The following is a 57,671-nucleotide window of genomic DNA, read 5'->3' as shown; positions in this document are numbered from 1 at the left end:
ACGCCAGGGAAGGTGTGGAAATAGTCCTCGATGATTTGTTTGGCTTCCTTGTTCTCGATATTCATGCGTTGTGCCAGTCCGAAAGTGGTAATACCATAGATGATTCCGAAGTTGGCAGTCTTTGCTTTTTTGCGTTGAGCATCAGTGACTTGCGAAATGTCTTCGTGCCATATTTTGGCAGCTGTAGCCGCATGGATGTCGTTGCCTTCGCGGAAGGCTTCCGTCATATTGGGATCTTCGCTGAGATGGGCCATGATGCGTAGCTCTATTTGAGAGTAGTCGGCAGAAAAGAACAGACATCCTGGCTCTGGGATGAAGCATCGGCGTATCTCCTTTCCGTCGTCATCGCGTACAGGGATATTCTGCAGGTTAGGGTCACTGGATGAGAGACGTCCTGTGGATGTGATGGCTTGGTTGAACGAGGCATGAATGCGTCCTGTACGAGGGTTTATGAGTTTTGGAAGAGAGTCGACATAGGTGCTGAGGAGTTTCTTTAACCCTCTGTAGTTCAGTATCTCATCGATGATAGGACTCTTGCTTCTCAGCTGTTGAAGCACTTCCTCGCTTGTCACATATTGTCCTGTCTTGGTCTTCTTTGGCTTGTCTACGATTTTCATCTTTCCAAAGAGTATTTCTCCTACTTGTCGAGGAGAGGCTATGTTGAATGACTCGCCTGCCAACTCATAGATGTGGCGCTCTATCTCGGTCAGCCTGTTGGTGAGGTTGACTGATGTTTCTTTAAGTGTGTTGGTATCTATACAGACACCATTCATCTCCATGTGTGCCAGCACTGGTACGAGCGGCATCTCTACATTCCAGAAAAGTTCTTCCAGATTCAGTTCCTTGAGTTTGGGCTCCAGAACATTCTTGAGTCGCAAAGTGATGTCGGCATCTTCGGCGGCGTACTCATAGACTTCGGATGGTGCCAGGTCGCGCATCGATTTCTGATTTTTGCCTTTAGGCCCTATCAGGTCTTCGATATGTACAGTCTGATAATGCAGATATACTTCTGCCAGATAATCCATATTGTGGTAGAGTTCTGGCTGGATGAGATAATGGGCAATCATCGTGTCGAACATCTTTCCTTGTATCTCTACACCATAGTTCATCAGTACCTCATAATCGTACTTGATGTTTTGTCCCACTTTCATGATTTTTGGATTCTCATAGAGTGGTTTAAAGATGTTTACGAATTTTAAGGCTTCTTCACGATTTGAAGGAATCGCCACATAGAAAGCTTCTTTTTCCTCCACAGCAAAGCTTAAACCTACCAATTCGGCATCAACAGCATGGGTTGAAGTGGTTTCTGTATCTAAACTGAGAATTTGTTTTGTAAATAAATAATCATAAAGACGCTTTGCATCTTCCTCATTATCAATGAGATTATATTTATGTTCTACAGTTTTAATGCTCTCAAAATTCGCGTTTTTCTGCTCATCCTGACCATTGGTCGGATTTTCGGCAAATAAATCAAGCTCTAAAGAAGCGTTTGTTGGCTTTTGTTGAGGTTTTTTAAGAACTCTGTTGGCAAAGGACTTAAACTCTAATTCGGTGAAGATTTCGTCGAGTTTTTCCTTGTCGGCTTCGACCAACTTCAAATTGTTCATATCGAGAGCAACGGGTACGTCAGTTCGGATGGTTGCCAAGAACTTCGACATCTTGATGTCTTCTATAGCACCTTCCACTTTTTCGCGCAGCTTTCCTTTTACCTTTGAAGAATTCTCTATCAGGTTCTCAACGTTGCCAAACTCGTTGATGAGTTTGATGGCAGTCTTTTCGCCCACGCCTGGACAACCCGGGAAGTTGTCGGCGGAGTCGCCCATTAACGCCAAGAGGTCGATAACCTGGAGTGGGGAAGTGATGCTATATTTTTCTTCAATCTCTTTGGTTCCGAGTTTCTCGTATCCTCCACCATGTTGTGGGCGATACATATAGACATTGTCTTTTACCAACTGTCCATAATCCTTGTCGGGTGTGAGCATATAGGTCTCAACACCCTTTTCGCTTGCCTTTGTGGCTAAGGTGCCAATGACGTCGTCTGCCTCGAAACCGTCAACTTGCAGAATAGGGATGTGGTAGGCATCGAGGATATTTTTGATGATAGGTACTGACAGTTTGATGTCTTCTGGAGTTTCCTCACGTTGAGCCTTATAAGCAGGGAAAGCCTCGTGACGGAATGTCTTTCCGTGGTCGAAAGCCACTCCTATGTGTGTAGGCTTTTCTTTGGTAAGTATCTCGTTGAGTGTGTTGCAGAATCCCATGATGCATGAAGTGTTGAGCCCTTTCGAATTGATTCGTGGGTTCTTCATGAATGCATAATACGACCTGTAAATCAGTGCGTAAGCGTCTAAAAGAAACAGTTTATCCATAAATAATTATTTTTATCGCGTAAAATTACTAAAAAATTGCCACATTTCGCGAAGAATTGATTAATTTTGTAACAAATTTCGGAAATAATGGATTATTTATCACTTATCAAGCAACCTATAGAGTCTGAATTGGCTGATTTTGTAGACTTGTTCAACAAGTCTTTGATGCATGGCGATGGTCTTCTCTCGCAGGCGCTCGATCATATTCGGCAGCGTGCGGGCAAGCGTATGCGCCCTATGCTCATCTTGCTGATGGCCAAGAATTTTGGTAAGGTAACTCCCGTTACTCAGCATTCTGCTGTAGGATTGGAATTGCTTCATACGGCTTCTCTTGTTCATGATGATGTGGTGGACGAGAGTGGAGAGCGAAGAGGTCAGGCGAGTGTGAATGCTACTTATAATAACAAGGTGGCTGTACTTGTGGGCGACTATATCCTTTCTACTGCTTTGCTCCATGTGTCGTATTCGCACTCTGAGGAAATCGTGCGTTATCTGGCTGAATTGGGTAGAGTGCTTTCTAATGGAGAAATACTGCAGTTGAATAGTATCAACAATCATGAAATATCAGAAGATGTTTATTATCAGGTGATTAAGCAGAAGACTGCTGCCTTGTTTGAGGCTTGTGCCGGGATAGGAGCCTTGTCGGCAAAAGCCTCTATGGAGGCTGTAGAGGCCGCAAAGAAATTCGGGCAGAATCTTGGTATTATCTTCCAGATTCGTGATGATATTTTCGATTATTATGACTCTAAGGAGATAGGCAAACCTACGGGTAATGATATGGTGGAGGGCAAATTGACCCTGCCTGTCATTTATGCTCTAAATTCTACTGGTAACGAACAGATGATGAAGTTGGCCCGCAAGGTAAAGGCACATGATGTTTCGCAGGAAGAAATAGCTCAGTTGGTGGCTTTTACCAAACAGAATGGAGGTATAGAATATGCAGACAAGAGAATGTGGGAATTCCATGCGGAATCCATGGATTTTCTTGATACTTATGTAGAGGATAAGGATGTCTATCAGGCTCTAAAAGCCTATTTAGATTATGTTATAGAAAGGAAAATATAGTTTTTTTGCTTAGGATAATTCTATGTTCTAAAGTTTGGAACTTAAGTTCTAAAGTTTAGAACTTGTATCCTAAAGTATCGAACTTATGTTCTAAAGTTTAGAACATAGAATGAATAAGGATTTCATGACATTTTGTCCTTATAGAAAATACAATTTAATACAGTTTATGAAAAAATAATAAGAGCTTGATTCCCAATGATTGGAACCAAGCTCTTATGCGTATGAAGTAATGCTAATGACACCTATGCCTTAGAAATACTTTATTTCCTTGCCTAAAATTTCGCTCAAGAGGAGGTTGGTAAGGCGTGATGTACCGAGTCGCAACCACTGATTGGTCAGCCATTTTTCGCCTAAGACTTCCTTTACGATGGTGTAGTAAACTACTGCATCGTGGACGGTATTAATGCCACCTGCGGGCTTGAAACCTATCTGAATGCCAGTCTTTTCGTAGTATGCTTTGATGGCCTGACACATTACGTAAGCAGCCTCAGGAGTGGCAGAAATCTTTTCCTTACCTGTAGAGGTCTTGATGTAGTCGGAGCCAGAGTACATGGCTAAGATAGAGGCTTTCATGATGTTGCTGCAGTTCTTCAGGCAACCTGTCTCAAGGATACATTTCATCTTGTGCTCTCCACAGGTTTCCTTCAGTTCCTGGATGTCGTCGCAAAGACCCTCGTAATCCTCGCTGAAGAACTTGCCTACAGGCATCACGATATCCACCTCTGTAGCGCCGTCTTTGATGGCCATGGCGGTCTCGGCTATCTTTACCTCTATAAATGTCTGTGAAGAAGGGAAATTGCCGCTTACGACGGCGATTTCCACGCCATCAACCTCCAAGCTCTGGCTGATCAGTCCAGCAAAGTTAGGGTAGGTGCATACGGTAGCTACATGAGGAAGCTGTGGATAATCCTTGGCAAACTGATTTACCTTTTCGATCATTTTCAGGATGCTTTCCTCTGTATCTTCGGTATGAAGAGAGGTCAACTCGATGCTTCCAAAGAGGAATTTCTTTACCTCCATGGTCTCGTTCTCAGCCACTTTCTCGTCGAGTATCTTCTTGACTTCTGCTGCTACTTCCTCGTCGTTGAGGTCGCAGTTATACTGTTTCAAAACTGACAAATACTTGTCGTCCATCTCGCTGTACTGCCCTTTTTTCTGGGCAATAACTTGTTCCTTGATACTGCTCATACTTAATGTTTTTTATTGTTGTTATTTATTGTTTGTCTTTTCCTTGTTCTGTGCTTAATTTAGGGTTGTTTTTATGTCTTTCCGCATCTCTTTGGGTCTTCTTGTTGAAGCTCTTTTGGAGCTCTTCTGTAAGGTCTACACCCGTTTGATTTGCCAGACAGATAAGTACCCAAAGCACGTCGGCCATCTCTTCTCCAAGGTTGGGCTTTTCTCCCTTTTTGAAGCTCTGGTCGCCATAGGTTCGGGCGATGACACGAGCCAGTTCACCCACCTCTTCAGTCAGGCAAGCCATATTGGTTAGTTCGCTGAAATAGCGTACTCCATATTGCTTAATCCACTTGTCTACAGCCTCTTGTGCTTCTTTTATAGTCATAATAGATGATCTTTAATAATCAAATAGGTCGAACTTATCCATAATCCAGTGAAAAATAACACGGCAATGGTATTGTAGATACCGATCTTTCCATCCTCTCTTTTGTCATATAAGAAATCCAGGTTCAGACCCATGATGATGAGTGTTTGACCTGCGTATACAGCCCATTCGTTGTCCAATAGCCTCTGTGAAAAGGCGATCCACAGAATCAATCCTATGGTCGTTAGCCAATCTTTATACTTTACTATTCTTTTCATTTTTTTTTGTTCTGTGGAATAGTCTGTGTCTATTCCTTGTTATGGGTGTCCATCATGATGGTAACTGGACCATCATTCAGCAGATCTACCTTCATGTATGCTCCAAATTCTCCTGTTCCTACAGGCTTTCCGAGTGCCTCAGACAGCTTCTTGCAGAACTCTTCATAGAGCGGAACGCTTATCTCGTGTTTGGCAGCTCTTAGCCAGCTGGGGCGATTTCCTTTCTTGTAGCTGGCGAATAGGGTAAACTGGCTGATGACCAATATCTCGCCGTTTATATCCATAATGGAGCGGTTCATCACATGGTTCTCGTCGTCGAAAACACGGAGTCCAATTACTTTTCTTACTAACCAGTCAATGTCTTCAGAAGTGTCGCTTTCCTCTATGCCGAGAAGGATGAGATAGCCCTGCTGGATAGCAGATTTTACTTCTCCCTCGATGGCGACAGATGCGTGTGCGACGCGTTGTATTACAATTCTCATATTTCTTAATTATATCTTCTGCAAATATACATTATTTTTGCCGAATTGCCATCATTTAGGCTGATTATTTTCAAAATAATCCCTTAATATGCTTGCCTTATGCTGGCCCACAATCTCTGTTAGGGCTTCCAGGCTTGCTTCTTTTATCTTTTTGACGCTTTTAAAATGGCTCAGAAGTGCCTCTTTTGCCTTAGGGCCGATGCCTTTAATATCGTCGAGTTCGGAGTGTAAAGCATGCTTGGACCGCTTGTCTCGGTGGAATGTGATGGCGTATCGGTGTACTTCGTCCTGAATCTGTGTGAGGACTTTGAACAGCTCACTTTCAGTCGGTATGGCAACCGTTTGAGGAGGAAAGCCGAAGAGTAGCTCGTTGGTGCGGTGTCGGTCGTCTTTTGCGAGTCCAGCTATGCTTATATGAAGCCTGAGCTCGTCTTCTATTACGGCTCTTACAACCTCCATCTGGCCTTTACCACCATCGGTAATAATAAGGTCGGGTAGCGGTGTGCCTTCTTCTATCATACGGCTGTATCTGCGCCTTACCACCTCCTGCATCGATGCATAATCGTCGGGACCTACAACGGTTTTTATGTTGTATTTTCTATAGTCTTTACGGCTTGGCTTCATACCTTTATATACGATACAGCCTGCCACGGCATCTGTGCCGGAGATGTTGGAGTTGTCGAAGCATTCTATCTGATAAGGCAGTTTTGGCAACTTTAATTTGGACTGCAATTCCTTCATCAGTCGAGTTTGTTTTTGTTCTGGATTGAGTTTTTCTGCCTGCTTAAGACGGTCGAATTTGTACTGTTTGCAGTTCATTTCCGACAATTCCAAAAGATGTTTCTTGTCGCCTCTTTGTGGTACGAAGAAAGTGGCGTCTTTTAATTTCCATTCCATCTCGAAAGGCACAATAATCTCTTTGGAAGCAGAGTGGAAACGTTCTCTGATCTCAGGTATGGCTGTTATCAAAAGCTCTTCGTTGCTTTCCTCCAACTTGCGTTTATATTCGTAGGTAAAGCTCTGGTTGATGGTGCCATTTTTGACGTGGATATAGTTGATAAATGCGTTCTTGTTGCTGTCGTCGTTCACGATAGTAAATACTTCTACATCGGTAATGGTGTGGCTTACAACCTCGCTTTTTGCCTCAAATTCGTCGAGCAAAATATACTTTCTCTTGTATTCTTCGGCCACCTCGAACTTAAGAATCTCGGCATTTTTCATCATCATATCGTAGAGATATTTGCTTACTTCCCGTGTGTTTCCCTTCAGAATCTCACGAGCCTGGCGCATGTTTTCCTGATATTCTTCGTAGCTTTGCTTGTTGATGCAAGGCGCTCCGCAGTTGTGTATGTGATAGTCGAGACAAGGCTTGTATTTTCCGTCTCTGATACCTTCTCTTGTCAAAGGAAAGCGACAAGTGCGGGGTTTGTAGAGCTTTTTGATGATTTCAAGTACTGCATACATGCTTCCTATGTGAGGATAAGGTCCGTAGAATGTTCCTACGCGCTTGTTGATGTTTCTTGTTTTGAAAATTCTCGGGAAAGGCTCGTTGGTTACGCAAATAGAAGGGTAAGTCTTGCCGTCTTTCAGCAAAACGTTGTATTTGGGGTTGTATTTCTTGATCAGGCTGTTTTCCAGCAGTAGTGCGTCTTCTTCTGTATTGACCACTGTGTAGGAAATGTCGTGAATTTTGGAAACAAGCACTTTGGTTTTGTATCTGTCTACTTCCTTATGGAAATAGGAAGATACTCTTCGCTTCAGATTTTTAGCTTTTCCTACATATATAATTGTATGGTTCTCGTCGTAGTATTGGTAACTTCCTGGCTTTTCAGGCATACTTAATACTATATTTTTGAGCTTGGCTAATCTTTGTTCGTTGTCTTGTTTTGACATTTCCTTTATATTTAAGGGTAAAAAACCGCTATGGTTTCACGTGAAACAATAGCGGCTTATGTTTTATAATTGTAAGAGGGTAGATACTTCTACGTCGTTATCGAAGACCTTTCTACCTATGAAATTCTCGTTTACCAATTCGATGATGAAGTTGGCATAAACCTTCTTGGGATGGAATTTCTTGACCAGGTCGCAGGCAGCTTTCATGGTTCCGCCAGTTGCGAGCAAGTCGTCGTGGAGCAGAACAACGTCGTTTTCATTGATGGCGTCTTTGTGGATTTCGATAGTGTCGATTCCATATTCTTTAGCATAACTCTCCTGTACGGTTTCGCAGGGGAGCTTTCCGGGTTTTCTGCAAAGTACGACTCCAGCTCCCAGTCGTATGGCTAAGGCAGAAGACATGACAAAACCGCGAGATTCGATGCCTACGATCTTTGTGATGCCTTTGTCTTTGTAGAGTTCATACATTTCGTCGTTGATCTCTTTGAGGGCTTCCGGACTCTTGAAAAGAGTGGTGACATCGCGGAAGTTTACTCCCTTGATTGGCCAATCGGGAATGCTTCTCAGATTGTCTAATAATAACTTGTTGTTCATTTCTTTTATATGTTTAATTTGTTACTTCTTTCTTGTTGTTTTTGCTCTTTGTTTCTATCCCTGTACAGCATGTACTTTAGCTAATGCTTAAAGTGACGCTTTAACTCTATTTTTCTTGATGTAACCGGTGTTAAATGTATTATTATCAATATTTTAGCTTTATAGTGGTTTCACGTGAAACATTTACTTGTTTCATAGTTTCGCAAGGGTAGGAACTGGGTGTGGTTCCTATCTGCCGAGCAGTACAAGCATGACGTTGATGTCGCTTGGAGAAACGCCTGGGATTCGGCTTGCTTGTGCCAGAGTTTCAGGGTTTATCTTCGAGAGCTTCTGGCGTCCTTCGGTAGATATCTCGCGAAGTTCTTCGTAGTTGAATCTTCCCTTAATTTTGATATTCTCGAGTCTGTGCATCTTGTCGGCGATGATTCTTTCCCGGTCGATGTATCCTTTGTACTTCATTCTGATTTCTGCAGCCTCTGTGATTTCTTCTTTGCGATTGGCGGGAGCATTTATCACTTCCTTCAAATCAGGGATAATTTCCGCTAAGTTTTGCAAATTCAGATGAGGCCGTGCCACCAGGTCTATCAGTTTGCAGCCAGCTCTGAGTGGAGTAGTGCCTAAAGCTTCCAGTTTGGAATTGACCAATTCTTTCTTGATCGGGTAGTTGGCGCAGAATTCGATGATTCTATCGATTTGCTCTTTCTTTTGCATCCACCATTCAAATCTGTCTCTTTTGGCAATTCCCAAGTCGTATGCTTTTTCTGTGAGTCGGGCATCAGCATCGTCCTGTCTGAGAAGAATGCGATATTCGGCACGAGAGGTAAACATACGGTAAGGTTCGTCCACTCCCTTTGTTGTCAAGTCGTCGATGAGCACACCGATGTAAGATTCGTCTCTTTGCATTTCGAAAGTCTTGTTGCCAGTGCAATAAAGTGCGGCGTTGATTCCTGCAACGGTTCCTTGTCCGCCAGCTTCTTCGTATCCTGTTGTTCCGTTCACCTGTCCGGCGAAGAACAAGCCCTTGATGATTTTAGACTCCAATGAGTGTTTTAGTTGAGTGGGGTCGAAGTAGTCGTACTCTATGGCGTAACCGGGGCGATAGATTTTCGCATCCTTCAGCGCAGGTATCTCGTGAAGAGCTTTGAGCTGTATGTCCATAGGCATACTGGAAGAAAATCCGTTCAGGTACATCTCGTTGGTGTCTTCTCCTTCTGGTTCCAGGAAGAGCGGATGCTGATCTTTGTCGGGGAACGTGACGAGTTTGGTTTCTATACTTGGACAATAGCGAGGACCTGTGCTTTGAATCTGTCCGTTGTAAAGAGGAGAGTCGGCAAGTCCGCTTTTTAGTGTCTCGTGTACTTTATTATTAGTATAGCAAGTCCAGCAAGGCAACTGTTTCAGCACTCTGTGTTCGCCCATATACGAGAATTGATGAAAGTCGCTGTCGCCAGGCTGAATTTCCATATCTTCGAAATGCACGCTTCGCTTGTCGATGCGAACAGGAGTTCCAGTTTTCATTCTTGCGGTTGTGATTCCCCATCGTGTGATGCTTTCTGTGAAGTGATGTACTGCAGGTTCGGCGCATCTGCCGCCTTCTACCATTTTTCTTCCTACATGCATCAGTCCGTTGAGGAAAGTTCCTGCAGTAATGATAATGCTTTTAGCGAAGAACTCAGCGCCCCAAATGGTGCGTACTCCAACAGCTTCTCCGTTTTCCACTAACAGTTCTTCAGCCTGATCTTGCCAGATGTCCAGATTGTCGGTATGGTCGAGAATGGTTCTCCATTCCCATATGAACTTTCCTCTGTCGCATTGAGCTCGAGGGCTCCATACGGCAGGTCCTTTACCTATATTTAACATACGGAACTGGATGGCGGTCTTGTCGGTGACTATACCCATCTGTCCGCCTAATGCATCAATCTCTCTTACAATTTGTCCTTTGGCGATTCCGCCCACGGCAGGGTTGCAGCTCATCTGTCCAATCTTGTTCATGTCCATTGTGATGAGGCATGTCTTGGCTCCCATGTTCGCAGCAGCTGCAGCGGCTTCACTTCCGGCATGGCCTCCGCCTATAACGAGGACGTCGTACTTGAAATTCATAATCTATACTATTTCTAATTTTCGGCAAAAGTAAGAATTTTAATTGAATTTTTAGCAAAAACACTTTGATAAATCATGAATTTATAGTAATTTTGCAGCAAACTTGCGGCCATGTACCTAAAAATAGGTATTTTGGGCGGTGCAAGCAAACATCTTGTACGGTGATATTTAAAGAAGAATATAAATTAGTTTCAAACAGTTAAATATTTAAAAATCAATCATTTATGTGGTTAATCAATTCATCTATTGGTAGAAAGGTAGTGATGTCAGTAACTGGTATTGCACTTATTCTATTCTTGACATTCCATGGTTGCATGAATGTGGTTGCGCTTTTCTCAGGAAAGGCTTATGACATGATTTGTGGAGCTTTGGGTGCAAATTGGTACGCCGTAGTTGCAACCTTAGGTTTGGCAGCTTTGGCAGTTTGTCACATCGTTTACGCTTTCATCCTGACAGCACAGAACCGTCGTGCTCGTGGTAACCAGCGTTACGAGGTAACAGCAAAGCCAGAGAAGGTAGAGTGGGCAAGTCAGAACATGTTGGTACTCGGTATCATCATCGTTCTCGGTCTTTTGCTTCACCTTTTCAACTTCTGGTACAACATGATGTTTGCAGAACTCTTGGGTACAAGCTTTGGTGGTCACGAACCAGCAGATGGTTTCGCTTTCATTCAGGACACCTTCGCTAATCCAGTATTCGTAGTTCTCTACATCATCTGGTTGGTAGCTTTGTGGTTCCACCTCACTCATGGTTTCTGGAGTGCCATTCAGACACTCGGTTGGAGCGGTAAGACATGGTTCTGCCGTTGGAAGATGATCGGTATGATTTACTCTACCATCTTGCTTCTCCTCTTCATCGTAGTTGTATTGGCATTCGCTTTCGGTTGCGCTCCATCTTTGTGCTGTGCAGCTTAATTCATGTAATCATTTAAGTATATAAAAAGATTATGGCTAAGACATTAAATTCAAGAATACCAGAAGGACCAGTAGCTGAGAAATGGACCAACTATAAGGCTCATCAGCGTTTGGTTAACCCAAAGAATAAGTTAAAGCTCGACATCATCGTTGTAGGTACAGGTTTGGCAGGTGCTTCTGCTGCTGCTTCTCTCGGCGAGATGGGCTTCAATATCCTTAACTTCTGCATCCAGGACTCTCCTCGTCGTGCTCACTCTATTGCGGCACAGGGTGGTATCAATGCAGCTAAGAATTATCAGAATGACGGCGACTCTGTTTACCGTTTGTTCTACGATACAGTAAAGGGTGGTGACTACCGTGCCCGTGAGGCTAACGTTTACCGTTTGGCTGAGGTGAGCAACGACATCATCGACCAGTGTGTAGCTCAGGGCGTTCCTTTCGCTCGTGAGTACGGTGGTATGTTGGCTAACCGTTCTTTCGGTGGTGCTCAGGTATCTCGTACATTCTATGCTAAGGGTCAGACAGGTCAGCAGCTCCTCCTCGGTGCTTACTCTTCTTTGAGCCGCATGGTTGAGGCAGGTAAGGTTAAGCTCTTCACCCGTTACGAGATGGAGGATGTTGTGATCGTTGACGGTCACGCACGTGGTATCATCGCCAAGAATTTGATTACAGGTGAGTTGGAGCGTTTCTCTGCCAATGCTGTAGTTATCGCTACCGGTGGTTATGGCAACGCTTACTTCCTCTCTACCAACGCTATGGGTTGTAACTGTACAGCAGCTATCCAGTGCTACCGCAAGGGTGCTGACTTCGCTAACCCATCTTACGTTCAGATTCACCCAACATGTATCCCTGTTCATGGTACAAACCAGAGTAAGTTGACTTTGATGTCAGAGTCACTCCGTAACGATGGTCGTATCTGGGTTCCTAAGAAGCTTGAGGATGCCAAGGCATTGCAGGCTGGTACAAAGAAGGGTTCTGATATTCCTGAGGAAGACCGCGACTACTACTTGGAGCGCCGTTACCCAGCATTCGGTAACTTGGTTCCTCGTGACGTGGCTTCTCGTGCTGCGAAGGAGCGTTGCGACAAGGGCTTCGGTGTCAACAACACAGGTCTTGCCGTATTCCTCGACTTCTCTGAGTCTATCAACCGTCTCGGTATCGACGTTATCCTGCAGCGTTATGGCAACCTCTTCGATATGTATGAGGAGATTACCGACGTTAACCCAGGTGAGTTGGCTAACGAGATCAACGGCGTGAAGTACTACAACCCAATGATGATCTTCCCTGCTATCCACTATACAATGGGTGGTATCTGGGTTGACTACGAGTTGATGACCACTATCCCAGGTCTCTTCGCTATTGGTGAGTGTAACTTCTCTGACCACGGTGCTAACCGTCTTGGTGCATCTGCTTTGATGCAGGGTTTGGCTGACGGTTACTTCGTATTGCCATATACTATCCAGAACTACTTGGCCGACCAGGCTTTGTGGCCTAAGCTCTCTACCGATCTTCCAGAGTTCGCAGAGGCAGAGGCAGGTGTTCGGAAGGAAATCGACCGCCTGATGGGTATCCATGGCAAGCGCTCTGTAGATTCTATCCACAAGGAGTTGGGTCACATCCTTTGGGAGCACGTAGGTATGGGTCGTACCAAGGAAGGTCTTGAGGAAGGCTTGAAGAAGATGAAGGCTCTGCGCGAGGAATTCAACAAGAACCTCTTCATCCCTGGCAAGAAGGAAGGCTTGAACGTAGAGTTGGATAAGGCTATCCACTTGCGTGACTTCATCTTGATGGGCGAGTTGATCGCTTACGATGCATTGCACCGCAACGAGAGCTGTGGTGGTCACTTCCGTGAGGAGTACCAGACAGAGGAAGGCGAGGCTAAGCGTGATGACGAGAACTTCTTCTACGTAGGTTGCTGGGAGTATCAGGGCAACGATGCAACTGCTCCAGTACTCAACAAGGAACCTCTCGAGTATGAGGCAATTAAGGTACAGACAAGAAATTACAAGAACTAAAAAGCGAACAAGACAATGGCAAGAAATATAAGTTTCACAGTTAAGTATTGGAAGCAGGACGGTCCTACAGCACAGGGTCACTTCGATACACACGAGATGAAGAACATCCCAGATGATACTTCATTCCTCGAGATGCTCGACATCTTGAACGAGGAGCTCATCGAGTCAGGTCAGGAGCCTTTCGTCTTCGACCACGACTGCCGCGAGGGTATCTGCGGTATGTGCTCTCTCTATATTAATGGTACACCTCATGGTAAGACAGAGCGTGGTGCTACAACCTGTCAGCTCTACATGCGTCGTTTCAACGATGGCGACGTGATCACCGTTGAGCCTTGGCGTTCTGCAGGTTTCCCTATCATCAAGGACTGTATGGTAGACCGTTCAGCATTCGACAAGATTATCCAGGCAGGTGGTTACACCAGCATCCGTACAGGACAGGCTCAGGATGCCAATGCTATCCTGATTCCTAAGGAGAATGCAGACGAGGCAATGGATTGCGCTACATGTATCGGTTGCGGTGCTTGTGTTGCTGCTTGTAAGAATGGTTCTGCCATGCTCTTCGTCAGCTCAAAGGTTAGCCAGTTGGCACTTCTCCCACAGGGTCGTGTAGAGGCTGCTGCCCGTGCTAAGAAGATGATTGCACGCATGGATGAGCTCGGCTTCGGTAACTGTACAAACACTCGTGCTTGCGAGGCTGTTTGTCCTAAGAACGAGTCTATCGCTAACATCGCCCGCTTGAACCGTGAGTTCCTGAAGGCTAAGTTGGCTGACTAATCTTCTCTTATCGAGATTCTTTTTCCTCTGACGGATGATTTCCATCAGAGGAAAATCAAATGAAATATTAGACCTCACACTATATGCTCTTTGCGTAAAGTGCTGAGGTCTAATTGTTTATGGAGTTCGATATAGGACTTGCCACCGCATGGGGACAGCACAAATATAGCACTCGTTGAGGAATCGCTATTTTGTGTCGATTTGTTAGTAGAACTAATCTAGTTAGACAGCCTACTTAAATAAGGCAATTATAAACCATGTTTGTTGGAAGAAAAGTTCCAATTCTTTCCAATTTTGCAAACATTGGAAAGAATTGGGCATTAAAGTGAAGAAATCATTTGGTCGAACAACTCTCCCTTTACATATCCTTTCTTTACTTTATTGAAAGAAATTTCAGTCAAGAATCCTTTGTTTACCAAGCCTTTGATGTCAGTCTTTGCAGTTGTGGGACTTATCAGAAATCTTGCTTGCATATCACTTACGGTAATTACGGTCGAAGGGTCATCTGCAAAGATTTTGATAATTTGGGCTTGTCGGGTATTGATGTCTCCTAACTTTAGGAAAGTATTGGCAGCTTTCTTCTCATTCTGCTTGCGCTTGATGTATTCCTGCAATTGTTTGAAGGATAATTCCAAAACTCTCATGTTGTAAGCTACGAAGTAACCAATGTCCATATTGTCAGCCTCTGCATATAAGTATGCTTTCTCATATGCTTTCTTGGATTTTGCAATGACTCTTGAGATGGATAGGTATTCAGTGAGCCAATACCCCTGTTTCAGCATGTACCAATAGAATAAAGCTCTAGCAGTGCGTCCATTCCCGTCTGAAAAGGGATGAACGTATGCAACCATAAAATGGATGATGATACCCCTAATAATAGGATGGATGAACTGGGGAGCATGTTCCTCATTGAAAAAATGGCACAAGTCGTTGACAAATGTGGGGATTTCCTCATAGCTTGGAGGAGTGTGTACGGTCTCATGTGTAATGCCATTTTCCACGACGACATCATTGCTTGTTCTAAATTGTCCAGCTTCTTTTGCATTGGGTAATGTGTTGTCTGTCATTAGCTGGTGTATCTGCAAAAGTAGCTCGGGTGACAAAGGAGTGTCCTTATGTTGCACGATAAATTGGATGGTCTGATAATTGTTCGAAATCATCTGCTGTGACTTATCCTTAGGTGTCATTTTCTTTTTAAGCATCTCCTTGGCTACCTTTCTTGTGGTTGCAGCTCCTTCCATTTGGCTGGAGTATATGGCTTCTTCCATGAGCGAGCCTACGAGATATTGTTCTTTGTTTTTTTCTTCGATGATAGAGCTAGCTCCCCATGTCCCGCCCCAATTCATGTCAAACTCATGGCACATACGCTGCATTGTGTTGGTTAAAGTTAAAGTGATGCCATATTTCTTCCAAACTTGTATCGTACTTTTTAGGCGAGTTGCTTTTACGTATGTCCAAAGTTGAAGTGCAGAACAGCCCTTAGGGCACTTCTTGTATTTAGTAGTGTCCCAATACTCGAAAGTTTCATCGATATGCTCAACCAGAGCTGCGATAGGTTCGTCTGGTGTAAGCATCATAGCTTTCATCAGTTCTTCTTGACTTATTTTAGGAGGTCTTTCTATTGCCATATAATTAGATATTTATGTCCGCAAATTTAATCAATTCTTTCCAATTTTGCAAACATTGGAAAGAATTGGAGGGTTTTATAGGATAAATTAACAGTCGTTTTTTTATACGTCATGAAAAAAATCCACGGAAAACATGTAAGTAATCATTATTTTCATTATCTTTGCAACCGAAGCCTCTTTTTTGAGGGAATAATTTTGTGGTAAAAGTATAGACATGCCTATAAACAAGAATGCTTTTGTAAGATATAAGGTGTTGGACAAATGTTTCAGTGATAAATACCATAAGTATTTCATTGAAAATCTTATGGAGAAAGTCAATGAGCAACTAACAGATGCAGGCAATAAGCCTGTGTCAAAGAAGCAGATATACGATGATATCAAATTCATGAAAAGTTCCGAAGGCTGGGAGGCACCGATAGAATCATATCAAGACGGTAAACGTAAGTATCTACGTTATAAATATGATTTTTCCATTACAGAAACTCCTATCACAGAAACCGAATTAGAGCAGCTTGAGACGCTTATCACTTCACTTTCACGTCTGCAAGGCTTGCCTATGTATGACTGGGTAGAAGGGTTGCTAACCAATCTTCGTTATCGCTTTGGATTGAGAGGTACAGAGGCAAACTTCATTGGCTTTGAACAGAATCGAGATATGGCAGGACTTCGACACCTTTCAAACCTAACGAATTGTATCATCAAACATCAGTCAGTCGTTATAGACTACCATCCTTTTGGTAAGGAAGTCATCCAATGGACAATCCATCCATATTACTTGAAACAATATAATAATCGGTGGTATCTTTTGGGGTATAATCCAGAATTTGATGATTTATCTATTATCCCATTAGACAGAATCGAGAATGTTACATATTCAGAGGTTACTTTCAAACGGAATTTAGACTTTAATTTTGATGCTTACTTCCGTGACATCCTCGGTATATCCATAGAGAAGGATAAGGAAGTAGAACATATACGATTGAAATTCTCTCCACAACGCTTGCCGTATGTGATTTCCAAACCAATTCACCACACTCAGAAAGTCGAGGACGCAGCAGAGGGAATTATCTCTCTAGACCTCATTCCCAATAAGGAGTTGGTTTCTGAGTTAATTTGGTTCCGTGACGATGTGGAAATACTCTCTCCAGAGTCACTTCGAGAAGAAATTAAGGAGATAATCGCAAAAATGTATCAAAAATATTTTGGTGTGAAGAAAGACTGCACAACATCCCTGTAATTTTGCAGTCGTAAAACAAAACGCAAAAGAATATGCAGACAGCAAACAACAACTTCACAGTAGAGGCACTTGTTGCCAAGTATCGTAACTTCGTAAAGGAGAATTGCCCAAAGGAGTTAGCATGGGATCCTGAAATAGGAGAATTTCCTGCTCCTATGGATCCAATAGATACTTATCCTGAAGCGCACTTGCTTGTTACTCTTTATAAAAGAGTCGCTGGCGAAAATGCAGACCAGAACATTTTGGAGGCATTATCTAAATATACGACCGCTTTTTATGCAAATGCGCTCAATGAGGAGGAATTGGATTATTTGGCTAATCACTTCTCCAAAGTTTCAACCTTTATCTTCGACAACTTTGCTGATGATTACACCACTTGTTGGATTGGTAGGCCTTCTCAAAAGGTTTATGAAATCATTGGAACACTTAAGAAAGTAGAAGCTGTAAAGACTATATTCATTGGCGGAGCAGGTTTATGTGATATCGCTATGCTATTTCCTGACTGCACAATTAAAGGATATAGTGGATACAGCTATGTAGAGGAACTTACTGGTGAAAAAGAGATGTGGGCATTAGGTCAAATCAGACTATTTGCCGCTGGCATCAAATCAGAAATACTCCCTTATTCTAAGGATACTGAAAATTCCCAATATATGTCTGATGTCGATATCGCAATCGTTGGAGCATCTGATATCATTTCCACGAATAGTTTTGGAGAAAAACAATTTCAATACATGCAATCATGCAGTGAATTGTTATTATTCATGGATAAAAAGAAAGCTGTTGGCGACTCTATTGATAGCTTAGAAAAAATACTTGTAGAGAAGAAATATATCAAGACTATTGTTTCTTTTGAAAAATCTAATATTATCCTTAATACTGGAACGACCCAAAAGCGTATTTGCATTCGTGCGAATAAAACCACTAAAGATGTTGTTTGCGTCAAGAATGATGTGACAGGAGAACAAATGCAATTGCCTGCTAATAGGCTTGATTCAACAATACTTTGGCCAAGCTATTATTTGACGGCAAAGCCAAAGGAAGGAATAGCTCTTACAGAAATAGTGTCATTCTTAGACTTATTAAACGATGAAAAAGATGGTACAGAATGGATTCTTTCTGATAAAGAAAGGAATATTTCTGTTGTTACAAACCTTTCAGCAGAGTACAAAAATGCAAACCTCTGTAAAGAACAACTAAAATTGGTAAGCGATTCTATATTTGAAGATCACTTAGGGTTGCTTAGCAAGATTACACAGTCTTGTGTTCTTTGCTATAGCAATAAAAATAAGTTAGGTGCAGGCTACATCAAAGAATTACCAGCTAATGGTATTGTTGCATACCGCGAACTGGTATGTCTTATTCCTAAGGAAGGCATTGACGTGCGATATATGGTAGCATTGTTGCTTACCCCAGAGGTTAGAAACCAAATCATGTCCATCTGCGAGGGAGAAGTTGACGCACAAGTCTTTCCGTTGATTATGGACAAGATTATTGTTCCAAATCATTCTGATTTGGAACGAGCTACATTCTTGTCGGAAGCCAACTACAATGCTTTTGAGTCATCACGTAAGGAGTTGGAGCAAGAGCATAAGAGCTACATCAAGGCTGTTCGTATGCGCAAACACGCTTTGACACAGTCTGCTTCGGCCATAGAAGCTACTTTCTACGCTTTGAATGCTTACAGAGAAAGACAAAATGGAACGATTTCAGACAATGAGCGTATTTCACGCATCAAACAAACAACCGTCAAGGATGCTTTTGAATATCTTTCTATGGCAACTAAGGATTTGTTGGTAAAGTTGGACCATATTGCAGATGTGGAATACACTTTTACCAAGCCTGAATGGATTAATCCTGAAGAGTTCGTCGAAAGCTATATCCAAAAGCATGAAAATGGTTGGGTAAACTTCAAGCCTGTTGTTTCGTGGACGAAAGGACATAACTTGGCAGATAAAGACATAAAGGACCTGTCTGGAGAAATCATATTGCATAAGGGAGAGCCTATCCATTTGATAATGTTCCCTAAAGATGCACTCAAACAGATTCTTGACAATATCGTTTCAAACGCCATATCTCATGGATTTATAGACGAATCCATAAATGACTACCAACTACGTTTCTCTTGGGAAACTGATGGATTTGATTTAAAAATATGCGTTGAGAACAATGGAGCTCCAATTCCTTCTGATCGTAGCACCTCATCGCTGTTGGAATATGGAGTTTCCACCTCTCTTGATACTAATGGGCATCATGGTATCGGGTGTAACGAAATTGATGGCATCATGCGTAAATATGATGGAAAGGTAGAAATAGTATCTTCTCCAGAAGACGAGTTTAAAGTAAAGTATATACTTACTTTTAATCGTACAAATACTCTTAAAACTCTTTAGATATGAAAGATTACGATTTAGAATTAAAGCAAGTTCTTTGGGTTGAAGACGACCCTGTGGTCATAGAGCAGTACCCATTAAAGGCAGAGAACTTCGATTTACAATTGGTGGCTTATCCTTGTTGGGATGAGGCAAAAGTTGCATTAGAAAATGACTTTGATCGTTGGTCTGCTATTATTCTTGATGCAAAATGCAAATACCATCGTGACAGCGAGGACAATGCCGTAAGATTTCTTGGCAGAGCGTTGAATGACATCGCCCTCATTTGTGAAAAGAGAGGGCGTGTTATTCCATGGTATGTCTTGACTGGCGGTGATGCAGAAGAGATATCTGACTCCATTAACGATGATCGTATGAAATGGGATGCTGATTGGACGAATAGTACTCACAAAGAATACTATTCTAAGAATGTTGATAACGAAATGTTGTATCGACGTATCAAAATTCATGCAAGAAAATCCCCTCGAATCCAAATACAACAAATGTATAAAGAGGTATTTGATGCAATTGAAGAATGTGATATTGATGATATCGGTTATAATGCCCTTGAAGATTTGCTTGTCCCAATTCATTTTCCTGACACTATAGAATCAAAGGATTATAATGACAAGTTCGAGAAAGCTCGTGAAGTACTTGAATATATTTTCCGTTCTATGTCCGCTCATGGCTTATTACCAGATTGGGGTAAACAAGTTAATTTTGCTTGGTCTAGTTGCATCCTTAGTGGAATGAAAGCAACAAATTCTAAAGACATTGTCGTATATGAAAGTAAAAAGCGCATTCTCCCAGTAGCAATGACAAAGACTATAAAAGCGATAGTCAATATCGTACCTCCTTTCTGTCATTCAGAGAATGGAACAGAATCAGATATTAGCAAGAAAGAATATATGGAACGAGTGCAATCATCTACCTTCTTGCTAAAAAGTTTTACTCTTCAGCTATGCGATTTAATTCTATTCTATCGTAGCTACATTCGTGAGCATCCTGATAAAGAAAGAAATCGTTCGGAATGGTATAAGATATAAATGCTAATTACTATAAATTTAGGGCGATATGACAGATTTCATCATATTGCCCTAAATTATTTTTGTTGTGAAGAAAGACCACACAGCAACGTCGTAATTTTGCTTCGAGAAACAAAAGAACGACGATATGAGAAAGAACAATTCAAACCTCGACTTGCAGAATGCAGAACAGCAGAAAGCATTTGAACTTGTAGCAAACACCAACACCAGTCTTTTCATCACAGGAAAAGCGGGGACAGGAAAAACTACATTCATCAAGCGTATCTTGGAAGAAATAGACAAGAAATTCTTAGTCTTGGCTCCAACAGGTATTGCTGCAATTGCTGTCGGTGGACAAACTATGCATTCTTTCTTTGGCTTTCCTATGCAAGCTATAGGTCCACATACCAAGATGGTGCTCTCTTATGAGAATAAATGCATTCTCGAAGAAATAGATACGATTATCGTGGATGAGGTTTCCATGGTAAGGAGCGACATGGTGGATGGCATGGATAGATGTCTTCGTTTGGTGTTTAAAACCAATATGCCTTTTGGTGGCAAACAAGTTGTCTTTGTAGGTGATTTATTTCAGTTGCCTCCTATCTTGAAGGAAAATAGTGCAGATGCAGAAATGCTCCATGATCTTTACGGAGCAGGGACTCCTTTCTTCTATAAAGCATTTGTTTTGAAGAGAATGAATCTGCCTAAGATTGAGTTTCAAAAGGTTTATCGTCAAAAAGATGAGAAGTTTCTTGATATTTTGGACAAGTTGCGTATTGGTGAGGTGAAATCTGAAGACTTGGAACTACTGAACCAACATGTCGGCAAGGAATATGATAGTCAAGACTTCTCCATAACCTTGACTGCTTTCAATAAAATGGCAGAAAAGATAAATGAACAAAAACTGGAATCCATTCAGGCAGAGGTGTTCTCCTATCAGGCTAAAATTCAAGATGAATTTAAGAAGCAAGATGCACCTGTACCGGAGATCCTTAGATTGAAAGTGGGTGCGCAAGTTATATTCTGTCGCAACAATGTAGGGTGTGGCTATATGAATGGAACCATCGGTAAGGTTTCAGAACTCAATGATGACAAGATTCTGGTCACATTAGAGAGTGGTCGAGTTATAGACGTTAATAAGGTTAGCTGGGATAACGTCAAAAGCAAATATAATCGTACTACTCATCAGATGGAAACCAAAGTCGTAGGAACGTTTACCCAATTTCCTCTTAAATTGGCTTGGGCTATTACGATCCATCGGTCGCAAGGAATGACCTTCGACAAAATGCACTTCGACTTATCCCATGGAACCTTTCTTCCTGGGCAGGCATATGTAGCCATCAGTCGTTTGCGTTCCTTGGATGGTTTGACTCTCAGCAACCCGATTTGTCCATATCATGTTTCTCAAAATCAAGAAGTGAGAGCTTTTGCCAATTCTTTTAATGATGTTGACATGATAGATGATGAAATAGAAGCAGGAAAAGCCATTTATCAATATCTCAATGCGAAAGATTATGATATGGCTTCTAAAACTTGCTTGCGGTTGGTATTGAGTAAGATTCGCAAGAATGATTATCGTAACGCTGCACTTATGGCAAAAAGGATGTTTGATATTATGTTGGATGACAAATGCCTTTTGGGGAGGACTAAAAAGATCGAGCTCTTGAAAGATTGCAGTATGACAGCTAACTTTCTCAATGCAGTTATCTGTCTTTATGGCAAACGTTACGAAGAAGCAATAGGCTATGCGGATATGGTTCTTGGAAGAAAACAGTGTCTTGAAGCTATGTTTGTCAAGGGACGTGCTCTTTATGAACTCAAGAGATTTGATGAGGCATACGATACAACATTCCAAATCGTTAGTATATCTCAAGAAAGTGAAGAAAAGAAAGCTATCGACAAGAAGTTGCTTCTTTTTGAGGCAAAAGTCAATGAGCATGTTGGCAACAAGGTGGCTCCATTTTGTAAAGAGCTCCTTTCGCTTTGTCCTGAGTATCCGTATGCTTACATAATGATGAGAAAAGAAATTCATGCTTTGGACATTGAGCTTGATTTTGAAAAAAATGAAAAGCATACTGAATTGCTCGAAGCATTTAATGACAAACGGATTTCTCATAACGAGTTCTTGAAGATATTCTCTAAATGTAAGGATGAGAGTTGCTTCCGAAAGCTTCGCCGTGCTCTTGTAAAATTAGAGCAATGACTTGAAAATAGCCATTCGTGTTTGGAAGTCGCATTATGCGACTTTGAACGAAGGAAAATTCTTCCCCTTCTGTATCATTGCTCCTGAGAGGGCACTTTTGTGCCATAAGTAGGCATTTTTATAGCACCAGTATTTATAAAAATAGCATCAGTATTTATAAAAATGGATTACGCAAAAACCCTTCACCCTTCATCTATTTGCCATTTTCAGATTTCGACTGATAGACAGAGTTTGCCCATGCTTCTATTTAAGGCCATTATTTGCCTTCTATTATGACCAGTCCGAGGCTTCTATTATGACCGGTTCGGGGCGTCTATTATGACCATATGAAGGGTGATGAAGGGTTATTTAGCCCCCTTCAATGCTTGAAACCCCGATAAACCCTGGGGATTCCAAACGATAGATGAAGGGTGAAGGGTTTTGTGCTAATTCTATTTCAAAAAAGCAAAATGTCGATAGCAGGATACTTCTCGCTTTGTTCCTCCAGAATCAACTTGATGGATTAAGGTCGCAATTCGCGACCTTATAACTAATAGTGTAATACCCTTTTCGAAAGAAAAACGGAAAAGTAATAAATTTCTTCCTAAACATTTGGAAGTAACTAATATTTTTCTTATTTTTGCAGCATGGAAGAAGAAAATATACGGCAGGGCTTATGTTGAAGTTTAATGAAGAAAAACTGTCTAAGTTGAGAACATTTGATGATGTTTTGCAAGAAAAATATGGCGAGCCTAATAGCGAGGCTCGTAAAGATTTTGATGCCAGGGCCAAGGCTTGGTATTATGCAGAGTTGTTAAAAGACGAGCGTAAGAAACAGAAGATGACGCAGAAGGCTCTTGCTGAGAAAATCGGCAAGAAGAGAGAGTATGTCTCTGCTCTGGAAAAGGGTCAAACAGATATGCAACTCTCCACTTTCTTGAGAATAGCAAATGCTTTAGGGCTGCAATTCTCGCTGGTAGTCGGATAAATGCATCGCCATAGTCAAGATAAGGGAGATGACAACGATGAACCAAGCGACTTTAGATTTTATTCGCCAGCATCAGGACGACGACGTTCGACAGCTGGCTTTCCTCGGAAGCAAGAATCCTGAGGTCAATATGCCTTTTGCTCTCGACCAGATACGTGGTCGACAGATGGCTCGTATCAAGTTGCCTCGCTGGGCCAGCATCGACGGCATCATTTATCCACCTCACATCTCGATGGAGCAATGCTCGTCAGAGCAGACTGCTCTTTATAAAGCCGAATTGGCTGCACGATTATTGGGAGTTTCTTCTCTTTCTTCTTTTCAAGGAGAAACCATGTCTCAGGGCGTTGATTCTAAAATTTGCGAATTTGCAACCAAGAGTACAGTTGATTCAGAATTCGCTCAAAATGAAGGCACTTGTGAAAAGCAACAGATATTAACAGAAACAGGTGGTTGTGTTAACAAAACCAAAGGCGATGCTTGCTCAGGAGATTCTGTTGCAGAAATTGAGTTTGTTGACCTTACTGGAGGTTTTGGAGTCGACTTCTCTTATATGGCAGCCCGATTGGGCGCTAAGTCGATGTATGTAGAACGGCAAAAGCATCTTTGTGAAGCGGCGAAGGAGAATTTTGAACGATTGGGATTAAAGCATGTCGTCGTGAAGAATGGAGATGGAGTAGAGGTGCTTCATGCGATTCCGAATCATTCTGGTCTTCGGGTAATCTATATTGATCCAGCCCGTCGTGATGATGCCGGCAACAAGGTGGTAAGTCTTCAAGACTGCACCCCCGATGTAACCAGGCTTCAAGAGGAAATGCTCCAGAAAGCCGATTTTGTAGTCATCAAACTGTCTCCGATGCTCGACTGGCATCGTGCTGTAAGTGAATTAAGGTGTGTGAGAGAGGTTCATGTTGTTTCTGTGAACAATGAGTGCAAGGAGCTCTTGTTGGTGCTCTCAGCGCGAAATATGGACGAAAACAGTCGCCTTCGCATTTGTTGTGTCAACGATACTCAGTCGTTTGTCTGCGATGATGCCGAAATGGCTTCTTCTGTAACCCGCATAGCAGCAGCCGACTTAGATTCGGCTCAATATCTCTATGAGCCGAATGCCTCGCTGATGAAAGCAGGCTGTTTCGGAGTTCTTTCCGAGCGTTATTCTGTCTCGATGCTCTCCAAGAACAGTCACCTTTTCGTGAGCCAGTTTTCTGTAGCCGATTTTCCAGGCCGTTCCTTCCGTATCCGTGCCGTTTCTTCCTTCAACAAGAAAGAACTCAAGCGCCATTTGCAAGGCATTGTGAAGGCCAATATTGCCACCCGCAACTTTCCTCTCTCTGTAGCAGAATTGCGCAAGCGACTGAAGTTGAAGGATGGAGGCGAAACCTATATCTTCGCCACTACCTTGTCTGACGACAGTCATGTGCTGCTGATAACGGATAAAATTTTAGAAAATGCATGAAAAGTTAGGAAATTCTTTCTGAATGTTTGGAATTTATCCTTAATTTTCTTAATTTTGCAGAAGACATGAAGCCGATACAAATAACAAACTGAACCCAGCGAAAGTTGAGTAACAAAAAAATAAGCTACTATTTATGAACAAATTAAAAACAATCTTTTTATTGCTCGCGTTTATCTTGGCGATGAACATGAGTGGTGTACAAAACATCAAAGCGGAGAACTATCCTTATAAGAGCGACTATCTTTGGCTCACTGTGCCCGACCATGCCGACTGGCTCTATCAGACCGGCGAGAATGCCAAGGTGGAGGTGAGTTTCTGCAAGTATGGCATTCCCCGTGATGGCGAACTGAAATATTCCATAGGCAACGACATGCTCCAGCCCGACAAGCATGGAAGCGTGAAGCTGAAGAATGGACGTGCTGTCATCAATATGGGAACGAAGAAGACTCCAGGATTCCGCGACATGAAACTATCTGTCAGTCTCGACGGAAAGACCTATGAGCATCATATCAAGGTGGGATTCTCGGTCGACAAGATAAAACCCTATACGCAGGAGCCCCAGGATTTCAGAAGCTTCTGGCAGAAGAACGTGGAGGAGCTGAAACAGGTGCCTATGTCTTATACCAAGGAGTTGTACAAGGACTATTGTACCGACAAGATAGACTGTTATCTCGTCAAACTCCAGATCGACAAAATGGGCCATTCCATGTATGGCTTCCTGTTCTATCCCAAGAATGCCCAGCCAGGCAAGCATCCCGTAGTGCTCTGTCCTCCAGGAGCAGGCATCAAGACCATCAAGGATCCTATGCGCAACAAGTATTATGCCGAGAATGGCTTTGTTCGATTTGAGGTGGAGATTCATGGCCTCGACCCACGCATTTCGTCAGAGACTTTTGGCGAGATCAGTCGTGCTTTCAACGACCGTAATGGCGGTTATTTGGCCAATGGTTTGGAGAACAAGGACATTTATTATATGAAGCATGTCTATGTAGGCTTGGTTCGTTGTATCGATTTCCTGACTTCGCTTCCCGAGTGGGATGGCAAGAATGTTGCTGTGCAGGGCGGCAGTCAGGGCGGAGCCTTGGCCATTATCGCAGCAGGACTCGACAGTCGTGTCACCCAATGTGTAGCCAATCATCCTGCCCTTAGCGACATGGCGGGTTATGCGGCTAAGGGCGGAACGGGCGGTTATCCACACTTCTGCCGTCAGCCTCAGATATTGAGCAATAAGGACTGTCTCAACACCCTGGCTTACTTCGATGTAGTCAATTTTGCCCGTTACGTCAAGGCTCCTACTTATCTTACATGGGGCTACAACGATGTGACCTGTCCTCCAACAACCAGCTATGCTGTCTGGAACACGCTGAAATGTACTAAGGAGAGTCTGCTTACCCCGATCAACGAGCATTGGACGACAACAGAAACCAACCGCGGACAGATGGAGTGGATAAAAGCACATCTTCTGAAATAAGCAGCTAAGCAAAATTGGCTGAAAATGACGGAACTGTCCTATTTGCGAAAACTCAGTAATCTGACAGGCGAAATCAGTTGATAAAACCAATATTGAGGCAAAATAAATCACCAATATACTTGTCAACCTCATAAAAAACTGCAAAAAAAATAGCAATATTTGGCTGTTTGACCAAATATTGCTATTTTTGCATGCTTTAAAGTAACAAACTAGTTTGAGATAATGTCATTAATAGAGATTCGAAAGGTCGAAAACAAGAAGGACTTGAAGACGTTCATCGACTTCCATTACGACCTATACGAGGGCAATCCGTATGATGCGCCCAATCTTTTCAGCGACGACATGAACACACTTAGCAAAGATCGCAATGCCGCTTTCGAGTTTTGCGAGGCAGAGTATTTCCTTGCTTATAAAGAGGGCAAGGTAGTGGGACGTGTCGCTGCTATTATCAACCATAAGGCCAATAAGCGTTGGGACCGTAAGTCCGTGCGCTTCGGGTGGATTGATTTCATCGACGACCGTGAGGTTTCCAAGGCTCTCTTCGATGCTGTAGAGAAATATGGCAAGGAGAAGGGAATGGAAGATATTGTAGGTCCGCTTGGTTTTACGGATATGGATCCAGAAGGTATGCTTACCTGGGGCTTTGACCAGCTCGGCACCATGCCTACCATCTACAATTATTCATATTATCCGGAGCACGTAGAGGCTTTGGAGGGTTTTACCGTAGATAATAAGTACGTAGAGTATAAGCTGATAGTGCCAGATACCATCCCGGAGAAATATTCCAAGATAGCGGCGATGATAGAGAAAAGATACAATCTCCATGTCCGCAAACTTACCCGTAAGGATATTTATCAGGGCGGATACGGGCAGAAGATTTTCGACCTCATCAATAATACATACAAGCATCTCTATGGCTATTCTGAACTCTCGCAGAAGCAGATAGACCAGTATATCAAGATGTATTTAGCTTTGCTCGATCTGAACTTTGTGACTGCCATCGAAGATTGGACTACAGAGGATCATAAGATGATAGGAATCGGTATTACGATGCCTTCTCTTACCAAAGCCTTGCAGAAATGCCATAGGGGCAGACTGTTTCCTTTCGGTTGGTGGCATCTGCTGCGTGCCATCAAGTTCCATAAGACCAAGATCGTTGACCTCCTGCTCATCGGTATCCAGCCGGAATACCGTGCCAAGGGTGCCAATGCGCTGCTTTTTGCCGACCTGATTCCTATCTATCAGAAGTATGGAATCGAGTGGGGAGAAACACAGGTGGAAATGGAAGACAATGTTGCTGTGCAGGGACAATGGGGCGTCTTAGACCCAATCCTTCATAAGCGCCGCAACTGTTATATTAAGAAAATCAAGTAAATAGCAACTGTTCGTATAAAATAAAATCAGAATTACAAGGAGGAATTTATGCCTGAAGATAAAAACTTGAATGAAAAGGGTGCTGCTGAAGAACTGGCAAATACCCCTCAGGAGCAACCTGTAGAATATACAGATGACAATATCCGCCACTTGAGCGATATGGAGCATGTACGTACCCGTCCAGGTATGTACATCGGACGTTTGGGCGATGGCAATCTGCCCGAAGACGGCATCTATGTGCTCTTGAAAGAGGTGGTGGACAACTCCATCGACGAGTTCAAGATGGGCGCCGGAGCGCGACTCGAAATCGACATCGAGGACAATCTTCGTGTCAGCGTGCGCGATTATGGCCGAGGCATTCCGCAGGGCAAGCTTGTCGAAGCTGTCAGCGTGCTCAATACTGGTGGCAAGTACGACAGCAAGGCCTTCAAGAAGAGTGTGGGCCTGAATGGTGTGGGTGTGAAGGCGGTCAATGCCCTCAGCTCTCATTTCGAGGTGAAGTCTTTCCGCGAGGGAAAGGTGCGCCATCTTGTCTTCGAACGGGGCATTCTGAAAAGCGACAAGACCTCAAAGACCGAGGATGAGAACGGAACCTACATCTTTTTCGAGCCCGACAACACTCTCTTCAAGAACTACAGCTTCCACGATGATATCGTGGAGACGATGCTTCGCAACTACACCTATCTCAATACGGGCCTTACCATCATGCACAATGGTCGTCGCATCCTGAGTCGCCACGGTTTGCAGGATCTTCTTACCGACAACATGACCAATGACGGTCTCTACGACATCATCCACATGAAGGGCGAGGACATCGAGGTGGCTTTCACCCACACCAACCAGTATGGCGAGGAGTACTATTCCTTTGTCAACGGTCAGCACACCACGCAGGGCGGAACTCATCAGAGCGCCTTCAAGGAGCACATTGCCAAGACCATCAAGGAATTCTTCGGTAAGTACGAGTATGGCGACATTCGCAACGGCCTGGTGGCAGCTATAGCCATCAATGTCGAGGAACCCGTCTTCGAGAGTCAGACGAAGATCAAGCTCGGCAGTACCACGATGACTCCCAATGGCGGCGAGACCATCAACAAGTATGTGGGCGATTTTCTGAAGAAAGAGGTGGACAACTATCTGCACATCCATAAAGACGTGGCCGAGGTGCTGGAGAGCAAGATCAAGGAGAGTGAGCGCGAGCGAAAGGCGATGGCTGGCGTCACCAAGCTGGCGCGCGAGCGTGCCAAGAAGGCCAATCTGCACAACCGCAAGTTGCGCGACTGCCGCATCCATTTCAGCGACGCCAAGAACGAACGCAAGGAGGAAAGCTCCATCTTCATTACAGAGGGCGATTCTGCCAGCGGAAGCATCACCAAGAGCCGCGACGTGAACACCCAGGCTGTGTTCTCCCTTCGCGGTAAGCCGCTCAACAGCTTTGGTCTTACCAAGAAAGTGGTGTACGAGAACGAGGAGTTCAATCTTCTCCAGGCAGCCCTCGACATAGAGGACGGTCTCGACTCGCTGCGTTACAACAAGGTTGTCGTGGCTACCGATGCCGATGTCGACGGAATGCACATCCGTCTGCTTATCATCACCTTCTTCCTGCAGTTCTTCCCCGACCTCATCAAGAAAGGCCATGTCTACGTGCTGCAGACGCCTTTGTTCCGTGTGCGCAACAAGCGAACCAAGATAAAGAACAAGCAGGCCATAGCCGATGCCGACGCCAAGTTGGGGCCGAAGGAGAAGAAGAGCGACTTCATCACGCACTATTGCTATAGCGACGAGGAGCGCCAGCAGTCCATCCGCGACTTGGGACCTGATCCTGAAATCACCCGATTCAAGGGTCTCGGCGAGATTTCTCCCGAAGAGTTTGCCCATTTCATCGGTCCTGACATGCGACTGGAACAAGTCACTCTGCACAAAACCGACCAGGTGCAGAAACTCTTAGAGTACTACATGGGCAAGAACACCATGGAGCGCCAGAACTTCATTATCGACAACTTGGTGATCGAGGAAGATATTCCAGATGAAGACTCTGATCCGCTGGATTAGAATTGATAGTCACGGGTTAACAAAAAGGCACGGATTTAATTTTTGGCTTGGATTACACGGATTACACGGAGGCTTGCGCCCTTGTATTCTTTTAGAAAAAAAAGTGTAAACCGTGTAATCCGTGCCTAAATTTATTCCAAGGGGTAAATATTATCCCTGTGCCTGAAAATAATAAAATATGAATTTATGAAGAAATATCTATTGTTTGCACTGATAGCATTCCTGGCAGTAACTTCTGCCAGTGCCCAGATGCGCATCAGAATGGGCAAGAACAGCCCGATAGAGAAGTTGGGCAGGGCAGAGATAGCCATTGCCAATCTCTATGTCGACAGCGTCGACGAGAACAAGCTTGTCGAGGACGCCATTCGTGGCATGTTGGAGAAGCTCGATCCTCATTCCTCTTACACCACAGCCAAGGAGACACAGGCGATGAATGAGTCGCTCAACGGCTCTTTTGATGGCATCGGTGTGCAGTTTAACATGGTCGACGACTCACTCCTCGTCATTCAGCCCGTTGTCAACGGGCCTTCCGAGAAAGTGGGCATCATAGCCGGCGACCGCATTGTGGCAGTCAACGACACAGCCATCGCAGGCGTCAAGATGAGCAAGGAAGAAATCATGAAGCGCCTTCGCGGACCCAAGGGAACCATAGTCAACCTCACTGTTGTGCGCCGTGGCATCAAGGACAAGCTTTCCTTCCGTGTCAAGCGCGACAAGATACCAGTCACCACGATGGATGCAGCCTATATGATTCGCCCCGGAATCGGATACATCCGTCTGGGCAGCTTCGGAATGACCAGCCACAAGGAGGTTTCTGTCGCTATGGACTCGCTCAAGAAGAAAGGCATGAAAGACCTCATCTTCGACCTTCAGGACAATGGTGGAGGCTATCTTCAGACGGCAGCCAAGATAGCCAACGAGTTTTTGGAGAAAGGCGACCTCATCGTCTACACCAATGGCCGTACAGCGCCTCGACAGGAGTTCCGTGCTGAGGCCAACGGACGCTGGCGCAAGGGCAAGCTCGTGGTTCTCACCAACGAGTTCTCGGCTTCGGCAGCCGAGATCGTGTCGGGTGCCATACAAGACCAGGACCGAGGCGTTGTCGTAGGTCGTCGCACTTTTGGCAAGGGATTGGTGCAGCGCCCTCTTACCTTTGAGGATGGAAGCGAGATACGTCTCACCATAGCCCATTACTATACGCCGAGCGGCCGATGCATCCAGAAGCCTTACAAGAAGGGCGAGCGCGAGGATTATGCCATGGATCTCGACAACCGCTACAAGCACGGCGAGTTCACCAACCAGGACAGCATCCATCTGTCCGACTCTCTGAAGTATTACACCCTGCGCAAGCATCGTGTGGTTTATGGCGGCGGAGGTATCATGCCCGATTATTTCGTGCCTCTCGATACGACCAAGTACACCAAGATGCATCGCTTGCTTACAGCCAAGAGCATCGTCATCAACCACAGCCTGAAGTTCATCGACGCCCATCGCCAAGAGCTGAAGAGCCAGTACAAGGATTTTGGTAAGTTCCTGGCAAGCTATGAGGTTCCTCAGAGCCTTGTAGAGGAAATCATCGCCGATGGCAAGAAAGAGAAAATTGAGCCCCGTGACGCCGCCGAATTGGCTCAGACGAGGAAATACCTGTCCATACAGCTCAAAGCCCTTGTAGCGCGAGATATTTGGGATATGAGCCAGTATTTCCAAGTTTGGAACGAAACCAACGAGATTGTGATGCGTGCCGTGCAGTTGCTTACGCATGGCAAATAGCAGATATGAAATCGGCTCTTTCTTCACAAAAGATGAGGAAAGAGCCGATTTTTTTATGGGGTGTTTATTGGATAGTTCAGTTATTAACCTTTTCCGTGCATCTTATCCCATTTCAGATAGATGCCAGCCAGGATGGTGCCCGAAATACTGTGCCATGCACAGCTGATGGCGCAGGGCAGTACGGCAAGAGGCTGGGCGGCAAAGAAGTTTCCGGCCAGGACGGTGGCAAGACCGGCGTTCTGCATTCCCACCTCGATGCTGATGGTGCGCTTCTTGGCTGTGTTGAAGCCTGCCAGCTTACCGGCCAGCCAGCCGAGGCAATAGCCCAGGGTGTTGTGGCAGAAGACGACGGCAAAGGTCCAGAGGAAGAGCATCATGCCGCGTGCCACAAGGTCGTCGTGAACGGTAGAGATAACGCCGCCCACGATAAACGCCAGGCAGGTGACGCTGATGCCGGGCATCAGGCTCTGAATGGTGGGGAAACACTCCCTCTTGCCGTAAATGTAGTTGAGTGTGCAGCCGATGGCTACAGGGATGATGGTTACGAGCAGAATGCCCTGGAACATGCCGATGGCGTCGATATGGATGATTTCGCCAGCTGTAATCTTCATCAGCAGCGGCGTCATGACAGGAGCGAGGATGGTGGAGGCACAGGTCATTCCCACCGAGAAAGCCACGTCGCCATGACAGAGATAGCTCATGATGTTGCTCGACACACCGCCAGGACAACAGCCCACGAGCAGAATGCCGAGGGCAAGGGCAGGGTCGAGGTGCCATACGTGGACAAGGAGGTAGGCCACGCCCGGCATGATGATGAACTGGGCGCAGGCACCGATGAAGACATCAAGGGGGCGTTGCGCCAAAATCTTGAAATCGTTGGTGGTGAGAGTCAGTCCCATGGTGAGCATGATGATGCCGAGAATGACGGTCTGGGTGATTCCGCGTACCCAGTCGAAGGTATGTGGGAAGAAGAATGTGAATACAGCTACTCCTATCACGAAGATGGAGGTGTAATTGGCCAGCAAACGGCTGAGCGCCTGAAATAAATGTAACATAACCTATATATTTTTAGAATGTTTGTCGCCCTCTTATATACGTTCTGTTCGGAATGTGGGTGCAAAAGTAGTGATTATATTTGTTGTGAGCAAAGGTTTTTGTCGATTTTTTCGTGAATTCCTTTTTATTTCTGATACAATTGTGTAACTTTGCACAAAATATAAGATATTACGGAATGAACGAAGATTTTGACATAAGAAATGAGTCGGTTTCGCCTGCCGAAAAGGAATTCGAGAAGGCGCTGCGACCCTTGAAGTTCTCTGACTTCAGCGGACAGAAGGGCGTGGTGGACAACCTGCAGGTGTTTGTCGAGGCTGCCAAGTATCGCGGCGAACCGCTCGATCATACATTGCTGCACGGTCCACCAGGACTGGGCAAGACGACGCTGAGCAACATCATCGCCAACGAGCTGGGCGTGGGACTGAAGATTACATCGGGTCCTGTGCTCGACAAGCCGGGCGATCTGGCAGGCATTCTTACCTCGCTGGAACCCAACGACGTGCTCTTCATCGACGAGATTCACCGTCTGTCGCCCGTAGTGGAAGAATATCTCTACTCGGCCATGGAGGACTATCGCATCGACATCATGATCGACAAGGGTCCGTCGGCTCGCAGCATTCAGATCGACCTCAATCCCTTTACCCTTGTAGGAGCCACTACCCGCAGCGGTTCGCTCACAGCGCCTCTGCGTGCCCGTTTCGGCATCAACCTGCACTTGGAGTACTACAATCCGCCAACATTGCAAAAGATCGTGAAGCGCAGCGCCATGCTCCTGAAAGTGCCTATCGAGGAAGAGGCTGCGGCTGAGATTTCGCGCCGCTCACGCGGTACGCCCCGTATCGCCAACTCGCTGTTGCGCCGTGTGCGTGACTTCGCCCAGGTGAAAGGCAACGGCACCATTACCTACGACATTGCTGAGTCCTCGCTCCGTGCGCTCAACATCGACCAGTATGGTCTGGACGAGATAGACAACAAGATTCTCACCACCATTATCGACAAGTTTCATGGCGGACCGGTGGGCGTGGGAACGATTGCCACAGCCATCGGCGAGGATGCCGGAACCATCGAGGAGGTGTACGAGCCTTACCTCATCATGGAGGGATTCATCAAGCGAACCTCGCGCGGCCGCATGGCCACTAAGCTTGCCTACGACCATCTGGGCCGCAATCCCTATGGCAGCAACATCATGCAGGGAGACTTGTTTGAGTGAAGAATTTGATAGAAGAACTTTAACTACATGAAGATAGGAATATTTACGGGAACTTTCGACCCATTTACAATCGGGCATCAAAATATAGCAGAACGTGCGCTCCCCATGTTTGATAAATTGGTGATAGCTGTAGCGATGAGTAAGCTCAAACATGCCACGGAAGAGATTTCTCAGCGTGTGGAGAGCATCAAGAAGGTGTTTCCTCAGGAGTGTACAGAGCTGATAGATGTGCAAGATGCTTCGAAGGGTTATCGCATGGAGGTAGTAGCCTACGACGACCTTACCATCGACCTGGCGCATCGTCTTGGAGCCAAGTTTCTGGTGAGAGGCGTGAGGAGCGCAAAAGACTTTGAGTACGAGCGTGAGCAGGCCGACATCAACAAGCAGTTGGGTGGTGTGGAGACCATTCTCCTTTTCTCCGATCCCCGCTACAGCAGCATCAGTTCTACGCTCGTCAGGGAGTTGAGATTCTTCGGAAGAGAAGTGGATGAATTTCTTCCTAAAAAGTGAAGAGTGAAGAACGAAGAGTGAAGAATTCAAGAACTTTAAAAGATAATAAAAAATATATAGTATATAAATGGAGAATAGGAACGAAAAGGTGTTGTCTTAACTCCTTTTACTCCTTAACTCCTTAACTCCATAAGAAGTATGATAACATATAGTGTAGAAGGCGTGAAAATGCCTAAAATCAAGAAGCGCGAAACCAGCGCATGGATTCGCAAAGTGGCTGCTTCGCACGGACGCAAAGTGGGTGAGGTGGGCTACATGTTTGTAGACGACGAGAAGATTCTCGAGGTCAACAACGAGTATTTGGGCCATGATTATTACACCGATGTCATCACCTTCGATTACGATGAGGGCGATGTCATCAACGGCGATATTGTCATCTCGCTCGATACTGTGCGCACCAATGCCGAGCAGTTCGGCAAGACCTACGACGACGAGTTGCATCGTGTCATCATTCACGGCATCCTGCACCTGTGCGGCATCAACGACAAGGGTCCGGGCGAGCGCGAGATTATGGAGGAGAACGAGAACAAGGCTCTCGCCATGCTCGAAGGTGCTTCGATATTGAAGTAAAGACGTCTTTTGTGTGGAATTGGCAGGAAAGCAATCATGCAGCATTCTCTGTACTGCTATGTGCTCTCCAGCCAATCCTGACACTTAAAAATCACCCCATTATTTACCCCTTTTCGACTAATCTACCTTTCATTATCTTCCACTTAAATCGAAAGGCTGTTTTTGCGTAAACAGCTTGTTTATAGAAGGTTGCGGTCTTGCATTATGTACACGAATCCACTATTTTACTAAGTGAAATAGCTTTTATTTGATTTTTTGGCTATCTTTGCAGAAGATTAGCTGCACTCGGCAAAAAATAATAACAATATAACTTATGAAACATTTAGCATTATCCTGCGTGTTGTCGCTGACAACCGTTTTCTCAGTTCAGGCGCAGCAGATGCCCATCTATTTGGACGACACCAAGCCCGTAGAGCAACGCATCGAGGACGCCCTCTCCCGCATGACCTTGCAGGAGAAAATAAGAGTTATTCACGCCCAGAGCAAGTTTTCATCGGCTGGAGTTCCACGATTGGGATTTCCTGACTTCTGGACTGACGATGGTCCACATGGTGTGCGCCCCGACGTGCTGTGGGACGAGTGGGAGCAGGCAGGACAAACCAACGACTCTTGCGTAGCCTTTCCAGCTCTTACCTGTCTTGCTGCCACCTGGAATCCACAGATGAGTCGTATCTATGGCGAAGCCTTGGGCGAAGAAGCACTTTATCGTGGCAAGGATATGATATTAGGACCAGGAGTCAACATCTATCGTACACCTCTCAATGGTCGCAACTTCGAGTATATGGGCGAAGACCCCTTCCTCGCCTCCATCATGGTAGTTCCCTACGTACAGGGACTGCAGTCGAAGGGCGTATCATCGTGCGTGAAGCACTATTGTCTGAACAACGATGAGGAATATCGCCATCAGGTGAACGTGAAGGTGAGCGACCGTGCCCTGCACGAAATCTATCTGCCTGCCTTCAAGACTGCCGTTGAGCAAGGCAAGGCATGGGCCATCATGGGCGCATACAACCTGTATCGCAACGAGCACAACTGCCATAACCAGTACACCCTGAACAAGATACTGAAGAACGACTGGAAGTTTGATGGTGTGGTAGTAAGTGATTGGGGTGGCGCTCACGACACCGATCAAGCCGTGAAGAATGGACTTGATATGGAGTTTGGCTCTTGGACGAATGGATTGAGCTGGGGCGCCTCCAACGCCTACGACAGCTATTATCTCGCCCGTCCCTATCTGAAGGCCATACAGGAAGGCAAATACACCACACGTGAGCTCGACGAGAAGGTGCGTCGCGTGCTGCGACTCTTCTATCGCACCACGATGAACCGCCATCGCCCTCACGGCTTCCTCTGTTCCGACGAACATTACGCCACAGCCCGACAGATAGCCGAGGAAGGCATCGTGCTGTTGCAGAACCGCAACCGTGTGCTGCCCATCAACACCCAGAAGGTGCGCCATGTGCTCGTGGTGGGCGAGAACGCCATCAAGATGATGACCGTGGGCGGAGGCAGCTCCTCGCTCAAGGTACAGCGGGAGATTTCCCCTCTACAGGGCCTGCAGGCACGACTGGCCAAAGACGGCGTGGAGGTTGACTTTGCCCGAGGCTATGTGGGCGATGTGACTGGCGCTTACAATGGCGTCACCACAGGTCAGAACCTGGAAGACAAGCGCAGCGAGGCAGAACTCATCGCTGAGGCTGTAGAGAAGGCGAAAGCGGCCGACTGTGTCATCCTCTTCGGCGGACTCAATAAGAGCGACTATCAGGACTGCGAGGGCCACGATCGACAGCAGTATGAGTTGCCCTATGCGCAGGACAAGCTTATCACAGCTCTGGCTGCTGCCAACAAGAACTTCGTCTATGTCAACATCTCGGGCAACGCTGTGGCCATGCCTTGGCGCGACAAGGTTCCCGCCATCGTGCAGGGCTGGTATTTAGGCTCTGAGGCGGGCGAGGCTTTGGCTTCTGTCCTCACGGGCGACGCCAACCCATCTGGCAAGCTGCCCTTCACCTGGGTGAAGTCTTTGCAGAATGTGGGCGCCCATGCCCTCAACACCTATCCCGGAACCTGGCGAAAGGAGGGTGGATCCAAGACCGAGGGCAACATCATCGACGAGGAATACAAAGAAGGCATCTATGTGGGCTATCGCTGGGCCGACCGCAAGAAGCAGCGTCCTGTGTTCGCCTTCGGACACGGTTTGAGCTACACCCAGTTCGCCATCAGCAATCTGCGTGCCGATAAGGCATCGATGACAGCAGCCGACTCCATCACCTTCACCGTACAGGTAAAGAACATCGGTCAGCGTGCCGGATCTGAGACCGTACAGCTCTATGTGCACGATGCCAAGGCCTCGGTCGACCGTCCGCTCAAGGAGCTGAAAGGCTTCTGCAAAGTGAGTCTGAAGCCTGGCGAGAGCAAGGACGTCAGCATCACCCTTGGCAAGGACGCCCTCAGCTTCTACGACGAGACTACAGCAAGCTGGAAGGCTGAGCCAGGACTGTTTGCGGCCTGGGTAGGCAATGCTTCCGACAATTTGAAGCTTAAGAAAACCTTTGAGCTGAAGTAAATGTCTTAGTTTCTCCTAAGAATAATCCATGTAAATTATCAGAATTATATCTTAAACCCTAAATTATCAGCATGAAAAAAGAATTATTGTTATCATCATTCATTCTTTTGGGGGCAGCTTTTCCTTTAATGGGGATAGCTGCCTCTCCATCAGCATCATGGAAGACGGTGCAAGTAAAACAGAAAGCTAAGCGTCAGTCTAAGAAAGCTGTTGACAGCAAGAAGATTCTTCCCATGAAGGAATATATCGACCAATTGATGGCCAAGATGACGCTTCAAGAGAAGATAGGTCAGCTCAACCTCATGGTGGCAGGCGATATTACTACAGGAAATGCTATGGACACTCAGGTGGCAGGCGATATTACGGCTGGAAGAATGGGAGGCGTGTTCAACATCAAGGGCTTCGACAAGATCAAAGCCCTGCAGGACGTGGCCATCCGCAAGAGCCGACTCGGTATTCCGCTCCTCGTGGGCATGGACGTCATACACGGCTACGAAACCATCTTCCCCATACCGCTCGCCCTCTCCTGCTCGTGGAACGAGGAAGCTCTGAGACAGGTGGGCGCAGTGTCGGCACGCGAGGCAAGTGCTGATGGCATCAACTGGACTTTCTCGCCAATGGTCGACGTGGCTCTCGATGCCCGCTGGGGACGCATCAGCGAAGGCTTCGGCGAGGACCCATACCTCAGTGGTGTCTTGGGAGCAGCCATGACTCGCGGCTATCAGCAGGCTGACATGAGCCGTGTGACCATCGTCCCCAAAGACCACATCATGGCTTGCCTCAAGCATTTCGCACTCTATGGAGCTGTCGAGGCAGGCAAAGAGTACAATACCACCGACATGAGCAGAGTGCGCATGTACAACCAGTTTCTGCCTCCCTATAAGGCTGTGGTCGACGCTGGTGTGGGAAGCGTCATGTCTTCGTTCAATCTTATCGACTATGTGCCAGCCACCGCCAGTCACTGGATGATGACCGATGTGCTGCGCAAGCAGTGGAACTTCCAGGGATTCGTAGTCACCGACTATGGTTCTATCGGAGAGATACTACAGCATGGTACCGCCAGCGACCTCAAGGAAGCGTCTGAACAGTCGCTCCTTGCTGGAACAGATATGGACATGTGCTCGCAAGGCTTCGTGCGATACCTGGAGCAGAGCGTTAAGGAAGGAAAGGTGAGCGAAGCTGATATTGACACCGCTTGCCGACGCATCTTAGAGGCTAAATACAAGTTGGGACTCTTTGCCGACCCTTATCGCTACTGTGACAGCAAACGCCAGAAGACGGACATCTTTACAGCCAGTCATCGCAAGGCTGCACGTGACATAGCTGCCGAAACCTTTGTACTTCTCAAGAACGACCAACAGCTTTTACCACTCAGCAAGAAGGGAAAGATAGCTCTCATCGGACCGCTTGCCGACACGCGCAACAATATGAGTGGTACTTGGAGCGTTGCAGCTACTCACGACCGCTATTCCTCACTCAAAGAGAGTATGGAGAAGGCTCTTGCAGGAAAAGCCACTTTGCTTTATGCTCAAGGTTGCAATGTGGTGTACGACGAGCAAGAACAGAAAGATGGTGAGTTTGGCAAGACTATAACTCGTGGGGATGATGCTAAGCTGAAGGCTGAGGCTTTGCAGATAGCACGCCAAGCTGATGTTATCGTTTGTGCCATGGGCGAGACTGCCGATATGAGTGGTGAATGTGCCAGTCGTACCGACTTGCGTATGCCCGACACACAGCGCGACTTGCTCGAAAAACTTGCCCAATTAGGTAAGCCCATCGTGCTACTCAATTTCTCTGGTCGTCCTACCGTGCTTACTTGGGAGAAAAATCATATCCCTGCCATCATGAATGTATGGTTTGGCGGTTCTGAGGCTGCCGATGCCATCTGTGATGTGGTTTTTGGCGACAAAGTGCCCAGTGGCAAGCTTACCACCTCTTTGCCCAAGGCTACAGGTCAGGAACCTCTTTATTACAATCACCAAAATACAGGACGTCCTGTACCCGATGACAATCCTCGATTTGCCAAATATGCCAGCAACTTCCTGGATGTACGCAACGGTGCTCTCTATCCCTTCGGCTACGGCTTGAGCTATACCACCTTTGAGTATGGTTCATTGCAGTTGAGTTCCCATAAAGCGAGTGTAGCCTCTGCCGACAGCGATACGTGGAACGACCATGCCGACATCACTGCCACCATTCGTGTTACGAACACAGGTCGTTGTGCAGCCGATGAAATCGTACAGCTTTACATTCGAGATAAAGTGGCAAGCATTTCCCGTCCTGTTAAAGAGTTGAAAGGCTTTCAGCGCATTCATCTTGCTGCAGGCGAGAGTAAGGAGGTAATTTTCCACATAACTCCTGATATGCTGAAGTTCTATAATGCCAACCTACAGTATGTTCTCGAATCTGGCGATTTCGACGTCATGGTAGGCCCTAATAGTAGAGAAACGAAGAATGTTATGTTCACAGTAGAATAAAGCCTTTGAGCGCTTCGTATAAGCGCTAAAGAGAATCCCCTGAAAGGAAGCCTTAGCATATAGGCAACCTTTCAGGCGATTTTTATGATTGTATTCAGAAGTTATTTTGTGAAGTCATGGAAGTTGTCATTCCTTTCTGTCACTAAGAACTCAAAGCAATAGCATCACTGCTTGAGTTTTATGAAAGTTAGATTAGAGATGTTAGAACGTTCCTATCTTCCTTACATCCTCCTCGAAGGAGTCTTTGTCGTTGATGGCACCTTTCTTGATATGTGCTCTGTAGTTGTAGATGGTGTTGACACTGTAATGCAGGAACTCCGCTATTTTGCTGCTGTCGTTGATGCCCAATCGGATAAGGGCGAAGATGCGGATAGGGGTGGAGAGTTGTTCCTTCTTGGGCTGTTCTATGCGCTCTTCGGGGCGCAGCAGGGCATTGAAGGAATCGAGGAAATGGGGGAAGAGCTGGAGAAAGGCGGAGTCGAAGTTGGTGTAGAATTCCTCTAACTCCTCTTCCTTGAAGTTCTGTGGACGTGTCATTTCGTACAACTCGTCATACTGGCGTGTCTTCAGCTTCTTGTGCACTCTCTTGCGCAAATCCTCTATCTTGTTGATATAGATGGAGCAGAGGCGCATAAATCTGCCCACATACTCTTCCTTGACACGGTTGGCGTCGGTGAGTTCATGGTTAACCACAGAGAGCTGGCTGTTGGTGATGGAGAGCTGCTCGTTGAGCGACTTGAGCTGTGCATTGAGCTCGTACAACTGGCGGTTGGTCTTGGCGAGGTCGTCTCTTGCGATGGCGAGTTTATGTCGCTGTCGGCTGACGTAGAACACGCCGGCGAGGAGCATCAACGCCAGGATGCTGATGATGCAGAGGGTATAGTTCTGTCGCCTGTTGTACTGGTCGTTCTCGTCTTTGTACATCTTGGCGATGGCCGACAGCAGGGGCGATATCTGGGCCAGTCGCTGTCGTGAGCCGAAGCGGTTGGCGCTGATGCTGTTGAAACTGATGTACTTGTAGGCTCTGTCGACATCGTTGAGGCCCATGAGCTGGTTGGCCATTTCCCACATGGATCCTTGGTCCATGACGCCGTTCCTGATGTCGGTGAGGACTGATTCTGCCAGCCAGTACATCATGCGGGTGCTGTCGTTCTCTGCCTTGTATGCCAGATAGCGGTAGAGGGCGACGAGGGCATAGGGATGCGACCCTTTCTCTACGTGGCTGAGCCACTGGTCGTTGATACGCATGGCTTCCCGATTGTCATGGGCATTGAGGGCGTCGAGCTCACGATACTGAAATACGGAATTGCTGGTGCGGGGAAGGACAGCATACATCTTTTGCCGGTATTGGGCTGCCATGATGCCGTATTGCGCCTCGGGGGTGATGGGGTTGCGGTAGTATATGATTTCGCCGTATACGTGGTTGTAAGCCATATAATACGTGCCCTTGGCAATGTTGTCAAGCTGGGTGGTGTCGATGGCGTTGAGGGTGTTGAGCGCCTCGATAAACTTGCCTGTGCTGGAGCAGCGGATGGCGATGAGTGCCTGGCACTTACCTACTTCTGAGTGCTTGCCCGTCTTCCGGGCAATCTCGATGCAGCGTTTGAGGTAGATGATGGCAGAGTCGTTGACGAAGGGTGTGTACTCTTCGTATAGCCGATAGGAGAGTTGGTATTCGGCATGTAGGTTTTTGGCTTGCGAGAGCTGTTGCTGCAGCTGTCGGATGCGCTGTTCCTTGCGGCTGACGTATTGGGCAGAGTGGTCTATCGCCTCGTCGATGCAGTGTAGCAGGGAATCGACGCTCTCTGGGGTCTGTGCATGACCTATGAGAACTGACAGCGCAAGGAAAAGTTGCGTAGTAAGGATGATTTTTAGGCTTTGTTTGGCTTTCTTCATTTTCAGGTATTTTACTGTTTGTCTGCAAAAATATGAAAATTTTTTAAAACACGCAAGAACAAAGCAAAAAATAATGATAGTTGAGGTGTTTTTCAGGAGTTTCTTCAGGAGTTAAAGGAGTTAAGGGTTTTTTCAGAAGTTAAAGGAGTTAAGGAGTTAAGACAAATGTCTTGAGGGTTTAATTAAAGGAGTTAAGACAACCGTATTTTGGCGTTGTTTTTAAACAACAAAGCATATGTCTTAACTCCTTAACTTCTTAATGAGATGCAGGGGAAAATTACTTCTGGAATACGCGAACGTAGTCCACCTCCATGGTGGCAGGTAAGCAAGATGGGTCTACGCCCTGGCCGCCGCCCCAGGCACCGCCCCAGGCGAGGTTGAGGATGGGGTAGAAGGCTGCATCGAAAGGCCATGCCTCCTTGCCGCTGCCGTCGTTGCGATAGGTGAGGAGTTTCTCGCCATCCACATAGAAGGTCATGTATTCTGCTGTCCACTCCATACCGTAGGTGTGGAACTCGGTCTGTGAGTTGTCGATCTTGCGGCGGGCAGACTCGATGTCTGTGCCGGTGTTGTTGTACTTGGTGCAGTGGATGGTGGAAACAACCACGTCGGGGTCGTAGCCCACAGACTCCATGATGTCGATCTCGCCATCACCAGGCCATTGCTGCCAATTGACAGGCATCATCCAGAATGCGGGCCATGTGCCCTTGCCCTTAGGGAGCTTGATGCTTGCCTCGATGTATCCGTACTTCCAACCTGTGGACTCACGAGCGTAGAGACGAGCGCTCTTGATGGTGCCGCCATCGTCGAGGAGGTTGATCTTCAGTGTTCCGTTGGAAACCTGTGCCACCTGGTCCTCGCGCACGTAGTTCTGCAACTCGTTGTTCACCCATCCGGCTGGCTTGATCTCGTAAGTCCAGTCTGGTCCCAATTCGTTGTCGCTGAACTCGTCGTTCCATACGAGGTTGTAGCCCTCGATGGGGCAGGTGATGTTCTGTCCGCCCTTGGCCTGGGTGACGGTGATGTTCTGGCGTGAGCCACCCGACCAGATGGTGATGTTGCCAGTGCGCTCAGCGCCCTGGTTCTCGCCCACGGTGACGGTGATGGTGGCTTTCTTGCCTACGGGATTGGTGGGTGTCACCTTGATCCAGCTGTCGTTGGAATAGGCGGCAAACTCGTGTGTGCTCTCCACCTCGGCGGTCTGTGTTCCTCCTTCCTTCTCGAAGTTCAGCGTGGTGGAAGAGAGGGTAATGGTCTCGGCCGAAGCGTAGCTGATGTCGGTTTCGTTGTTGCTGCAAGCGCTGAGGCTTATAGCAACAGCGAATATTGCGCTAAAAATCATTATCTTTTTCATGTTAGTATGTTTATTGTTCAAGTTTTCAGGGGGAATTCCCATGAATTCCTCACCTGAGAAACTTGAGTTTTGATGAAATTACTGAGCAGTTTTCTGGAAGATGATATCGTAGATTTCTACCTTCTCGCCTTCTGGATTTCCTCCAAAGTCGAATACCAGCTTGAGTTTCTGTGCAGCTCCCTCCTGGAGGACGGTGGCAGGAACCTTGACCTGATATTCCTCGCCTGCCTTGAGGTCGTAGTTCTTGATGAAGAAGAAGTTGTCATCGCTGGAAGTATCGGTTATCTTGATGGTTACACCCTTGATGTCTTTCTTAGCCAAGAACTTGCACGAGAAGTCGTAAGGCGTGTCGGCCTCGCCAGGAATATCGGTGATGAGGTGAACCTGTGCCTGCCACTGTAAGAAGGTTGCTGTAGGCAACTCAACGGTGTAATGGCCATTGTCGGCTGTGAGGTCGGGATCGGCTATCTGATTCCATCCTGGAGCGTAGTAGAAGAAGGTGCTGAAGCCAGCGTCGCCCTTGTCGTCTACGTGGCTTTTCCAGAGATTGGAAGCGCTGTTGTAGTTGTATACGGTCTTATCTTCTTCCTCGGCAGGTGCTTCCACACCGTCGCACTTATGTTCCTGCAAGTCGATGTTGCTGATGGTAAGTTTGGTGCCATCAGTATTTCCACCACCATCCACTACCAATGTGACGTTATCCATGTCTATGCCTGCCATGTCGCTCTTGTAGAAAAGTACTTCCTGATTTGCCTTCAGGTCGATGCGCTCCATAAAGTAGAATGTATCGTCGTCGCCCGTTTTCACCAGTTTGAGTGTTACGCCTGGATGGTCGGTGTTTGATGTAAGTTTGCAAGAGAAGTCGTAGTTGGTAACCGAGTTGGTGGTCATGTCAGTGAGGAACTTGACCTGTGCCTGCCACTGTTCGGTGGTTGCTGTAGGCAGCTCGATGGTGTAGGCGCCGTTCTTCTCGGTGACGGTTGGGTTGTCTATCTGTGTCCATCCCGGTGCATAGAAGAACTCGTTGGTGAACTGGCAGTTCTTCCACATGTTGCAGTTGCTGTTGGAGTCGAAGCCCTGGAAGCCCTCGCTGGCGCAGGTGAGGATGTAGTGCCATGCTATGTTGCCATCGTCCCATACGAGCACCATGGTGCTGCCGGTAATGCTCTCTACACGCAGACGGAGCTCGCCGTTATAGGCTGCGTCGGCTGGGATGTAGGGGAAGTAGGTGTTGGCAGGCATGACGAGGTAGAGGTCGTCGCCCTCGGCACTGAGCTGGTAAGAGCTGTGCTGCTCGCTGACAGGCACCATGTAGTCGGTGTCCTGATGATAGTCGGGGAAGAGGGAACAGCCGGTGTTGACATACATGGTTCCGCCAGCGCCTGGATTATAGGTGTAGCTGTAGTCTGCGCCAAAGGTGAGTCGGTCGTCGTACACACCGAATTCTGCCTTCTCGTTGGCTCCCGCCTTCCACCACTCGGTGCCGTCGGTTCCTGAAGGTCCGCACGCCAGGTGGGCGGGTTCGGTGGCGGCGATGCGCCACTCCTTGCCCGACAGCTTGCCTACGATCTCGCTGAAGTCGACGAGGGTGTTGGTGACGTGGAATGTGGTCTCGCCCATGCCCTGCGACATACCGTTGCGGTTGCCCACACGGTAGTAAACCTTATAGTCGCCCGAATTGACCCATATCTTCTGCAGTGGGTTGACGGTGGAGTAGACGGGGTTCTTGGTTACTTCCTTGCCGTCAACAGGAATGTACCACATGGGGTAAATGCCGTCGCCCTCCATGTGGAAGGTTACTGTGTTGGTCTCGTCGTCGACGCTGGCAGTCACCTTTGCGTTCTCTGCCAGTGGCAGTCCTGCCTCTGATACGCCGTCGAAGTCCTCTGGGCTGCACGCGCTGAGTGCCAACCCTGCTGTGGCAGCGATGAGGAGTGCCTTGCTGAATATGTTATGTTTCATAATTGCTTGAGTCTTTAGATTAATAGTCGTTTTGTGTCAGTGTGCCGTGAGATGCGTCGAGCTCACTCAAAGGAATAGGAAGATATTTCTTCTTCTCAGTCCATGTGTTGGTGCGGTAGCCGTAGGCATCGGGTACGAGTGTGGTGGCAGCCTTTCCTGTGCGGATGAGGTCCCAGTAGCGCTTGCCCTCGCCTACAAACTCCTTGTGGCGCTCGTCGATGATGTTGTCGATAGTGGCAGCCTTGTTGTCGGTGAGTCCGGCACGGTGGTGTACCTTGTTGAGGTATTCCTCGGCATCTGCCATGTTGCCGCCTGTGCGCACGATGAGCTCGGCTGCATTGAGCAGCGTCTCTGCGAAGCGGTAGATGCGCAGGTTGTTGTTGAAGTTGAGGTCGCCGTCGGCTTTTTGGTCCTTGTTGTTGTCCTTGTAGGCGAGATACTTCTTGAGCCAGAGTCCGGTGTACTGCCAGCTCTTGGTGTCGCAGTTCTTGCCACGGCTGTCGAAGATGGTGGCGTCCTTGCGCACGTCGCCCTCGTCGAAGAGGTCTAAGGTCTCGAGTCTTACAGGCTCAAATCCCCATCCATTGTCCACTCCGTCGCTCTCCTTGTAGTCGCGTGGAGAGATGAATCGTGGATAGACGGTTCCGCCCGCATTGATGACTCCACCGCCCCAGGCACGCACGGCTCCGTCGTCCATGTAGCCTATCTCGAAGATGCTCTCCTTGGTCCACTCGCCACTCTCGAGGAAGATGTTGGCGTAGTCGGGGTTGAGGTCATAGTTCTGTCGGTCGTTGATGATCTCGCGCATATAGCCCAGTGCCTTGGTGTAGCGGCTCTCGTCGTTCTGATACATCACCATCTCGGCATAGATCATGTAGGCGGCAGCCTGGCTCATACGTCCCAGGTTCTTGTCGTCCCACTTCATAGGAAGGGCGTTGAGGCCGATGGCGCTCTCGAGGTCGCTGATGACAGCCTCGTACACCTCGTCGGCGCTCTTCTGCTCACCGATGTAAGGCGACTTGAGGTTCTCGAAGTAGAAAGGTATGTTGCCATAGAACTTCCATACCTGCATGTAGTAGAAGGCGCGCAGCACCTTGGCTTCGGCCATGAAGGTGTTGTAGTCGGCCTGTGTGAGGGCAGCCTTGGCCCACTCTATATAGGTGAGCACGTCGTTGGCGTTGCGTATACCCTTGTAGCTTTGGTCCCAGATGCCTGTGAGGGCATCGCCTGGGTTCTGGGTGCTGGCATAGTTGGACATCTTCTGTAGGAAGAGGTTGTCGGAACTGGTTCCGCCGCCTACCCACACGTCGTCTGCCATGATGTCGCTGCAGAGCTGTAGCGGAGCATACTGCACGTTGTTCCAGTCGTACTGGCGCATGGGGTTGTAGGTGGAAACCACAGCTTCCATGATGTGCTCCTTGTTGCTGTAATATTCCTGCAGGGTGGCCTTGTCGGGAGGTGTTACGTCCAAGAAGTCATCCGAGCAGCTTGTCAATGTAAGGGGAGCGATGAGCGCTGCCATCAATACATATTTATATATTTTCTTTGTCTTCATAATGATAAGTTTTTTAGAGGTTTAGAATCCAAGGTTGAAGCCCACGGTGATGGTGCGGCTCTGAGGATAGACACCATAGTCGACACCCAGCGAAGTGGCTCCTGTGCTGTCGCCTGATGAGATTTCGGGGTCGAAGCCTGCATACTTGGTAAGGGTGAGGAGGTTCTCGGCTGCTACGAAGAGGCGCAGCTTGTTGACGAAGAACTTCTTGGTGATGAACTGTGGCAGGGTGTAGCCCAGCTGGATGTTCTTGAGTCTGATGTAAGAACCGTCGGTGATGTAGAGGTCGCTGCTCTGCCAGTTGGTTCCGTCGTTGATGACGAAGCGTGGGTACTTGTTGGAAGTGCCTGGACCTGTCCAGCGGTTGAGCAGATAAGAAGGAAGGTTGGCTGGTTGCACGTCGGTACGGCGTGTGGCATCAAAGATGTCGTTGCCGGCAGTGCCCTGCCACATCATCATGAAGTCGAAGCCCTTGTACTCGGCATTGAGGGTGAAACCGAAGGTCCAGTCGGGCATTCCCTTACCTATCTTGGTGCGGTCGGCAGCATCGATGGCTCCGTTGCCGTCAACATCGACGAAACGCACGTCGCCAGGCACAGCCTTAGGCTGCAGCAACTCGCCGTCCTTGTTGACCCATGCCTTCACCTCGTCCATGGTCTGGAAGATACCGGCTGTCTTGTAGCCGTAGAAGTATGGGAATGGTTCGTTGTTGGAACCGCGGGTGATGGTTCCGGTGTTCTGCATAGAACCGAGTTCCAAGAAGCCTGAGGTGTTGCCGAGGTTCTTCAGTTTGTTCTTCAGATAAGAGGCATTAGCCTTGGCATGGAATTTGGCCTTACCGATGTTCCACTTGTAGCTGGCTTCGAGCTCAAGACCCTTGTTCTCCATATCGCCCACGTTGCCAAGAGGTGCGCCGGCTCCCACATAGTTAGGGATAGGCATACTGATGATCATGCCGTTGGTCTTCTTGATGTAATAATCGAGGCTGAATGTCAGGGCGTTCTTAAAGAATCCCAAGTCGATACCTAAGTCGGTCTGTTCGCTCTCCTCCCACTTCAGGTCGGGGTTGGCAAGTGAGCCTGCCTGTACACCATTGACAACGGTCTCGCCCTTGCCCAGGATGGTGTTATAAGGCGAAGCTGTCCAGGCTGCATAGGTGAAGTCGCCGATGTTGTCGTTACCATTCTTACCCCAGCTACCGCGAATCTTCAAGTTGCTCAACCAGTCGGGAGCTTTGAAGTAAGGCTCGTTGATGACGTTCCATCCCAAAGAGAAGGAAGGGAAGGTGGCGTAGCGGTTGTTGGCACCGAAGCGTGAACTACCGTCGCGACGTACAGTAAACTGTGCCATGTAGCGCTCGTCGTAGTTGTAGCTGGCACGGAAGAAGTAAGAACTCAGTGTGTGTTCGTAAGCAGGTCCTCCACTGGCAGACATCTCGCCACGGCTCTGGGCGGCACTCGTATTGTTCATGAAGGGCTTGTTTATGTCCTTGAGGTTCTGCAATGCACCATAGAGGTTCATGCCTGTATTCTGCATCGCACTCTGACCTGCCACCAAGTTGATGGTGTGCTTGTTGAAGGTTTTGTCCCAAGTCAGCACGTTCTCCAACTGCCATACAGTGCCGCGGTTGCTTGACTGGTGGGCGTTGGTGATAGTGGCCTTATTGTTTCCTGAGAGATAATAGAGAGGTGTGTAGCCGTCGCTTCCCCAGAATCCGAGGTCGGCTCCGTAAGAGATGCGGTATTTCACGCCGTAACCGATGTTGAGGTCGGCAGAGAAGTTGGCTACAAACTTATGGCTCCAGCCCAAGTCGCCAGGCAGCGAGAGCATGGCCAATGGGTTGTTCATTTCCTGATAGCTGCTTCCTGGAACTGTGTACATACGTCCGGCTCCATCGTAGAGCATGTACTGCTCGCCATAGAGATTGCTCTGAGCTTCGGCTGCTGCACCGCTCACTGTAGGAGTGAGGATAGGAGAGAGGTAGAGGGCTGAACCCAATGGAGAACCATACTGAGAGTTGGCGTCGATGGCCTTGCTCTTGACACGAGAGTAAGAGATGTTGGCGCTGATCTGCAGTTTGTTGAGCCAGTCGCGGTCCTTGGTGTCGTCGAAGAGCGTGTAGCTGGTATTGCTGCGAAGCGACAGACGGCTGTAGTTGCTTCGGTCGTAGTTGCCGCCTACGATACCGTCCTGATGATAGTAACCCATAGAGAGGTAATAGTTGATCTTGTCGGAAGCGCCGCTGACGTTCACCTCATGGTTGACAACACCGGCGTTGTCGTTGAACACTTCGTCCTGCCAGTCGGTGCCCTTGCCGTACTGATAAGGATCGGCATAGATAGGAGCCTGTCCTGCGTTGACAAGACCTTCGTTCATCATCACAGCATACTCAGTGGCGTTAAGCACATCGCGGTGCTTCCATGGGTTCTGCCAGCCGTAAGAGAAGTTGTAGTTCACGTGTACTCTGCCCTTCTCGCCGCCCTTGGTGGTGACGAGGATGACACCGTTGGCAGCACGTGTACCGTAGATGGCGCCAGAGGCAGCGTCCTTCAGCACCTCGATGCTCTCGATGTCGCTGGGGTTCAGATAGTCGATACCGCCCTCGATAGGCATTCCGTCAACGATGTAGAGAGGGTTGCTGTTGTTGATGGTTCCGATACCACGGATACGAACCTGAGAGGCAGCACCAGGCTGACCTGATGAGGAAGTGACGGTAACACCTGAGGCCAAACCCTTCAGTGCGTTGTCGACACGTACTGCCGCCTTGCCGTCGAGGTCGTCGGCGCTCACCTTGGCGATAGAGGCTGTTACGACGCTCTTCTTCTGAACACCATAACCCACTACCACTACGTCTTCGAGGGTGCGTGAGTCTTCCTTCAGCGTGATTTTCAGCTTGTCGGAAGCCTTCACCTCTTGAGTCACATATCCTATATAAGATACGACCAATGTTGTGTTGGGGTTGGCTTGAATCGTGAAGTTACCATCCAAGTCGGAAACTGTACCTTGCGAGGTACCTTTTACTACTACTGATGCACCGATGATGGGTTCGCCACTCACGTCGGCGATGTTACCCTTACAGGTAATCTGTTGCGCCTGCATGATGGTTGCCACAAACAATGTCAGCATCACCATTAATAACCTTGTTGGTTTCATAAGCTAAATGTTTAGATTTTTGTTATTATTGAGTTTCGTTATTATTAGGTATGATGTAGGTGGACGACTTTTTCGTCTTCTACCGAAGCATTCGTTTTTCCGCTTGCAAATGTACTAAAAAAAATAGTCGGTAACAACCCAGTGATAAATAAAAGTGGATTTGAAAAGTAGAAAGTTTTTCTTATGTTTCTGATTATCAGTACTGTGCGAGAAACTTGAAGAATGAAATCAGTGGACGATTTGTAAAGCAGAACTTCGCGAAAAGGGCACTTTCATCCTTCTTGTGTGTTGACAAAAAATAGAATTGTGTTTTTGTGCGATTTTGCTTCTGTTCGTATGTTGTCCACTTTCTTCTTATCTTTGATTATCTTTTAAACAGTTGATTATTAGTGGTTTGTGAATCTTATGGCACTTCTGTTGTTCCACTTTTCCATTTTATGCCGAAAAATGGGTGGATTTTTTGCTTAATTTTGCGGCAACAATCTGATTTTTTTAATAACTTTAAAAACTTAAATGAGTATGAAACATTTGAATTTACTTCTGTTTGCATCTTCCATGATGTTCGTGGCGCCTGCTTATGGTCAGGACTATAAAAAGGTATGGGCGGACGAGTTTGACAACGTGGGAGCGGTGAACGAAACTACCTGGAACTTTGAGACTGGAAACTATAACAACGGATTTGGCAACTGGGAATTGGAAAACTATCAGAAGGCCAACGCCACCGTGGGCCTCGCACCCGACGGAACCACCAAGGCACTCATCATCACAGCCAAGCCCGACCTTACTTCGGCTCGACTCTTCACCAAGGACAAGGTGTCGTTCAAATATGGTAAGTTGGAAACACGCATCATGATCCCTAAGACTGCCAATGGTTTGTGGCCAGCCTTCTGGCTGCTTGGCAACACGGGAACATGGCCTTCGTGCGGTGAAATCGACGTTTTGGAGATGGGACATGCTGACGGAATCAAGAACGGCACTCAGGAGAAATACTATAGCGGCGCCTGCCACTGGGGTGTTTATCAGAATGGTGGCTATCCCAACTATGGCAAGTTCACCACTTCGCCTACGAGCCTGCAAGACGGCAAGTTCCACAAGTTTGTATTGGAGTGGACGCCCGATGTCATCAACATGTATCTCGACGATGCTACTAAACCTTATTATAGCATGGACATCAGCGACAGAAGTCTGAATACATCGCCAGGCAACTATTTCAACAAGCAGTTCTATATGCTCGTCAACTTGGCGATAGGCGGCAACTTCACAGGCGTGCACGATAGAGCAGCCGTTACTGCCCTCAATTCTGGCGAGAAGAAGATGTATGTAGACTATATTCGCCTTTACCAGAAGGAGGGACAGGAGTGCTACACCATCAACGGAAAAACCGTCGATAATATCAACGAGGACACACATTTCGAGGACACAACCACCAAGTTAGGAGAATATGGCTACAAGTCGCTCGACGCAACGGGCAAGTCGGTATTCGACTTCTCCAAAGGTTCCGACTACGTCATTATCAGCGCTTCCACCGGTGTAATGCAGCAGATGGGTGAGAAAATCAAAGCCGACTATTCAGTAGACAACACCAAGCAGCACCTCTATATCTGGGAGAACACCTATGCGCCAAGCATTGGAACAGGTGTCAATTCCTTCGGACTCAACGAGGATTACTCTGTTTTTACCGTTACCCAAAAAGGATGGTCAGGATTGGGCTTTCACGGATTGAAAGACCTCTCCATGCTCGACGACAGCTACTATCTCCATTTCTCGATGAAGGGCGACGATGCTCTCTTGCATGCTTCTCATGCGATTCGTGTAGGTGCGGCCAGCTTCACTATCGGCAACAACCCTGTGGAGGGCATGATTTTGGGCGACTACAAACGCGATGGCGAATGGTACAGTTTCGACATTCCTTTCAGCAAGCTCAAGAAGATGGCAGGAACTGTGTTCCCCGACAAGGACGGTGGTGCTGCTGCCTATAGAGAGAATGCTTTCTGCGCGCTCAGTGGTGGAAATGAAGGAACAAAACTGATCTTCGACAACGTGTTCTTCTATAAAAAGCAGGGTGGCAGCGAGACTCCTGATGTCGACGCTACGCTCGGAGAATTTGGATCCAAGTCGCTCAACGCCGAAAAACAGTCGACTTTCGACATTGCATCGGGTTCCGACTACGTGCTCATCGCCACTGGCAGCACCTTTGCCAATCAAGTAAAGGACGCAGGCAAGGTAAAGGCCGACTACAATGTCGACAATAGTCGCTATAACTTCAACCTTTGGGAGGGCACCATGACAGGCGCTACACCCACAGGCACCAACAGCTTCGGCTACAACGAGGAATACTCCTGCGTGAAGGTTGCTGGCGGAAAAGGTTGGTCGGGCGCCGGCTATGCTCCAGCAGCAGCCACCGATATGAGCATGATAGACGACAGTTACTGGCTCCACTTCTCAATGAAGACAACCAATGAGATCAGCAAGAATGCTCCTTATGCCATCGTCATTGGCGAGAATGCTCACTTCACCATTGGCTCTGCTCCTTTCGAAGATGCAGGTAAGAAATATGCAGTACTTGGCGATTTCTATCGCAACGGTGAATGGTACAGCTTCGATATTCCAATGACAGAAATCAAGAAATATGGCACTCCTGCCTTCTGGGGTAATAGTTCTTACAAAAATAACATCCTGAGTGTCCTTGCTGGCGGAACCAACGGTGTAGAGGTGAATCTCGACGGTGTCTTCTTCTACAAGAAGATTACTACTGGTATCCAGGCTTCTACTGCAGATAAGAAGCAGCAAGCCAAGGTGCTCGGCATCTACGACCTCACTGGCCGCCGTGTCAGTGATATGAATGCTGGTGGCATTTACATCGTACGAACCAACCAAGGAAACTTTAAGGTGAAAAAGTAATATTTAAAGGTAAAAAAGTAAAAACAACTTTCTCAAATGGGGAAGTTAAGATAACTTCTCTAACTTCCGCACATGAGAAAGTTCAATAAATCAGGTACAAGGGGGCGTTTCATCAAGATGAAACGCCCCTTTTATCTTAATATTTTTCAAAACGAAGAAATAGATAAACAATAGATAATCAGTTACTTGTGCTCTTTTTGTTGCTTCGTGAAGCCACTTTTTTACCCACAGCCGAAAAGCGAAACGATAAAAAGAGTAAATTTGCAAGCGAAAACTTAATAACTTAATTGTGTAATTAAAAAAACTATGCTTATGAATAGGAGAATTTACAAATTGTTACTTTTCTGTATGGTTAGCATGCTTTCTGTTTTTGTGCATGCTGCCAATACGCTGGAAGTAACTTATCAGATTGGTAACACCCAAAAAGTCACTTGTCTATGGCCGTCGTTATAAAAGATGAACGCGTAAAAATATATCGTAGCTTTAGTTCTTTCAGAACATCATTGGCACAGATTAGGAATAACAACACATACATACATTATAACTTTGCGTACAAATTTAAATAACTCAAGTTTCGCAAGTGGTTTAAGTACGGGCTGAAGGCCCAAAAGCTCCAGAAGCAGCACGCCCTGAAAGGGCAGAAGCTCTTAGCCCAGGGCAGCGCCCTGGGTATAATGGCAATCGGCAAGGCGCCCTGTAAGGGCAAAAGCTTTGTAAATTGCCTGGAGTTTTAAAGCTTTTGCCCTTACAGGGCGACAGGTTTGCGTCCAAAATAACCCAGGGCGCTGCCCTGGGCTAAGAGCTTCTGCCCCTTCAGGGCGTGTGGGGCAAAACTTGCGAAACTTCAGTAAATAATAACTAAAAAGAAAGGAGTGAGTTTCTCAGATTTTATTTGAATTTTTGCCATGTCATTCAGAGTTTTATTTGTTTTTTTAATGCAACACTAAGATAAGTGAAATTTCTGACATGACATAATCCTGGGCAACTTTTTGTTGTTAAGGTCTTTTAAAAGTTTAATTAATAATAGTGTTGCGGAATTATGGATATGAAAAAAAAATTACTTTTATCAATGATCTTGCTCGCTTTGTGCTTGATACAGGCTTCAGCGGACACTTATTACTTCAAAATCCGGCTTTACAATGAGAAGGGTGAGTTGGAAAGATGGTCTAAATATATTAGTGTAGAGGCTAAATCCCTCGGGGTAATCGATGGTGTTGAGAAATATGAATATCCTAACGGACTGAGAACACTTCTTAATGGAGGGACTGTAGAGGATAATGAAAATCCAAAGAACACCTATACATTGCCCAAAAATGCCAATAATGAGGTAAATCTGGATAGAATTTATGGTATTGTATTTGCCAATGGGAAAGGAAGAGGTTTAAGTGAACAACAAAACATAATGGAGGGAGATGAATATAAAGCGTGGGAGCAGATACGTGGGCACATCAAATATCTCGAATTGCGCGAGTATATACGTGATTCATATAATGATGATAGCTATTTCATGTATATGGATAATGTTGAAGAGTTGGAATTGCCTAAAAATGGTATGAAAGTAGGAATTGAGGATAATGATGGTATTAGGTATTTCGCTAATGCTCATAAACTGAAAAAAATAACTATATGGACCGGTGAGAAGCAAGTAGATATAACAGATAATACGGTAACGAATAAACAATTGCTGAATAGAGTTGGAAAATTTATGTTTGCCAATTGTTGGGCCTTGAGTACCAAATATATAAACCGATTGATAAAGGATGTTACAGAGATAAAAGACAATGCTTTTTTCGCAGATGACGATAATCGTAAAGATTTATCTGACGAAACAGACAATACAATTATTGAGATACCCAGCACAGTAACGAAAATAGGAAATCAGGCTTTTCGTAATCGAGTGAAAGTTACCGGACTGAATATTCACGGAAATGGCTGCTTGGAGATTGGTTCTGAAGCATTCAGAAGCTGCGAACAGTTGAATGCCTTAAACTTGGATAATGTTAAGATAACCTCTCTTGGAACTGGTGTATTTGGTGACTGTCGATCCATGACCAACGAATTTGTTAATGGTGTGTTAAAGAATTATGCAGACAATAAGGGAACGAAGATTCCTGCTTATCTGTTTTTTGGCTGCAACGGACAAGATGGACATGATGGATCGGATGCGAATAAAAAAGTTTGTTCTTTTACCGATTTGAATATTCCTGCACAGTTTACTGAAATAGGAGATGGTGCATTTGCTTCTAGTGGTGATGCTCAAATAAAGTTGGAAACTATCACAGTGAACCGTGGGGAGGCTCCTAAGTGCCTACAAGGGGAAACGGACGAATATGCAAATATTAAAAATAAAAGCGTGTTTGCAGGGCTGGATCCAAATTTGACAACTGTAATCTTTGCTAATCCTGCAGACGGATGGGATGCAAATAAGAAAACTGGTTTTTTGACCTATATGGATGATAAGTCTGAGTTTGAGCGTCTTCTCACAAAAGACCTATATAGTGATCATACAGAATATAAGAATGTGCCGCAGCAACATGCGATAGTAAGATTGCACAGAAACCTTAAGGTGGGTTGGAACACCATTTGTCTGCCTTTTGGAGTGAATAACAGATATGGTAGTATGTGGGGTGATGCTTATAAAGCCCAACAGGATTACAATGCAAGCATCATAGTGAATGGGCTTACCCATAATAGCGGGGCTACTAGTGATAATTTCACAATGGGTGTATACCGCGGCTATTGGAAAGAGGGTAAGACTTTCATGTTTCTCCATTACACCAATTTTAAAGATTATCCGCTTGATTTCTGTGAGACATTCCTTGTTAAGATGAGACCAGAAGATATTAATAATGCAAAAAAGGATGATAAGGGTGTTGCTATTTATACGTTTAGAAATGTTGATTTGAACTACCGCTGGTCTGCAAATGGAGCAAGTGGAAATGATGGGGATTGGACGTCTACAACATATACTGCTGAGCAAATGTTAGGTCAGGTAAAGGATTTTGATGGTCAAGTGAATACTGATGCGAAACCATTTGCAGGTAAGGCATCCTATGATGAATATGTGCTTAGAGGTTCTCTTGTTCAGCGCACGGGCACTGTGGGGGATTCAAAAGTTGGAATAACAACCGATGATTATTTCTTTCAGTCCAAAGACGGCAAGATGAAACTCTATCCCTATAAAGATAGTCAAAAATACGGTATCCGTGGGTTCAGTGGGTGGTTTCATAAAAATGATAAAAGTACCTCGAATGCTCATGAACTTTCTTTAAGTTTGTTTGATGATAGTTCTACCACTCCTATAGAAACAATAAAGGTAGATGACTTGAATAGAGACACTTCTGGCAAAGTTTATAGCATCAGCGGAGTGCTTATGAAAAACAATGCCGCCGATCTGAATAATCTGCCAAAGGGCATTTATGTCGTGAATGGAAAAAAATATGTAGTCAAATAAAAAAAGCAACAATGAAAAAGGAATATATAAAACCGATAATCATTAATATAAAAATATATAATGATGATGCTTTATTACAAACAGCATCGCTTTATGATTACAACAAAGTCGATCCTGATGAAAATATTGCCGGCGAAGGTGGCGAAGACGGCGAAGACGGACCGGACACCGGCTATGGTGGATTCATTTGGAATGACTAACAACTTTATTTCACGTTTTTCAAAAAAGTACAAAACATGAATACATTGAAACAAACTCTGTTTTTATTGCTCGTTCTCGTATTTTCGGGAGTGAGCAAAACTATTGCCCAATCCACTGGCGTGTATGTAGGTGGACATATCCGACGTGATCGTCCCGGTACCATCGAGAAATTACGCAATTCTGGTTTCACATACATCATTCTCTTCAATATCAACGTTGAGCCTGATGGTACACTGACTACAGATGGCGAGACGGTATGCAAAGATGGAAAGTATGTGTTTGGTAACACGCAACCCAACTATGTCTCTGACATAAAAAAACTAAAACAGGCACCAACAACCATAAGTAGAATAGAAATATGTATAGGTGGTTGGGGTAACGAGTCTTTTAGTCGCATCAAGGAACTTATTAATAGTCATGGTGTAGGAAGTGGTACCATCTTGTATAAGAATTTTAAAGCGCTTAAAAATGCCATTCCAGAGATTGATGCTGTAAACAACGATGATGAGTATTGCTACGATGTCGCAACGGCTGTTAAATTCCACCAGATGATGTATGAATTGGGGTATAAAACAACTATCGCGCCATATATGAACCGTAGTTTTTGGGAAAATCTTGTTTCTCAGTTGGGCGATAGATGTGATAGGGTACTTATACAGTGTTATGATGGCGGAGCAGGAAACAATCCATCCGACTGGCATTTAGGTAACAGAGCTGTTCATGCAGGAAGAATGAATTACCAAGAAGGTGGTGTAGATGCATGCGTAGCTCAGATGGAGTCATGGAAGAAAAATAATGGAGTGAGCGGAGGTTTTATTTGGCTTTATAACGATGAAACATGGAATCTTAATCAGTGGGCAACGAGGATGCTACGTGTGTTTGGTACAAAAAAGTGCGATGACTGTATAGCAAGTCTTTATGCAGATTCCGACTATCGTGGTTATTCAAAATCATTGGGCGAGGGTAGCTACACTCAGGCAGATCTCGCCATGTATGGCATTAGTGCTAAGGATATATCATCGTTGAAGGTCACAAAAGGCTTCAAGATTACACTCTATGAGAATGCTGATTTCACTGGTAATTCAAAGAGTTGGACAACAGACGCTTCTTTTGTTGGTGGGGATTGGAACGATAAGGCTTGTTCGGTGCGAATCGAACCAAATGGCAAGAGCGGTCTGTCGGGTAACTTCAAAATCATGAACCGCAACAGTGGTAAGTATCTTGACTTGGATA

The 57,671-nt window shown here is 46.2% G+C and carries 38 protein-coding genes (1 of these 38 running past the window's edge); 23 read left to right on the top strand and 15 right to left on the bottom strand.

Translation table 11 applies throughout. From position 1 onward, the window contains the following. Window positions 1–2,369, bottom strand: partial view of a DNA polymerase I gene (gene polA, locus F7D20_RS09580; protein WP_158463849.1) — the 5' portion only. 394 nt of this gene lie to the left of the window's left edge; 2,369 of the gene's 2,763 nt are visible here — the first part of the coding sequence; the start codon lies at window positions 2,367–2,369; its stop codon lies off the left edge, out of view. Window positions 2,370–2,456: 87 nt separating this feature from the next. Here polA and F7D20_RS09575 point away from each other — a divergent pair, with 87 nt between their 5' ends. Continuing rightward, the gene (locus F7D20_RS09575; protein ID WP_158463848.1) at window positions 2,457–3,434 is read left to right on the top strand and encodes a polyprenyl synthetase family protein; all 978 of its coding nucleotides are present in this window, start codon (window positions 2,457–2,459) and stop codon (window positions 3,432–3,434) included. A gap of 249 nt (window positions 3,435–3,683) precedes the next feature. Here F7D20_RS09575 and deoC read toward each other — a convergent pair whose 3' ends face one another. The 7 genes from deoC to mnmG all read right to left on the bottom strand — a co-directional run bounded on the left by deoC (window position 3,684) and on the right by mnmG (window position 10,321). After that, window positions 3,684–4,568 carry a deoxyribose-phosphate aldolase gene (gene deoC, locus F7D20_RS09570; protein ID WP_158463906.1) on the bottom strand — a complete coding sequence of 295 codons (885 nt, stop codon included), beginning with the start codon at window positions 4,566–4,568 and terminating at the stop codon, window positions 3,684–3,686. A gap of 79 nt (window positions 4,569–4,647) precedes the next feature. After that, a complete protein-coding gene (locus tag F7D20_RS09565; RefSeq protein WP_158463847.1) occupies window positions 4,648–4,995 on the bottom strand; it encodes a nucleotide pyrophosphohydrolase in 348 nt (115 codons plus the stop codon). Next, window positions 4,992–5,252, bottom strand: coding sequence for a hypothetical protein (locus F7D20_RS09560; protein ID WP_158463846.1), 261 nt, complete (start codon window positions 5,250–5,252; stop codon window positions 4,992–4,994). Before F7D20_RS09560 ends, F7D20_RS09565 begins: the two co-directional genes overlap by 4 nt. A 29-nt stretch (window positions 5,253–5,281) precedes the next feature. Beyond that, entirely contained in the window at window positions 5,282–5,734 is a 453-nt protein-coding gene (gene dtd, locus F7D20_RS09555) for a D-aminoacyl-tRNA deacylase (RefSeq protein ID WP_158463845.1), read from the bottom strand. A gap of 51 nt (window positions 5,735–5,785) precedes the next feature. Further along, window positions 5,786–7,627 (bottom strand): excinuclease ABC subunit UvrC, encoded by a 1,842-nt coding sequence (gene uvrC, locus F7D20_RS09550; RefSeq protein ID WP_158463844.1) that lies wholly within the window; start codon window positions 7,625–7,627, stop codon window positions 5,786–5,788. A gap of 63 nt (window positions 7,628–7,690) precedes the next feature. Further along, window positions 7,691–8,221: an adenine phosphoribosyltransferase gene (locus F7D20_RS09545; RefSeq protein WP_158463843.1), complete on the bottom strand. Its 531-nt coding sequence runs from the start codon at window positions 8,219–8,221 to the stop codon at window positions 7,691–7,693. 228 nt (window positions 8,222–8,449) lie between these two features. Further along, a complete protein-coding gene (gene mnmG, locus F7D20_RS09540; protein WP_158463842.1) occupies window positions 8,450–10,321 on the bottom strand; it encodes a tRNA uridine-5-carboxymethylaminomethyl(34) synthesis enzyme MnmG in 1,872 nt (623 codons plus the stop codon). A gap of 224 nt (window positions 10,322–10,545) precedes the next feature. Between mnmG and F7D20_RS09535 the strand changes: the two genes are divergently transcribed. The 3 genes from F7D20_RS09535 to F7D20_RS09525 are packed head-to-tail and all read left to right on the top strand — an operon-like array spanning window position 10,546 to window position 14,024. Beyond that, window positions 10,546–11,235, top strand: a complete 690-nt coding sequence (locus F7D20_RS09535; protein WP_022253262.1) for a fumarate reductase transmemBrane cytochrome b subunit — start codon at window positions 10,546–10,548, stop codon at window positions 11,233–11,235. Window positions 11,236–11,267: 32 nt separating this feature from the next. Beyond that, complete coding sequence (locus F7D20_RS09530) at window positions 11,268–13,250, top strand: fumarate reductase/succinate dehydrogenase flavoprotein subunit (protein ID WP_158463841.1); 1,983 nt, start codon at window positions 11,268–11,270, stop codon at window positions 13,248–13,250. Window positions 13,251–13,265: 15 nt separating this feature from the next. Further along, on the top strand, window positions 13,266–14,024 hold the full coding sequence (locus tag F7D20_RS09525) for a succinate dehydrogenase/fumarate reductase iron-sulfur subunit (RefSeq protein ID WP_022120108.1): 759 nt from the start codon (window positions 13,266–13,268) through the stop codon (window positions 14,022–14,024). Window positions 14,025–14,344: 320 nt separating this feature from the next. On the opposite strand, the gene F7D20_RS09520 is transcribed toward F7D20_RS09525, so the two are convergent. Then, a complete protein-coding gene (locus F7D20_RS09520; RefSeq protein WP_158463840.1) occupies window positions 14,345–15,652 on the bottom strand; it encodes a Fic family protein in 1,308 nt (435 codons plus the stop codon). Between the two features lie 304 nt (window positions 15,653–15,956). Between F7D20_RS09520 and F7D20_RS09515 the strand changes: the two genes are divergently transcribed. The 10 genes from F7D20_RS09515 (at window position 15,957) to F7D20_RS09470 (ending at window position 31,573) form a co-directional block, all read left to right on the top strand. Continuing rightward, window positions 15,957–16,889 carry a helix-turn-helix transcriptional regulator gene (locus F7D20_RS09515; RefSeq protein ID WP_194253541.1) on the top strand — a complete coding sequence of 311 codons (933 nt, stop codon included), beginning with the start codon at window positions 15,957–15,959 and terminating at the stop codon, window positions 16,887–16,889. Between the two features lie 32 nt (window positions 16,890–16,921). Next, a complete protein-coding gene (locus F7D20_RS09510; RefSeq protein ID WP_158463838.1) occupies window positions 16,922–19,282 on the top strand; it encodes an ATP-binding protein in 2,361 nt (786 codons plus the stop codon). 2 nt (window positions 19,283–19,284) lie between these two features. Further along, the gene (locus F7D20_RS09505; RefSeq protein WP_158463837.1) at window positions 19,285–20,307 is read left to right on the top strand and encodes a hypothetical protein; all 1,023 of its coding nucleotides are present in this window, start codon (window positions 19,285–19,287) and stop codon (window positions 20,305–20,307) included. A 127-nt stretch (window positions 20,308–20,434) separates the two neighbouring features. Then, window positions 20,435–22,489 carry an ATP-dependent DNA helicase gene (locus F7D20_RS09500; RefSeq protein ID WP_158463836.1) on the top strand — a complete coding sequence of 685 codons (2,055 nt, stop codon included), beginning with the start codon at window positions 20,435–20,437 and terminating at the stop codon, window positions 22,487–22,489. A 655-nt stretch (window positions 22,490–23,144) separates the two neighbouring features. Beyond that, window positions 23,145–23,456, top strand: coding sequence for a helix-turn-helix domain-containing protein (locus F7D20_RS09495; protein ID WP_158463835.1), 312 nt, complete (start codon window positions 23,145–23,147; stop codon window positions 23,454–23,456). A gap of 28 nt (window positions 23,457–23,484) precedes the next feature. Further along, window positions 23,485–24,909 carry a class I SAM-dependent methyltransferase gene (locus tag F7D20_RS09490; protein ID WP_158463834.1) on the top strand — a complete coding sequence of 475 codons (1,425 nt, stop codon included), beginning with the start codon at window positions 23,485–23,487 and terminating at the stop codon, window positions 24,907–24,909. Between the two features lie 181 nt (window positions 24,910–25,090). Beyond that, window positions 25,091–26,380: an acetylxylan esterase gene (locus tag F7D20_RS09485; RefSeq protein WP_228114166.1), complete on the top strand. Its 1,290-nt coding sequence runs from the start codon at window positions 25,091–25,093 to the stop codon at window positions 26,378–26,380. Window positions 26,381–26,602: 222 nt separating this feature from the next. Next, window positions 26,603–27,754 (top strand): hypothetical protein, encoded by a 1,152-nt coding sequence (locus F7D20_RS09480; protein WP_022253273.1) that lies wholly within the window; start codon window positions 26,603–26,605, stop codon window positions 27,752–27,754. Between the two features lie 48 nt (window positions 27,755–27,802). Beyond that, window positions 27,803–29,803: a DNA topoisomerase IV subunit B gene (locus tag F7D20_RS09475; RefSeq protein ID WP_022253274.1), complete on the top strand. Its 2,001-nt coding sequence runs from the start codon at window positions 27,803–27,805 to the stop codon at window positions 29,801–29,803. Window positions 29,804–29,989: 186 nt separating this feature from the next. Continuing rightward, a complete protein-coding gene (locus F7D20_RS09470; RefSeq protein WP_158463832.1) occupies window positions 29,990–31,573 on the top strand; it encodes a S41 family peptidase in 1,584 nt (527 codons plus the stop codon). Window positions 31,574–31,656: 83 nt separating this feature from the next. Here the strand turns inward: F7D20_RS09470 and F7D20_RS09465 are convergent, their stop codons facing one another. After that, window positions 31,657–32,628 carry a bile acid:sodium symporter family protein gene (locus F7D20_RS09465; protein ID WP_158463831.1) on the bottom strand — a complete coding sequence of 324 codons (972 nt, stop codon included), beginning with the start codon at window positions 32,626–32,628 and terminating at the stop codon, window positions 31,657–31,659. A 176-nt stretch (window positions 32,629–32,804) separates the two neighbouring features. Between F7D20_RS09465 and ruvB the strand changes: the two genes are divergently transcribed. The 5 genes from ruvB to bglX all read left to right on the top strand — a co-directional run bounded on the left by ruvB (window position 32,805) and on the right by bglX (window position 39,962). Continuing rightward, window positions 32,805–33,839: a Holliday junction branch migration DNA helicase RuvB gene (gene ruvB, locus F7D20_RS09460; protein WP_158463830.1), complete on the top strand. Its 1,035-nt coding sequence runs from the start codon at window positions 32,805–32,807 to the stop codon at window positions 33,837–33,839. Window positions 33,840–33,866: 27 nt separating this feature from the next. Beyond that, entirely contained in the window at window positions 33,867–34,349 is a 483-nt protein-coding gene (gene coaD, locus F7D20_RS09455) for a pantetheine-phosphate adenylyltransferase (RefSeq protein ID WP_158463829.1), read from the top strand. Between the two features lie 138 nt (window positions 34,350–34,487). Further along, a complete protein-coding gene (gene ybeY / locus F7D20_RS09450; protein ID WP_158463828.1) occupies window positions 34,488–34,919 on the top strand; it encodes an rRNA maturation RNase YbeY in 432 nt (143 codons plus the stop codon). Between the two features lie 313 nt (window positions 34,920–35,232). Then, window positions 35,233–37,485 carry a beta-glucosidase gene (locus F7D20_RS09445; protein ID WP_158463827.1) on the top strand — a complete coding sequence of 751 codons (2,253 nt, stop codon included), beginning with the start codon at window positions 35,233–35,235 and terminating at the stop codon, window positions 37,483–37,485. Between the two features lie 71 nt (window positions 37,486–37,556). Next, window positions 37,557–39,962 carry a beta-glucosidase BglX gene (gene bglX, locus F7D20_RS09440; RefSeq protein ID WP_158463826.1) on the top strand — a complete coding sequence of 802 codons (2,406 nt, stop codon included), beginning with the start codon at window positions 37,557–37,559 and terminating at the stop codon, window positions 39,960–39,962. Between the two features lie 201 nt (window positions 39,963–40,163). Here bglX and F7D20_RS09435 read toward each other — a convergent pair whose 3' ends face one another. The 5 genes from F7D20_RS09435 to F7D20_RS09415 form a co-directional block, all read right to left on the bottom strand. Then, a complete protein-coding gene (locus F7D20_RS09435; protein ID WP_228114163.1) occupies window positions 40,164–41,858 on the bottom strand; it encodes a DUF6377 domain-containing protein in 1,695 nt (564 codons plus the stop codon). Between the two features lie 277 nt (window positions 41,859–42,135). Further along, window positions 42,136–43,200, bottom strand: coding sequence for a family 16 glycosylhydrolase (locus F7D20_RS09430; protein WP_228114162.1), 1,065 nt, complete (start codon window positions 43,198–43,200; stop codon window positions 42,136–42,138). A 90-nt stretch (window positions 43,201–43,290) separates the two neighbouring features. Further along, window positions 43,291–45,174, bottom strand: coding sequence for a hypothetical protein (locus tag F7D20_RS09425; protein WP_158463824.1), 1,884 nt, complete (start codon window positions 45,172–45,174; stop codon window positions 43,291–43,293). Between the two features lie 19 nt (window positions 45,175–45,193). Continuing rightward, window positions 45,194–46,729, bottom strand: a complete 1,536-nt coding sequence (locus F7D20_RS09420) for a RagB/SusD family nutrient uptake outer membrane protein (RefSeq protein WP_158463823.1) — start codon at window positions 46,727–46,729, stop codon at window positions 45,194–45,196. Between the two features lie 21 nt (window positions 46,730–46,750). After that, window positions 46,751–49,882: a SusC/RagA family TonB-linked outer membrane protein gene (locus F7D20_RS09415; protein ID WP_158463822.1), complete on the bottom strand. Its 3,132-nt coding sequence runs from the start codon at window positions 49,880–49,882 to the stop codon at window positions 46,751–46,753. Between the two features lie 519 nt (window positions 49,883–50,401). Here F7D20_RS09415 and F7D20_RS09410 point away from each other — a divergent pair. The 4 genes from F7D20_RS09410 to F7D20_RS09395 all read left to right on the top strand — a co-directional run. Next, complete coding sequence (locus F7D20_RS09410; RefSeq protein WP_194253540.1) at window positions 50,402–52,783, top strand: glycoside hydrolase family 16 protein; 2,382 nt, start codon at window positions 50,402–50,404, stop codon at window positions 52,781–52,783. Window positions 52,784–53,828: 1,045 nt separating this feature from the next. Beyond that, window positions 53,829–56,237, top strand: coding sequence for a leucine-rich repeat domain-containing protein (locus tag F7D20_RS09405; protein ID WP_194253539.1), 2,409 nt, complete (start codon window positions 53,829–53,831; stop codon window positions 56,235–56,237). Between the two features lie 11 nt (window positions 56,238–56,248). Further along, entirely contained in the window at window positions 56,249–56,437 is a 189-nt protein-coding gene (locus tag F7D20_RS09400; RefSeq protein ID WP_158463819.1) for a hypothetical protein, read from the top strand. 36 nt (window positions 56,438–56,473) lie between these two features. Further along, window positions 56,474–57,671, top strand: a 1,198-nt coding sequence (locus tag F7D20_RS09395; RefSeq protein WP_158463818.1) for a hypothetical protein, incomplete at its 3' end; no start/stop codon positions are given.

It is taken from the genome of Segatella copri, from assembly GCF_009495355.1.
Classification (GTDB): Bacteria; Bacteroidota; Bacteroidia; order Bacteroidales; family Bacteroidaceae; genus Prevotella.
This window is presented reverse-complemented; position numbering and strand designations above follow the sequence as displayed.

What these genes read in the sequence shown, in the direction of transcription:
- F7D20_RS09545 (WP_158463843.1), bottom strand. Translation starts at nt 8,221, where the DNA reads ATGAACAACAAGTTATTATTAGACAATCTGAGAAGCATTCCCGATTGG.
- deoC (WP_158463906.1), bottom strand. Translation starts at nt 4,568, where the DNA reads ATGGACGACAAGTATTTGTCAGTTTTGAAACAGTATAACTGCGACCTC.
- coaD (WP_158463829.1), top strand. Translation starts at nt 33,867, where the DNA reads ATGAAGATAGGAATATTTACGGGAACTTTCGACCCATTTACAATCGGG.
- F7D20_RS09535 (WP_022253262.1), top strand. Translation starts at nt 10,546, where the DNA reads ATGTGGTTAATCAATTCATCTATTGGTAGAAAGGTAGTGATGTCAGTA.
- F7D20_RS09505 (WP_158463837.1), top strand. Translation starts at nt 19,285, where the DNA reads ATGAAAGATTACGATTTAGAATTAAAGCAAGTTCTTTGGGTTGAAGAC.
- dtd (WP_158463845.1), bottom strand. Translation starts at nt 5,734, where the DNA reads ATGAGAATTGTAATACAACGCGTCGCACACGCATCTGTCGCCATCGAG.
- F7D20_RS09500 (WP_158463836.1), top strand. Translation starts at nt 20,435, where the DNA reads ATGAGAAAGAACAATTCAAACCTCGACTTGCAGAATGCAGAACAGCAG.
- F7D20_RS09510 (WP_158463838.1), top strand. Translation starts at nt 16,922, where the DNA reads ATGCAGACAGCAAACAACAACTTCACAGTAGAGGCACTTGTTGCCAAG.
- F7D20_RS09530 (WP_158463841.1), top strand. Translation starts at nt 11,268, where the DNA reads ATGGCTAAGACATTAAATTCAAGAATACCAGAAGGACCAGTAGCTGAG.
- F7D20_RS09445 (WP_158463827.1), top strand. Translation starts at nt 35,233, where the DNA reads ATGAAACATTTAGCATTATCCTGCGTGTTGTCGCTGACAACCGTTTTC.
- F7D20_RS09480 (WP_022253273.1), top strand. Translation starts at nt 26,603, where the DNA reads ATGTCATTAATAGAGATTCGAAAGGTCGAAAACAAGAAGGACTTGAAG.
- ruvB (WP_158463830.1), top strand. Translation starts at nt 32,805, where the DNA reads ATGAACGAAGATTTTGACATAAGAAATGAGTCGGTTTCGCCTGCCGAA.
- F7D20_RS09525 (WP_022120108.1), top strand. Translation starts at nt 13,266, where the DNA reads ATGGCAAGAAATATAAGTTTCACAGTTAAGTATTGGAAGCAGGACGGT.
- uvrC (WP_158463844.1), bottom strand. Translation starts at nt 7,627, where the DNA reads ATGTCAAAACAAGACAACGAACAAAGATTAGCCAAGCTCAAAAATATA.
- F7D20_RS09465 (WP_158463831.1), bottom strand. Translation starts at nt 32,628, where the DNA reads ATGTTACATTTATTTCAGGCGCTCAGCCGTTTGCTGGCCAATTACACC.
- F7D20_RS09515 (WP_194253541.1), top strand. Translation starts at nt 15,957, where the DNA reads ATGGAGAAAGTCAATGAGCAACTAACAGATGCAGGCAATAAGCCTGTG.
- F7D20_RS09490 (WP_158463834.1), top strand. Translation starts at nt 23,485, where the DNA reads ATGACAACGATGAACCAAGCGACTTTAGATTTTATTCGCCAGCATCAG.
- F7D20_RS09475 (WP_022253274.1), top strand. Translation starts at nt 27,803, where the DNA reads ATGCCTGAAGATAAAAACTTGAATGAAAAGGGTGCTGCTGAAGAACTG.
- F7D20_RS09435 (WP_228114163.1), bottom strand. Translation starts at nt 41,858, where the DNA reads ATGAAGAAAGCCAAACAAAGCCTAAAAATCATCCTTACTACGCAACTT.
- F7D20_RS09430 (WP_228114162.1), bottom strand. Translation starts at nt 43,200, where the DNA reads ATGATTTTTAGCGCAATATTCGCTGTTGCTATAAGCCTCAGCGCTTGC.
- mnmG (WP_158463842.1), bottom strand. Translation starts at nt 10,321, where the DNA reads ATGAATTTCAAGTACGACGTCCTCGTTATAGGCGGAGGCCATGCCGGA.
- F7D20_RS09520 (WP_158463840.1), bottom strand. Translation starts at nt 15,652, where the DNA reads ATGGCAATAGAAAGACCTCCTAAAATAAGTCAAGAAGAACTGATGAAA.
- F7D20_RS09495 (WP_158463835.1), top strand. Translation starts at nt 23,145, where the DNA reads ATGTTGAAGTTTAATGAAGAAAAACTGTCTAAGTTGAGAACATTTGAT.
- F7D20_RS09560 (WP_158463846.1), bottom strand. Translation starts at nt 5,252, where the DNA reads ATGAAAAGAATAGTAAAGTATAAAGATTGGCTAACGACCATAGGATTG.
- F7D20_RS09420 (WP_158463823.1), bottom strand. Translation starts at nt 46,729, where the DNA reads ATGAAGACAAAGAAAATATATAAATATGTATTGATGGCAGCGCTCATC.
- F7D20_RS09415 (WP_158463822.1), bottom strand. Translation starts at nt 49,882, where the DNA reads ATGAAACCAACAAGGTTATTAATGGTGATGCTGACATTGTTTGTGGCA.
- F7D20_RS09400 (WP_158463819.1), top strand. Translation starts at nt 56,249, where the DNA reads ATGAAAAAGGAATATATAAAACCGATAATCATTAATATAAAAATATAT.
- ybeY (WP_158463828.1), top strand. Translation starts at nt 34,488, where the DNA reads ATGATAACATATAGTGTAGAAGGCGTGAAAATGCCTAAAATCAAGAAG.
- F7D20_RS09470 (WP_158463832.1), top strand. Translation starts at nt 29,990, where the DNA reads ATGAAGAAATATCTATTGTTTGCACTGATAGCATTCCTGGCAGTAACT.
- F7D20_RS09565 (WP_158463847.1), bottom strand. Translation starts at nt 4,995, where the DNA reads ATGACTATAAAAGAAGCACAAGAGGCTGTAGACAAGTGGATTAAGCAA.
- F7D20_RS09410 (WP_194253540.1), top strand. Translation starts at nt 50,402, where the DNA reads ATGAAACATTTGAATTTACTTCTGTTTGCATCTTCCATGATGTTCGTG.
- F7D20_RS09405 (WP_194253539.1), top strand. Translation starts at nt 53,829, where the DNA reads ATGAAAAAAAAATTACTTTTATCAATGATCTTGCTCGCTTTGTGCTTG.
- F7D20_RS09485 (WP_228114166.1), top strand. Translation starts at nt 25,091, where the DNA reads ATGAACATGAGTGGTGTACAAAACATCAAAGCGGAGAACTATCCTTAT.
- F7D20_RS09425 (WP_158463824.1), bottom strand. Translation starts at nt 45,174, where the DNA reads ATGAAACATAACATATTCAGCAAGGCACTCCTCATCGCTGCCACAGCA.
- F7D20_RS09575 (WP_158463848.1), top strand. Translation starts at nt 2,457, where the DNA reads ATGGATTATTTATCACTTATCAAGCAACCTATAGAGTCTGAATTGGCT.
- bglX (WP_158463826.1), top strand. Translation starts at nt 37,557, where the DNA reads ATGAAAAAAGAATTATTGTTATCATCATTCATTCTTTTGGGGGCAGCT.